The organism is Kocuria carniphila (assembly GCF_004136555.1).
GTDB classification, from domain to species: domain Bacteria; phylum Actinomycetota; class Actinomycetes; order Actinomycetales; family Micrococcaceae; genus Kocuria; species Kocuria carniphila.
On record NZ_NOIT01000002.1, the window covers coordinates 57672 to 115342 of the forward strand.

Genomic DNA, 57671 nt, shown 5'->3' on the forward strand with positions numbered 1-57671 from the left:
GTGGAGTTACTGGCCACCGCGACGGGCATCCGCTCGGCAAAGGCACGCACTGTTTCCAGGGCGCCGGGCAGGGGTTCCAGCACGGAAGAGACGACCTCTGATTCGACCTCGATCAGGTGATCGTAGACCTCGCTCAAGCTCGGTTTCTCACGGCCTTGCTCGGCGGCGACCTCACCGGCGCGGTCTGTGATCCACTGCGCGACGTCAGCCGCGGACAATCCCATGAGCTGCTTGTGGGCAGCCTGGTTGTACTCCACGCCGTAGTCCGCTGCGACCCGTTCCTGCACACCGGCCCATGCGGTCTCGGTATCCATCAGGACGCCGTCGCAATCGAAGACCACGGCGGAGGGGTGCCAGTCTGCTGGCGGTGCGGGCAAAGAAGGCTTCACGGGGTAATCCTCACATGACGAGCGTGGTCGGGTACGGAACGGGTAATAGCATCGAAGAGCAAGATCCAGTGGGCGGCCGGCGAAAGGACCACACCGTGGTAGCAACCCAGAATTCTCGCGTGAACCTGTCCGCACTGGACCTGGTTCCCATTATCCAAGATCGGTCGGTCGCCCAGTGCGTGCGCGATGCCACAACGTTGGCCCAGCGGCTCGAAGCGGCCGGATATGCACGGGTCTGGTACGCGGAGCACCATAATTCGGAGTCTTTCGCCTCCTCGGCCACGGCCCTGCTCATGGGGCAGGCCCTCGCCGCCACCTCTACTATTCGTGTGGGCTCCGGGGGCATCATGCTGCCCAACCATGTGCCGATCACCGTGGCCGAGAGCTTCGGCACCCTGGAGAACTTGTACCCGGGGCGGGTGGACCTGGGACTGGGGCGGGCGCCCGGAACCGATATGCGTACTGCCCTGGCGTTGCGTCGTGGTCAGGGCGGCCACGACACGTTCCGGCAGGACATTCACCAGCTCGAGCGGTACTTCGGCGGTCAGAACGGCGAGCCCATTCGCGCGGCGGTCGCCCGTGACACCAACGTTCCGCTGTGGATCCTGGGCTCCTCGACCGACGGCGCCCTGGTGGCGGCATCCCTGGGTCTTCCCTACGTGTTCGCATCGCACTTCGCCCCGGCCATGATCATGCAGGCCCTCGAGGTGTACCGGACGTCCTTCGACGCGTCGGCACCCACGGCCACTCTGGATGAGCCCTATGTCATGATTGCCGCCAATGTGCTCGCGGCCGATACCGAGGCCGAAGCCCGCAGGCAGTTCACGACCCACCAGTTGCTGGTGCGCGGGATGGCCCGCAACAACAGGGGCCCGCTGCAGCCCCCGGTGGATGAAGTGGATGTGACTCCGGCCGAAGCCGCCTTCGTGGAGCAGCACCTGGCGGTCTCCGCCGTGGGAGCCCCGCACCAGGTGGTTGAGCAGCTCGATCAAATCGTGGAGGTCACCCGGGCGGACGAGCTGATGCTCAACAGCTACGCGTTCGATCCGGAGGTGCGGGCGCGCAGCTTCGAGCTCACGGCAAAGGCATGGTCGGAGTCGTGATGCTCTGAGCCGCCGACGGACAGTCGCACGGGTCATGTGCGCGGGGGACCATCACCCGGCTGATTAGAGTGGAACCATGGCGGACAGCGGATCACACTCAGGCGAGACCTCACTGCAAACATTGGCTTCCCGCTACGGCGTGGCCACCGAATACCAAGGCTTTGACGGCCAGCCCAAAACCGTCCCGGACGACACCTTGGGCAAGGTTCTCACCGCGCTGGGTGCGGACGTTTCGTCCGAGGCCGCGGTGCGGGAGAGCCTCCGGGCCCGAGACGAGGCGCCCTGGCGGCGCATGCTGCCTCCCTCGGTGGTCGCCGAGGTCGGAACCTACACCACGGTGGACGTCACCGTCCCCGCGGGTGCCGAGACCCACGTGCGACTGTGGCCCGAAGACCGACCGGAGGCCGCGCGCGACCTGGACGCAGCGGCGTCGTCGGACACCCGCACGGTGGACGGGACGGAACGTGAGCGGCGTCGTTACGAACTCCCCGAAGACCTGGAACTGGGCTGGTACCGCTTGGAAGCGGTGTGCCCGAAGGTCAAGGAGGGGCAGGCCGAAACGATCTACGTGGCCGTGACACCGCAGCGGTTGAACACGACCGACAAGTTGCGCGGGCAGCGGCGCTGGGGGTACATGGCGCAGCTGTACTCCGTGATGTCCTCACGCTCGTGGGGCGTGGGGGACCTGTCCGACCTGGCGTCCCTCGCGGCCATCAGCGGCACCCAGGGCGCGGACTACGTGTTGATCAACCCGCTGCACGCCGCTGAGCCGGTGCCTCCCATCGAACCTTCGCCGTATCTGCCGTCCAGCCGACGCTTCTTCAATCCGCTGTACCTGCGCATCACGGACGTGGCCGAGTTCGCCTATCTTCGTCCCAACGACCGCGAGGTGGTCGAGCACCTGGCCGCAGTGCAGCGCAAGACCGTACTGGACCCGAGCAGCATCGGGCGTGACGCAGCCTACGAGGCCAAGCTCAAGAGCCTCGACCTGCTCTTCACCGTGCGGCGCTCGCCGTATCGCCAGCAGCAACTGGAATCTTTCGTTGCGCGCGGCGGCCAAGCGCTGCAGGACTTCGGGCTGTGGTGCGCCCTGCGTGAGGAGCTCGGCGAGGAGTCACCGGAATGGGACGACGGCGCTGCGTCACCGGACGCTCCCTACGCACGAGAAGCGCGCACGCGCCTCGAGAAGCGGATCAATTTCTACGTGTGGCTGCAATGGCTGCTGGACGAACAGCTCGAAGCGGCGCAGCGCGCGGCCCACAGGGCGGGCATGGACATCGGCGTGGTGCACGACCTCGCCGTGGGTGTGAGCAAGAACGGTGCCGATGCGTGGACCCTGCAGGACACCATGGCCGGCGGCGTGAGCGTGGGTGCGCCCGCGGACATGTACAACCAGCTCGGCCAGGACTGGAGCCAGCCCCCGTGGCACCCTGAGCGGCTTGCCGAGGCCGGCTATCAGCCGTGGCGGGACATGCTGCGCAACATCTTCCGACATGCCGGCGGCATCAGGATCGACCACGTGGTCGGCCTGTTCCGACTGTGGTGGATTCCGGACGGTAATCAGGCCTCCGAGGGGGCTTACGTGTATTACGACCACGAGGCCATGGTGGGTGTGCTGGCCCTGGAGGCAGAACTCGCCGACGTGGTGGTGATCGGCGAGGACCTGGGCACCGTTGAGGCAAGTGCACGGCAGTACCTGGAACAGAAGGGTGTGCTGGGCACGTCCATCCTGTGGTTCGAGATGGCCGAGGACGAGCCCCTGGACCCGTCCGAGTACCGCGAACTGTGCATGGCCTCCGTCAACACGCACGATCTGCCGCCCACGGCTGGTTACTTGGAGGGTGTGCAGCTCGAACTGCGCGAGGACCTGGGGTTGCTCGCTCGTTCCCCGGAGGAAGAACGCAAGGAAGCCCAGCAGCAACTGGATACCTTCTTCACGGCGGTGGAGGCGGCCGGTCTGCTCCCGGAGGGGGCCGACAGCAGCGAAGAGGCCAAGATCGAAGCGCTCTACCGTTACCTCGGGCGGGCGCCGTCCATGCTGTTCAACGTGTCCCTGGTGGACGCGGTGGGGGAGAAGCGGATTCAGAACCAACCCGGCACGAGTGACGAATATCCCAATTGGCGGGTTCCCCTGGCCGACGGGGACGGAATGTACGTCCTGCTCGAGGAGCTGAACCGGATGGATCGGGTGCGGTCGCTCGTCAAGGCCGTGAACGAGACCCTGGGCACGAGCTCGCGCGAACCCGGAGTGTCGGTGCCGGAACCGCTTGAACACCGGGATATCGCGGAACCGCGCGGAAAATGAGGGTCAAAAGTCAGGGGTTCCCCCGTCGGAAAAATTAGGTTAGATTAGTCTTACCTAATCTCCTGGGTGAGGAGTTGGGAACCGCACACGTGTTCTGGGGTGTGCGCCGGGTCATGGACGGCGCACACCCCGAACTCGTGTTAAAAGCACTCGAGTTTGCCCCCTGGGCACCTACCGCTAAGATAGTCCTGCGCTCAATCGCACCGTTTTTAACGTTGAGTTTGCGAGAGAGACCGTAGAAGCCTAGAATTTAAGGTTGTCGTGTGGTGGAGTCCATCTACCGGCACCTGATCTTCACCGTCTTCGTCGTGGCGAGTGCCCTGACCGGTACTGACGCGGGGCAATTAAGCACCACCGCCCAGCGCACGAACGGTGGCATTTTCTTGAGGTGACGGATCACTCTTGGCCGCAGCTGTCAGCGTGAACACAAAACATTGACAGCGACCATGCGTGCCGTCATTTCGTCGACATTAGACATTGGAGGAGAACACTATGGCAGCGCACTGCCAGGTGACCGGAGCTCAGCCGGGCTTTGGACACAGCATCTCGCACTCGCACCGCCGCACCAAGCGCCGGTGGAACCCGAACATCCAGAAGAAGCGTTACTGGGTGCCCTCGTTGCGTCGCAACGTCACGCTCAACTTGAGCGCCAAGGGCATCAAGGTGATCGATGCTCGCGGCATCGACTCCGTGGTCAACGAGCTCATTGCACGTGGGGAGAAGATCTGAGATGGCCAAGGACAAGGACGTACGTCCCATCATTAAGCTGAAGTCCACCGCAGGTACCGGCTTCACCTACGTAACCCGTAAGAACCGCCGTAACAATCCTGACCGCATGGTCATGAAGAAGTACGACCCGGTGGTTCGCAAGCACGTCGATTTCCGCGAGGAGCGCTAAATCCATGGCAAAGAAGTCCAAGATCGCCAAGAACGAGCAGCGCAAGGTCATCGTCGAGCGCTACGCCGCTAAGCGCGCAGAGCTGAAGAAGACTCTCGTGGATGAGAACGCAACCCCGGAGGCTCGCGAAGAGGCTCGCCTGGGTCTGCAGAAGCTCCCCCGCGATGCTTCTCCCATCCGCGTTCGTAACCGTGACCAGATCGATGGCCGTCCCCGCGGTACTTTCCAGCGATTCGGAATCTCCCGTGTTCGCTTCCGCGAGATGGCTCACCGCGGCGAATTGCCGGGTATCTCCAAGTCGAGCTGGTAATTTCTCACTCGGAAGCACTGGGCGCGTATGCTCCCTATTTCCATAGAGAACGCCAATTAAGTCCAGGAGGACAAGCACATGGCTAAGAACCGCAGCGAACTCGTTGCCGAGGTTGCCGAGAAAGCCGGCACCACTCAGGCCGCCGTCAACGGCGTCCTGGATGCAATGTTCCAGGTCTTCGAGAGCTCCGTTTCCAACGGCGAGAAGATCACCATCCCGGGTTGGATGTCCGTTGAGCGCACCGACCGTGCCGCTCGCCAGGGCCGCAACCCGCAGACCGGTGAGACCATTCAGATTCCGGCCGGCCACGGCGTCAAGCTGACCGCCGGCTCCAAGCTGAAGGCTGCTGTTTCCTCCAAGTGAGGTAAGCCTGCGCGGGCGTCATGCTCGTGTTAGTTCAAGGGACCGTCCACGTTTTTCGTGGGCGGTCCCTTGTTCGTCTCCGAGTTCGTGGATTCCCCAGCGGTCGCGCATAATGGAGGGGAATTCATTGGCTGATCAGATCCCCGGAGGTGTGCGGTGTCTTCGCGTGCGCGCCGTCTTGCCCGGGGCTGGGCCGCGTCGCTGATCGCCACGAGCCTGGGCGCCGCGTCTCACGCCGCCGTTGACGGCACGTGGCCTCCGGTCATCCTGATTCTCCTGTCCGCCGCGCTGGCCTCCCCCGTGTGCATGCTGCTCGCGGGTCGCGTGCTGTCCCGCGTGAGCGTTGCCGCGGCCGTCGTGGCAAGCCAAGGACTTCTCCACGGACTCTTCGCCCAATCCGGGCACGGCGTGACTGCCGTTGACCACACGCATCACGTCACGGGCGCGGTTGCCGAGGGCACCCCGCAGCTCGTGGTGTCCCTGGCGCCGGATCTGGCGCACCACGGCGCGGGGATGCTCGCCGCACACGTGATTGCCGCGGCCGCCACGTATGCCCTGTTACGCCACGGTGAGGTTGCCGCGGTGCGGCTGCTCGACGCCGTGTCGTTGCGCGTGCTCGCATTGGTGAGCGTTCCCGTGCTGCCCGTGATTCGCGCGGTGCCGCGGCGAATCGCGTGGACTTCTCCCCGTGCCCTCACGGATCAATTGCTGCTGCCGGTCGTGCACGGCTTCAGGGGGCCTCCCGCGCGCGGGACGGCCCCGGCTTTCGCCTAGTTCTTCAGCGTCGATCATTGGCGCTGCGGCGGGACCGGGAGTGCCGTCTCGGCCACTCTTCACATTCCGCTTCTTGCCGCCTCCCGCGGCACCAATGCGTCCGAGACGCAGGAGAATTCCATGCACACTTTTGATGCCTCAACCCCAGTTCCCGCCGCGCCCTCAGCACGGACGACGCCGCCTCGCGCGGTTGCGCGCGCCACTTCCGATCGCCGTCCGCTCGCGGTGGTTCTGCTGGCGGTGCTCACGGCCCTGTTCATGCTTGTGAGCACGGCACAGCCCGCGGCCGCCCATGACGAGATGATTGGTTCCGACCCCGAGTCCGGGGCTTCCCTGGACGCTTCCCCCGAATCGCTGACGCTGACCTTCTCCGGAAACGTCATGGACATCGGGCGTGAAATCCGAGTCACGGACTCCGCCGGTGAATCCCTGGTGGAACGTGAGTCCACCGTGGAACGCCAGCGCGTGATCCAGCCGCTCGCCAACCCCGGGTCCACCGAGGATGAAACCTACACCGTGGTGTGGCGTGTGGTTTCCGAGGACGGCCACCCCATCGAGGGAACCTTCGAGTACACCGTGGGACAGGGAGCCGGCGAGCAGGCCGGTCAGGGCCCCACCCAAGAGCCGTCCTCGGCTGCCACGGGTGAACAACGTGACGACACCGCTACCGAGGCCGCAGAGCCCGCCGGTGATTCCGGTACCCCCGGTTGGCTGATCCCTGTCATCGGTGGCGTGGGTGCCCTTGCGCTGCTCATCGTGGTGCTGGTTCTGGCCACCCGTCGGAAACAGCGCTGATCGCCCCGTATCCCCGTAGGTTTCTGGGTTTCGCGTCCTATGTCGGTCGAGGCATGGTTCGCCCGCGCCCGATCTGATCACGGCGGAACTCAGGTTCGAGAAAGACACCATCATGAACATGCCCATTGAGACTTCTACCCGTTCCCTGCCCCGGCCCTTGCGCCGTAGCGTGACCACACTGCTGGCTGCGGGCTTCGCCGTTACGGCACTCACCGGCTGCTCGGCCGACGGCAACCAAGCGAGCGGCGACACCCAAGTCCCGGCGGCGTCGGCAGAGGGAAATGCCGCGACCGAGCAGGTCGTGGAGCTGACCGACGGCTGGGCCAAGGCCGCTGACTCCAACATGACCTCCGTGTTCGGCTCGCTCAAGAACACCGGCGACCAGTCCGTGACACTCGAGTCCATCGACGCGGGGGACACTGCCGGTGTGGCAGAGCTGCATGAAACCGTGATGAACGACCAGACCGGCTCCACCGAAATGAAGCGGGTCGAGGGCGGCTTCGAGATCGCTCCGGGGGAGACCAAGACGCTCGAACCCGGCGGCGACCACATGATGCTCATGGAGCTGCAGTGCGCCGTGAAGTCGGGGACGGATCTCACGGTGGAACTGGGTTTCGACAATGGTCGGACGCAGCAGATCACCGTCCCGGTGCGTGACTACGCCGGAGCGCAGGAGCACTACGCGCCGGGCGAGGAGCACAGCGGGCACGGAGAGCATTCCGAGATGCCCAGCCCGGAATCTTCGGCCCTTCCGGAATGTCATGAGCACTGACGAGACCCCTGCTCGTGAGGGCCTGCAGCGGCGATCGCTCCTGATCGGAGCGGTCGCCGGTGCGGGCGTCACCGGCATCGGAGCGGCCTCGGCAGTAGGCCTGAACGAGGCTTTCGGGGCCGCGGAGGATCCCACCGCCGATCATTCCGACGCCGCTCGCCACGGATTGCAGGTCGAGCCGTTCCACGGTGCTCGCCAAGCCGGCGTGGCCACGCTGCCACAGGCCTTCAGCGCGTTCATCGCGCTGAACCTCAACCAGGGCGCGAGCAAAGATTCCTTGCGGCGCATGCTTCGTGTACTCAGCGACGACGCCGCCGCACTCACCCAGGGCCGCGCCCCGCTGTGGGATCAGGAACCGTGGCTCGCGGAGAATCCGTCGCGGCTCACGGTCACGTTCGGTTTCGGTCCGAAGGCCATGGCGCTGATCGATGCGGCTCGCGCGCCCGAGTGGCTCAAACCGCTACCGGCCTTCGATATCGATCAGTTGCAGGATCGGTGGAACCAGGGCGACCTGTTGCTGCAGTTGTGCTGCGACGACAAACTCACTCTGGCGCACGCCCAGCGGGTGCTGCTCAAGGACTCGAGGTCCTTCGCGAAAGTGCGCTGGATCCAGGACGGTTTCCGCAACACGGTGGGGGCCACGCCCGCGGGTCAGACCATGCGTAATTTGTTCGGTCAGGTGGACGGCACGGTCAATCCGTATCCGGGCGAAGAAGATCACGAGAAGGTGGTCTACGGGCGGGACGGTTTTGAACCGTGGATCGAGGACGGCACATCACTGGTGTTGCGCCGCATCCACATGAACCTGGACACCTGGGACGAGGCCGACACCCCCGCGCGCGAAGACTCGGTAGGGCGGAAACTGGCCGACGGCGCACCCCTGACCGGTTCCCAGGAACACGACGAACCGGACTTCGAGGCCAAGGGGCCTCTGGGGTTCCCGGTGATCGCCTCCTACAGCCATATCCGGCGCTCGCGCACCGACAATCCGGACGAGAAGATCTTCCGCAGGGTGTACAACTACGACCTACCGGTGGCGGACGCTTCCGGTATGAGTCGCTCGGGTGACATCAGCGGGGGAGTGTCCAACACGGGCCTGATCTTCGCGTCCTACCAATCGGATCCGATCCAGCAGTTCGTTCCCATTCAGAAGAAACTGGACGACATGGACATGCTCAACACCTGGACGGTGCCCATCGGCTCGGCGGTGTTTGCGATTCCGCCCGGGTGCGAGGAGGGTGGATTCATCGGAGACGGGCTCTTCTGATCGGATGAATCACTGCATCTCAGGGTCAGCGGATAAGGACACGGGAATGGCCGCCGCGCGCGGGGCCGAAGGAGCACACGAATGAGCACTGCCACTGGGGCGAAAACCCCGGGAAGCACCAAGCCCCAGCGATCCGAGATCTCGGGGTTGAGTCTCAACCCCTGGATCATTGCCGTGGTGGTCGTGGCCGCCATGATCGGCATGACCGCCGCCCTGCTGTACGGCGGTGCATCGGACCCCCGCGAGGTCGCGGACCCGGGAGCTCTGGTTCGTTGGGGTCTGCCCGCGCTGGAAACCGTGCACAACATCTCCATGGCCGTGGTCATGGGCGCCCTGCTGCTGGCCATCGGCGTGGTCCCGCGTTTCGCAGATCTCACTCGGAAGCGTCCGCCGCGCAACAGCCGAGACCAGTCGGCCGAACCGGATCACCCCGTGTATTCCTCGGTGCTCCGGCTGGCGCAGGCGGCTGCGGTCGTGTGGACGGTTTCCGCCATTGCGGTGCTGATCTTCACGTACTCGGACGTCTCGGGTACCGGGCTCGGTTCGGGACAGAACTACACCCAGCAGTTGACCCACTACATCACCGAGATCGCCACGGGCCAGGCTCAGGCGACCGTGGTGATCGTGGCCGCGGTGGTGACCACCCTGATCTTCGGTGTGCGTGCCCTGCTCGGACTGTTCTGCACCCTGGCGCTGAGCATGATCGCGCTGGTGGCGCTCGCGCTCAACGGCCACTCGTCCGGCGGCGCGGACCACATGGGTGCCGTGAACTCGCTGGGTCTGCACCTCATGGGTGTGTGCTTGTGGGTGGGCGGCCTGATCGTCCTGGCGTGGGCCAGCCCGCTGCTCGCCAAGGAATCCACGGTGATCGCCCACCGCGGCGAGACCAAGCACCGCGTCCCGCTGTTGTCCGTGGTGCTGCGCCGCTATTCCGTGGTGGCCCTGGGCTGCTACTTCCTGGTGCTGCTGTCCGGCATCATCAACGCCCAGGTGCGCATCGGCACGTGGGAGCAGCTGAACTCCGGCTACGGGCGCATCGTGCTGGCCAAGCTCGTACTCACCCTGCTGCTGGCCCTGGTCGGTTTCGCTCACCGGCAGTGGCTGATCCCTGGTGTAGAAGACGGCTCCCGGTCCCGCACTGCCACCCTGTGGCGCGTGATCGTGGTGGAGCTGGTGCTCATGGGACTGCTCATGGGTATTGCCTCCGCGCTGAGCCGCACGGCTCCGCCCGTACCGGAGGAGATGCCCACCGATGCTTCCCCGGCGCGTTTGCTCACGTGGTACGAACTGCCACCCGAACCGACCTTCGCCTCGTGGTTCACCACGTGGCGCATCGACTGGTTCTGGGCCGCAGTGGTCGTCTTCTTTGCCATCGTGTACCTCTGGGCCGCGATCAAGGTGTGGCGCCGCGGGGACAAATGGTCTGTGCTGCGAACCGCGTCCTGGCTGATCGGCCTGGTGCTGCTCATGTACGCGACGTCCGGCGGCGTGGCGGTGTACGCCCGCGTGCTGTTCTCCGCCCACATGGTCGAGCACATGAGCCTGACCATGATCGTGCCTCTGTTCCTGGTCTCCGGTGCACCCATCACGGTCATCCTCAAGGCGCTGGAACCCCGCGGCGACGGCACTCGCGGTCCACGCGAATGGATCCTGCGCCTGGTGCACTCCACGTGGGGCAAGATCGTGACCCACCCGATCTTCGCCGCGGCCAACTTCGCCTTCTCGATCGTGCTGTTCTACTTCACGGATCTGTTCCACATCACACTGCGCTACCACGTGGGCCACGAGTTCATGATGATGCACTTCCTGTTCACCGGGTACATGTTCGCTCTGGTCCTCATCGGCATCGACCCCATCCCCAAACGGCCCAGCTATCCCATGCGGTTGGTGCTCCTGCTGGCCACCATGGCCGCCCACGCGTTCATCGGTATCTCCATCATGAGCATGACCGCGGTGCTGCAGGCCGGCTGGTTCGGCAACATGGGCCGCCCCTGGGGCCCCAGCGCCCTGGAGGATCAAGAGCTGGGCGGCATGCTCATGTGGGGGATCGGTGAGTTCCCCACATTCCTGCTGGCCGTGATCGTGGCCATTATGTGGGCCCTCGAGGGCAGCAAGGAGAACCGTCGCGTGGACAGGCAAGCGGACCGCACCGACGACGCCGAGCTCAAGGCCTACAACGAAATGATGGCCAACCTGGCCGAACAGGACGAACGACGCCGCCGCTGACGTCCCAGCACGCGTCCCGATCTCGCCTCGGGCCGGTTCGCACTCGGGCCGGCACGGACATCAAGGTTGCCGACCCGCGGGACGGGGTGAGCGGCGTCGTCGTCCATGGCGCGGGCCCGTTCGCCGAACGCGCGTCACAGACCGCAACGCGCGTGCCCGGGAAGATGCGCGCGGCGGCTAACGTTGACCTGGAAGACCTGATTTTACATGCCTGGAAGGACTCATCACACTGTGAAGACACAGCGGAGCACTACCCCCGTACGAGCTTCCGAGCTCACCGGCCGCGCCTGGCTCAACACCGGCGACCGGCAGCTGGATCTGGAGGCCCTGCGCGGCAAGATCGTGGTGTTGGACTTCTGGTCCTTCTGCTGCATCAACTGCCTGCACGTGCTGGACGAGCTGCGCCCGCTCGAGGAGAAGTACTCGGACGTGCTGGTGACCGTGGGCGTGCACTCGCCCAAGTTCGAGCACGAGGCCGATCCCGAAGCGCTCGCCGCCGCGGTGGATCGCTACGAGATCACCCACCCGGTGCTCGACGATCCCGAGCTCAAGACCTGGGACGCCTACACGGCGCGTGCCTGGCCCACCCTGGTGGTGCTGGATCCCGAAGGTTACATCGTGGCGCACCTGTCCGGCGAGGGTCACGTGCAGGGCCTGGAATCCCTGGTGGAGGAGCTCGTGGCCGAGCACGACGCCAAGGGCACCCTGCACCGCGGCGACGGTCCCTACGTGCCGCGCCCGCGTCCCGAGGGCGACCTGCGCTTCCCGGGCAAGTCCGTGCGTCTGCCGGACGGCTCCTTCCTGGTCACCGATACCGGCCACCACCGCCTGGTGCAGCTCGAGGACGACCTCACCACGGTGCGCCGGGCCATCGGTTCCGGTACCAAGGGCTGGGCGGACGGCCCCGCGGATGCCACCCGCTTCAACGAGCCGCAGGGCGTGGCCCTGCTGCCCGAATCGGTGCGCGCGACCGTGGGTTACGACCTGATCGTCGCGGACACCGTCAACCACCGCCTGCGCGGCGTGGAATTGTCCACGGGCAAGGTGCGCACCCTGGCCGGTAACGGCGTGCAGCGCCTGCTCGACGACGCTCGCGCTCGCGGCGTGGACCCCAACGAAATTCCCGCCGACGCCGCTCCCACGGACGTTGCGCTGTCCTCGCCGTGGGACGTGCTGTGGTCCACCGCAGCGGACACCCTGGTCATCGCGATGGCCGGCACCCACCAGCTGTTCTCCTTCGACCCGCGCACCGGTCAGGTCGCCGTGCTCGCGGGCACCGGTGACGAGGGCCTGCGCGACGGCGCCGCGAGCGAGTCCTGGTTCGCCCAGCCGTCGGGTCTGGCACAGGATTCCTCCGGGACGGTCTGGGTTGCGGACTCCGAGTCTTCGGCACTGCGCCGCGTGCGCTTCGACGAGTCCGGTGCGGTGTCCTCCGTGGACAGTCCGATCGGTGAGGGTCTGTTCGACTTCGGCTTCCGCGACGGCGCTGCCGACCAGGCCCGCTTGCAGCACTGCCTGGGCGTTGCCGTGCTGCCCGACAACTCGGTGGCGATCGCGGACACCTACAACGGCGCGATCCGTCGCTACGACCCCTCGACCAACGAGGTCTCCACGCTGACCCGCGGGCTGGCCGAGCCGTCCGGCGTGATCCTGGACGACGCGGACGAGCAGCCCGTCATGGTGGTTGTCGAAGCCAACGCTCACCGTTTGGTGCGCGTGCCGGTGCCCAAGGACGCTCAGACCGTGGACGAGGGTGCGGCACAGATGCAGCGCAAGCGCACCCCGATCGCACCGGGTGCCCTGGACCTGGTGGTCCGGTTCTCCGCTCCCACCGGCCAGAAATTGGATACCCGCTGGGGCGACCCCACCCAGCTGAAGGTTTCGTCCTCCCCGGCCGAGGCACTCCTTGAGGGCGACGGCACTGCGCAGGGTCTGACCCGCACGCTGCGCCTGGCCGACGGCGTGACCGAGGGAGTTCTGCACATCACCGCCCGTGCTGCCGCATGCGACGGTTCCCCGGACGGCGAGATCCCCGAGCACGCCGCGTGCCACCTGTACCAGCAGGACTGGGGCATTCCGTTCACGGTTTCCGATGACGCCGAGTCCGAGCTGACCCTGGAGCTGCGCGGGCTCGACTGATCCCGCCGCTGATCGGTGACATGAGAAAGGCCGCTACCGTCCGTGGGGACGGTGGCGGCCGTTCTCATGGTGAATTCTGCCTCGACACGGGGTGGCCAGCACGATTCAGTGCTTGTGGGTCAGTGTCTGGGCGTGACCGTGGCCTCGTCCTCGGTCACGTCCAGGGTGGCCTTGAACGTGAACGGCACTTCCTCCGAGACCTTGCTGGTCTTGCCGTCCATCAGGTTGACCGAGGTGAACTCGATCTTGGCCGTGCCCGGGCTGTCCATGAGCCCCCACTTGTCCGCATTGGGTCCACTCAGCCGGATGTCAGTGGTGGGGTATTCGGTGATGGACCACTTGACGTTGTCCTGGACTCGTCCCGAGAACTCGTAAGAGAACGGGCAACTGGCCGGGTACAGGGTGTCCTGCTCGGCGCACGTGTCCAGGTACGTCTTGGTCTGCTCGCTGACCTGCGACTTCAGTTCATCCGAGGGCCTGGCGTCCAGCGTGAGATCGGTCTCTGCATCTGGATCGGTCACCAGGGTCTGTTCGGGCTCGGCCGTCACCATGGGGGACGTGTAGGAACCGGTGTAGATCCCGGGGTAGAAGACCGCGAAGTCACGGGCGGAGTCGGTCAGCGCCACGGATTCCCCGTTGATGTCCACCGCGGTGGAACCGGGCATGGTCACGTGCATGGTGGGCAACGTGGTTCGGTCGAAATCCCACACCGTGAAGAATCCCCACTGGGTGTCTGCGGGGTGGAGAGTGAACTCGGAACTGTGTTCCTGCCCGTCCAAGGTGTAGTCGGCGCGGACCACGGCTTGGTCGCTGGTCGAGGACACCGTGGAGATCTCCACGTCGTCTAATTTCTCCGCGGCGGCCTCCAACGGCTCACCGTCCAGCAGGGCCGCGTTCGAATCGGGGACCTCGGCGTTGAGCGCACCGAGAGCCGCGGCGCCGTCGCCGGCCTGGAGCGCGTCGAAGTAAGCCTTGACGTCCGTTTCCGGGCCGTACTGGTACTTGTTGACCAGGGCGATCGTGACCGCCGCGGCCGCGACCGAGAGCACAATGAGAAAAAGCCATGCCCCTACGGCCTTCAGTACACGGTCGGTTTGTTCCATGGATCATCACGTTAGCCCATCTACCGGAGCTAGACCGAAGACGGCGCAATACGACGATTCATTGATCTGGGCCTGCCAAAACTCCGCGTTAAGCTGGTGCGGGTCCACACCAACGGCAGCGGGAGAATCTCAGCACACCATGGCAGAAACAGTTCGGCAGGTTCCGGAGAAATATTCCGCTCCGCAGCATGTCTTTCACCCGCGCATCACCTCGTACGGGCGCAGAATCTGGGCCGCGGTGCCGCCGCTCTTGCTGGTAGCCGTGGCCTTGCTCGCGCTCTACTACCGCCGCCCACGCGGGCCCGTGATCGCGGTCCTGATCTTCCTGGCCCTGGTCGGCGGAATCATCGCCTACGGATACCTGCGCCCCGCGCTGACCGTGATCACACAGACGCACTTCTTGAAGTCGCGCTGGATCGGATTTCACGCCGTACCCCGCGACCGGGTGCATCAGGTGGTCACGGTGGACAAGCTCCTGCCGCCGCGCCCCAAGCCCGGGAAACCTCGCGGCCGGCCGTACTTGTGGCTCGTGACGGAGACCGGCAAGCGGGCCATGGCCCTGGACGGCATCGTGTGGGACGCGGCCTCGCTCAAGAGTTTCGCGGACCTTTCCGGCGCGCAGCACGTGAACTTCAAACAGGCCACGCCGGACCAGGTCAGTAAGCACTGGCCCAAGTTGGTTTCCTGGCACGTGCGTTACCCACGGTTGCGCTACGCGGCCTCGTCGCTGGCTCTGGTGCTCGTGATCGTCCTGGTCGTCTGGTTGACCTTCGTCCAGACCACGTTCCAGTAACAGCCGCACAAACGCCGACGCCGCCGTGAGACTCCCTGGGGAGTCTCACGGCGGCGTCGGCGTTTCTATGCGCTTGGCGAGCGTCAGGCGCTGGTGCTGCCGCCCTGGCCCTGCCATGGGGCGTCGTCAGCGCGGTGACGGCCACCGGCCTCGGGACGATCACCGGTGGCATTGCCGTCACGGGTGTCCGTGCGGAGGATGTCGGCATCGGAACGATCACCTGCCGCAGCGCGATCACTCGCATCCCTGCGGGGCGTGTCCGCCGTGCGGTCGCCCGTGTGAGCGGCACCGTTGTCACGATGGGTGCCACCCGACTCGCGGTCGGCCTTCTGCCGCGCGCGCTCGGTCTCGGCTTCGCGCTCCTCGGTGGCCTCGCGGGTCAACTCCGCACCGGCCTCCTCGTCGCGGGTGAGGTTCTCACCGGTCTCGGGATCGAACACGTGCATGCGGCGGGCATCCAACCAAATATTGGCCGCTGTGCCACCGCGGATGCGGGATGAAGCGTCCAGGGACACGACCACCTGCGAAGGCATCTCGTCCGCGTCCAAGTCCTTGGCCAGCTCGTCGAGCTTGTGCTTGACGGCCTGGTCCTGCTCGAACTGTCTGTAGCCGTACTGCTGGTTACCCAGCCACTCGGTGTGGGTGAACTCGGCCTCGAACGTGGTGCCGTGGGGCACCTTGGCCTCGTCCACGAACTTGGAGTCCTCGAAGTGCTCGGGGCGCAGGCCCAACAGCACAATGTCGTTCTTGCCCGACACTTTCTGCTGCACGCGCTCCGGGACGTCGATGTCACCGATGGGCGTCTTGAACACGTTGCCCTCGATGCGCGCCGGCAGGAAGTTCATGGACGGTGCTCCGATGAAGCCCGCCACGAACAGGTTGACCGGCTGTTCGTACAGCTCACGCGGGGACGCGATCTGCTGCAGCACGCCCTTCTTGAGCACGGCCACGCGGTCACCGAGGGTCATGGCCTCGGTCTGGTCGTGGGTCACGTAAATGGAGGTGATGCCCATCCGGCGCTGCAACTGGGCGATCTCCGTGCGCATCTGACCACGGAGCTTGGCGTCCAGGTTGGACAGCGGCTCGTCGAAGAGGAACGCATCCGCGTCACGCACGATCGCGCGGCCCATGGCCACACGCTGCCGCTGACCGCCGGACAGGTTGGCCGGCTTGCGCTCCAGATGATCGTCGAGGTCCAGGGTGTCCGACGCCGCACGGACCTTACGGTCGATCTCGTCGTTGGAGAACTGACCCTTGGACAACCGCAACGGGAACGCAATGTTCTCGTAGACGGTCAGGTGCGGATACAGGGCGTAGTTCTGGAACACCATGGACAGGTTGCGGTCGCGGGGAGCCTTGTCGTTGACGCGCTCGCCGTCGATGAGCAACTCGCCGCTGGTGATGTCCTCGAGTCCCACGACCATGCGCAGGAGGGTGGACTTACCACAACCCGAGGGGCCCACGAGGATCAAAAATTCGCCGTCGGCCACGTCGATGGAGACGTCATTGACCGCCGGAAAACCGTCGTCGTACTTCTTGACGAGGTTCTGCATGGTAATAGCTGCCATGTCTACTCAGTCCTTACTGTGCTTGAGCTTGAAGTGTTGAGGGACCGGCGGGGATCAACCCTTGACCGCGCCCTGGGTCAAACCGGAAACGATCTGGCGCTGGAAGGCCAGGACCAAGAGCACCACGGGAATGGTCACGATGATCGCCGCGGCGGAAATGGCGCCGGCGGGATCCTCGAACTGCGAGGCACCCGTGAAGAACGCCAGTGCCGCAGGGACCGGTCGGGCCGCCGATGTGGAGGTCAAACCGATTCCGTACACGAAGTCGTTCCAGGCGATGAAGAACGCAATGATCGCGGTGGTGAACACACCGGGTGCGGTCAGCGGAACGATCACCTTGCGGAACGCCTGCCAGGTGGACGCGCCGTCGACCTGGGCCGCGCGCTCCAGATCCCACGGGATCTGCTGGAAGAAAGCGGCCAGCGTCCAGATGGAGATCGGAAGGGTCAGGGACAGGTAAGGAATGATCAGACCGAGCCAGGTGTCGTACAGGCCCACCTGACGCCACAGGTTGAACAGCGGCGTCACGATGGAGATCACCGGGAACATGGACACCATCAGCGCGGTGGTCAACACGATGCGCTTGCCCGGGAAGTCCAGGCGGGCGATCGCGTAGGCGCACAGGGTGGCCAGCACCACGGCAATGAACGTGGCGATCAGCGAGATGCCGATGGAGTTCCACAGCGCGGGCAGGAACAGGTCCTTGGCGTCTCCCACGAAGATCTGTTCGTAGTTGTCGGTGACGAACTGGGAGGGCAAGAACTTGCCGGAACTCAGATCGGCCGGGGACTTGAACGAGGTCATCAGGATGGACAGCACCGGGAACAGCGCGTAGATCAACACCAATACGGTGACGATGGCCCATCCGAGCTTTTGTTTAGTGCTCAACATGGCGGTTTACCTACCCTTCCCAGAGCCGGCCAGATCCACCTTGAAGACCTTGATCGCGGTGAATGCTATGAGCATCACGCACAGGAACAAGATCACGGAGATCGCCGAGCCGAGGCCGATTTCCAGGCGTCCGATGGAGGTTCGATACGCGAGCAGCGAGAGCGCCTCCGTGCCGTACTGGCCCTGGGTCATGATGAAGATGTTGTCGAAAATACGGAACGCGTCCAGCGCGCGGAACACCACGGCCACCATGATGGCGGCCTTCATGTTCGGCAGGATCACCTTGGTCAGGCGCTGCCACGCGGAGGCACCGTCCACACGGGCCGCTTCGGAGAGTTCCCCCGGAACCTGTGCCAACCCGGAGAGCAGCAACAGCGAGATGAACGGGGTGGTCTTCCAGATCTCGGACGCCATGATGATGGTCAACGCGGGACCCTGAGAAGCAAACCAGTTGAAGTCCGGTCCGATACCGGGAACCCAGTCGAACCAGTTGTTGACGTAACCGGTGGTGATGTCGAACGCGTAGAACCACGCGAACGCGGAGACCACGGTGATGATTCCATAGGGCACCAGGATCGCGGTGCGCAGGAGGCCGCGGGTGGCCTTGATCGCACTGTGCATGACCAGTGCGAGGGCCAGACCCAGCACGAGTTCCACGAGGACGGTGACCACTGTGATCAACAGGGTGACACCCAGGTTTTGCCAGAACAGGGAGTCGGAGAAAACCGTGGCGTAGTTGCCCAGGAACACGAATTCCTTGTCCCCGGGTGCGGTGAGGCGGAAGGAGAACAGGGAGTCGTACAGGGCCTGCACAATGGGGTACAGGGTCACCAGCAACATGATGATGAACGCGGGGCCGGCCAGCAGCCAACCGAGCTTTCGCTCCGCCCGGACGCGGTCCGAAATCTGCCGTTTGGCCTTGGGCGCTTGGGTCCCAGGTGCTCGGGTCGAAGAATCGACGGTGGTACTCACAGCAGCGCATCTCCCTTCAGGACTTGCTCAATAAAGGCAGTGGTCTCTTTAGGCGTGTTCTCGTTCACGCTCTGCGGTGGCGTCCACTCCTGCTGAATGGCGGTGGAAATCTCGTTGTAGTACGGAGTCTGCGGGCGCGGTGCCGCGTTGTCCAGGGATTCCCGAATGACCGAAGCCTGCGGGTACGCCTCACGCACCGCGGCGTCGTCAAAGGCCTTGGCGGAGGACGGCGGGTTGCCGTTGGTCGCGAAGTACTGCGACTGGTGTTCCGGGGTGACGATGCACTCCACAGCCTCCCAGGCGAGATCCTGGTTTTCGGAAGTGGCACCCACACCAATGTTGATACCACCCAGCGGAGGGGCGGACGGGGTGTCGGCATTGACGCGGGGCCATTGGGCCCAGCCGATATCGTCCACCAGGGACTTGTCCAGCGACCCTTCTTCCACGGCGCCGTTGGACGCCGCCCAGACGAACGGCCAGTTCACCATGAACGAGCCCTTGTCCCCCTGGAACTGGATCATGGAGGAGTTCTCGTCCTGGGTCGGAAGCCCAGGTCCACCCAGGCCCTCCTTGCCAATGGTGCCCACGATGTCCGCGGCCTTCTCGCCGGCCTCGGTGTCCAGGGTGATGTCCGCGTCCTGGCCCTCTTCGCCGGCGGTGATGATCTCGCCACCGGCCGAGGCAACCAGCCCGTTGACCCACACGGTCATGGACTCGGCCTGGGTGCCTTGAACGCCCAAATACTTGTCCTGGCTGCGTGCGGCGTCAATGATTTGATCCCACGTGACCGGCTTGGACATGTCCAGACCGGCGGCTTGTGCGACCGACTTGCGGTACCAGAGCAACTGGGTGTTGGCCCAGAACGGTACGGCCACGATCTCACCGTCCCACTTGGCGCCCTCGAGTGGGCCGTCCAGGGTGTCCGAGGTGGTCCTTTCGACCACGTCCGCCGGCGGCTTGGCCAGGAACCCGGGCTCGGCGAGCTCGGGAACGAACGGCGGGTCCAGGCTCATGATGTCCATGGACGTGTCGCCGGCGGCCAATCGCCGGGCCAACTGCTCTCGCTGCGAGGACGCATCGCGGGGCAGCAGGGACGTTTCGATCTTGTACTTCCCGTCAGAGGCCGCGGAGCATTGTTCCGCAATGGTGGCCTGCCCGCCGTCGTCCGGGTTGATGTACCACGTCAGCGTGGGCGGGCCCGATTCTTGCGAACCGCACGCCGTCAGCAACATTGCCGACGCGCCCGCGAGCGCAACCGCACTGCGGATCCGGCGTCCCCTCCGCGCCCTGCGTGGTGTGTGAGTGGCTTTCACTATGATTCCTCCCCTGTGACAAGGTCATCCACTGGGCAGTGAGCCCATGGACCCGGAAGGGTCATCAGGCTGCTCAGCATTTACTCAGTCTATGGGTGAGGCATCTCACACCTGTCGACCGACGCGGTCACGAAAGCACTACGGCAATGATTGCCATGGTGACCATCGAGAACACCGTGGTGACCAGGACCGTGTCACGGCTCACAGTGGTTGCGCGTTTATACCGTACCGCCGCCACGTAGAGATTTTGAGCAGTGGGCAGGGATGCCATGATCACCGTGGCGTACAGGGCATGACCCTCGAGCCCCAGGAGGTGCCCCAAGAGCAGGGCGAGCGCGGGGTGGACGAACAACTTTGCCGCGGAGGCAAGCAGAGTGTCCATGCGTTCGCGCTTGTCCGACAGGGGTCGTGAGCCCACCAGGGACATGCCGAAGGCCAGCAGCATGGCGGGGATGCTTGCGCCGGCGACCAGTTCAATGGGCTGCAGCACCAGATCGGGCAGGTGCCATTCGGTCGCACCGAACAGGATGCCCAGCAGGGACCCCACGATCAGTGGATTGGTGAACGTGTTCTTAAGAATCGAGCCCGGGGTGGGTCTGGCGCCGTCGGTGAGGGTGTCCATGATCGTGAGGTACAGCGGTGAATTAATGGCCAGCTGGAACAACATCACGGGGGCCACCTGGGACGCGTCCCCCAGGACGAACACGGCAATGGGGATGCCCAGGTTGGCGGCGTTGACCTGACCGGCGGCCTGGGATCCCATCACCACGGTGGCGGCATCACGTTTGAGCGCGAAGCGTGAGACGCCCGCGTACAGGCCCATGGTCAACCACGCGGAGAGCATGGCGATCAGCAGGGGAGTGGACAGGATCTGCGCAATGTCCGCCTGCGAGATGGTGAGGAACAACAGCGGCGGGGAGGCCACGTAGAACGCGAGTTTGGACAGTACTACCTGTCCGTGCGGGCCCAGAAAACCGGAGCGGCCCACCAGGAATCCCACACCGATGACGGCCCAAATGATGAAAAACCCGGAAAACACGCCGCTCACGGGCGTGTTCTCTCGGGTAAGGGCCGTTCGTCGCGCACGACCCCGGGGTCCGGGGAACCGAGAAGCACCGTGGTGGCTACAGTGCCGCTACAGCGGCGTCTTCCTGGGCCCGCGCATGGTCCCGCGCCTGGGGCGGGCGAACCATGTCGCCGGTGACGGCGTCCGCCGGATCCGAACCCAGGGCCACGATCTTGTTGTTCTCGTTCACGTGCACCACGTGGGGGTTGTAGTTCTGGGCTTCCGCGGTGTCCATGAGTCCGTAGGAAATCAGGATCACCAGGTCACCGGGCTGCACCAGGTGGGCGGCGGCACCGTTGATCCCGATCACGCCGCTGCCGCGCTCGCCGGCGATCGTGTAGGTCTCGAGCCGGGCACCATTGTTGATGTCCACGATAGACACCTGTTCGCCCGGAAGAATGTTGGCCGCATCCAGCAGGTCCTGGTCCACGGTCACGGATCCCACGTAGTGCAGGTCGGCCTGGGTGACGGTTGCTCGGTGGATCTTTCCGGTGAACATGGTGCGCAACATGGGTGCTCCTCGACGCGTGCAATGTCTAACACGAACCCCGGGTCCTCGAAGGTGTCCCGGGGCAGTGGCGCGATATGTGGAGCGGCTGACGGGAATCGAACCCGCGTATCAGGCTTGGGAAGCGTGCGCTCTACCATTGAGCTACAGCCGCGCGTTGCACCAATCAGACCAAGCGGCCCGATTGAACGCCACCGAGTCTACAACAACTTCAGCGGGGACTTTCTTCCCAGGTCCCCCGAACCACGAGGTAGGAGCGCCCATGATCCGGCCAGCCGATCCGCGTGACCTGATCTCGCTCCCAGCTGTGGAAGTGGCCGCGGGCAAGATCTTCGAGGACGTCGGCATGCCTGAGATCGCACTCGACGTCCCGCCCAGTCTGACCTGGCTGGGTGGCTTCCAACGAGCGGGCCAGTTATGGGTCGCGACCGACGACGCGGGAGAACCGGCCGCGTATTGCGCCGTCGAGCTGATCGGGGCCAATGCCCACATCGCGCAGGTTTCGGTTCACCCCAGGCTGGCAGGACGGCGCATTGGTGCGGCCCTCATCGACACCGTGGGTGATTGGGCCGAGACCCAAGGCTTGGACGGACTGTCCCTGACCACGTTCCGAGACGTTCCGTGGAACGCGCCCTACTACGCGCGCCTGGGCTTCCGCGAACTGCCGGAGGGAGAGTGGTCCCCGGAGCTGCGTAGTGTGGTCGACCGTGAAACCGCGCAAGGACTGGATCCTGCCGCGCGGGTGGTCATGATGAAACCTCTGTGACCGGTACCGGTGCACTACCGTGTAATCGTGCTCATCTCCGATCGTGATATTCGCAGCCTCATGGATTCCGGCCGTGTGAAGCTGGAACCGTACGACCCCGCCATGATCCAGCCCGCCAGCGTGGACGTGCGCCTGGACCGGTGGTTCCGGTTGTTCGACAACCACAAGTACGCGCACATCGATCCCGCCCAGGAGCAACCCGAACTCACGCGGTTGATCGAGGTCGACCCCGACGAACCATTCGTGCTGCATCCCGGCGAGTTCGTCCTGGGCGCCACCTACGAAAAGGTCACGCTCCCCGACGACGTCGCCGCGAGACTCGAGGGTAAATCCTCCCTGGGTAGGTTGGGCCTTCTCACGCACTCCACCGCGGGGTTCATCGACCCCGGATTCTCCGGCCACGTGACGCTGGAACTGTCCAACATGGCCACGCTCCCCATCAAGCTGTGGCCGGGTTCCAAGGTGGGGCAGTTGTGCTTCTTCCAGCTCTCGTCCGCCGCGGAGCACCCCTACGGTAGCGGCGCCTACGGGAACCGGTATCAGGGTCAGCGCGGCCCCACGGCCTCGCGCAGCCATGTGAACTTTCACCGATCGCCGGTCGAATAGGACGTCCACGCCCCTGCCCGATGGAGTGGAACGCCGTATATGCCGTGTAAGGCATCTGCGGCGTACTGGTGTCATCAGGCCTGAACGGTCGTGAAGCCCTTGGGTGGCTTGGGCGTGAACAGCAGCAGGAGCAACCCCACGCCCACCACACTCAGGATCCCCAGGATGCCCCAGATCTGGGCACCGAACGCGGTGACGAAAATGCCGAACATCAGGGGTGCCAGGAAGCTGACGGCTCGACCCGTGGTTGCGTAGAGGCCGTACATCTCCCCGTCGCGACCGGACGGGGTCAGTCGTCCCAGGTAAGTTCGCGACGCCGCTTGAGCAGGTCCCACGAACAAGCACAGCGCCAGGCCGCACACCCAGAACGCGGTGGAGCCCTCCCAGAACAACAAGACGGAACCCGCGACCATGATGCCGAGCAGCGACACGACGATCACGGCACGGGGGCCGGCGGCGTCGTCGAACTTGCCGCCCACGATCGCGCCGAGCGCTGCGGCGATATTGGCGACCACCGCGAAAATGATGACCTCGGACATCGAAAAACCAAAGGTACCCGCCGCAAGAACGCCGCCGAACGTGAAGATACCGGCGAGCCCGTCGCGGAAGATGGCGGAGGAGAGCAAAAAGTAGACGGTGGCGGGGGAACGGCGCCAGACCCTGGCAATTGTGCGGAACAAATCTCTGTACGAGGCCAAGATGCCGCGGCGCGGGGCGGGTGAGGCGGCGTCGTCGTCGATCTCGAGTGGGCGGTAGGGCATGCTGCGAGCGCGCAGCATCAGGGGCAGTGAGAACACCAGAACCCACACGGCGCTGAACAGGGCCACAGAACGGTAATTGAGGGCGTCCTCGGTGGCGATCCCCAGAAAACCGGGCTGGACGAAGCCGAAGAGCACGAACGCCAACGCCACGATGCCGCCCAAGTAGCCGGCACCCCAGCCCCAACCGGAAACCGCACCGATCTTCCGGGGGCCGGCCAGACCGGGGAGCATGGCGTTGTAACTGACCTCGGCGAACTCGGCCACGATGCTGGCGATGGCGATCATTGCGACACCGAAGATCAGGAAGGACGGCTCGGGGCGGGCGAAGAACGCGAGGCCCGTGAAGAGCGCCAGCAACACCGTGTTGACACCCAAGAAGCGGGAACGGGAGCGAGGTGCGTCCGAGCGCTGCCCGATCAACGGGGCGGTCAGGGCGATGAAGAAGCCCGCGATGGCCATGCCCGCGCTCAGCACGGCAGACGTGTGCTCGGGTGAGCCGAAGGACGAACTTGTCAGGTACACGGTGAACACGAAGGTGAGCATGATCGCGTGGAACGCTGAGGATCCCGTGTCCCACAAGCACCAGGCGAGGACCTGTGCGCGCGTTCCCACGGTCTCCCGGGCTTGAGTGGTCATGGCCCCCACCCTAGGGCCCAGATGTGACCCGCGGGTAAAGAATTAACGGGGTGGCGCGCGAGCTTTTCGTTCCTCGGTTCACCCAGAGGAAAATGTGGACGTGTCATTTATGCGCTTTGTTAGGATTGGCAGGAATCTTCCGGCCCGTCCGCCTGGGTAGAACCGTGCCTTTCGTGGGGGTCATGTCCATGCTGTTTGTGACCTCCAGAGAGGTTTAGGTTTCTATGCTCGCTGTGCTGCTCCTCCACGGCCTTGCAGCCCTGTGTGCGCCAGCGATCCTCAAACGAACCGGACGATCCGGCTTCTACGCCGTGGCACTGGTGCCCCTTGGTTCGTTGATTTGGCTGTTCACTCAAACTCCCCGCGTCTACGGTGAATCCGGCGAGTGGTACAGCACCCTCGAGTGGATCCCGCAGCTGGGGATCACCCTGGCCTTCCGCATGGACGCGCTCGCCTACATGATGAGCCTGCTGATCCTGGGTGTGGGCGCACTCGTGTTGATTTACTGTGCGCTGTACTTCAAGTCCGATGCGGACGGGATCGGGGCCTTCGCAGCGCAGCTCGTGGCGTTCGCCGGGGCCATGTTCGGTCTGGTCACCGCGGACGACCTCCTGGTGCTCTTCGTCTTCTGGGAAATCACCTCGGTCCTGTCGTTCCTGCTGATCAGCTACTCGCGCACCAAGCTCGCCGCTCGTCGCGCCGCGTTGCAGGCGCTCGTGATCACCACCGCGGGTGGCCTGGCGATGCTCGTGGGCATGATCATGCTGGGCGAGGCCGCGGGGACCTACCGCGTCTCACAGATTGTCGACGCCGCCCCGGAACTGATGGCGACGTCCGCCACCCTCAACGCGGCCATTATCCTGATCCTGGCCGGCGCGATCTCCAAGTCCGCGCTGTTCCCCACACACTTCTGGCTTCCCGCGGCCATGGCCGCACCCACGCCGGTCTCCGCATACCTGCACGCTGCGGCCATGGTCAAGGCCGGCATCTACCTGGTGGCACGCTTCGCTCCGGGGTTCGCCGCGACCGAGTGGTGGTTGCCGGTCACGGTTTCCCTGGGTCTGGCCACCATGATCTTCGGCGGCTGGGTGGCCCTGCGCCAGTTCGACCTCAAACTCATCCTCGCCTACGGCACCGTGAGTCAGTTGGGCTTCATCACCGCGGTCATCAGTTTTGGTTCCGCGGACACGGCCATGGCCGGCATGGGCATGGTCATGGCCCACGGTCTGTTCAAGGCCACCCTGTTCCTGTGCGTGGGCATCATCGACCACCAGGCCGGAACGCGAGACATCCGCAGGCTCTCGGGTGTGGGGCGCAGTGCTCCCAAGTTGTTCGTCGTTTCGCTCATCGGTGCCGCGTCCATGGCGGGTGTGCCACCGCTGTTCGGTTTCGTGACTAAGGAAGCCGTGCTCACCGCACTCGTGGACCACAGCGCGGAACCCCTGGTCATGATCATGCTCGTGGGCGTGGTCATCGGCTCCATCCTGACCTTCGCCTACAGCGCGCGCTTCATGTGGGGTGGCTTCGCCCGCAAGCCAGGACAATTCTCCGAACTGGACACCGCAGAGGATGGCCAGTCGGTCATCGGTGACTTCAAGCCGGTCCCGTGGGGTTTCATCCTGGCCCCGGCCGTTCTGGCAGTCCTCACCGTAGTGTTCGGTCTGTACCCCAAGCCCATGGAAGCCGGTATCAAGCCCTATCAGGAGGAGTTCTCCGACGCCGCCGAATCCGGGGTGCACTTGGTGCTGTGGCACGGATTCACCGTGGCCCTGGGCCTGTCCGCGCTGATCATCGCCTTGGGTGCGGTGCTGTACTTCGCTCGCCGCCCCGTGGGCCAGTTCCAGGACAGGCTGCCGGAGGTTCCCACCGGTGACTTCGTTTACCGAAAGATCGTCAACGCACTGGACCTGGTGGCCGTGTGGGTCACCGGTCGCACACAGCGTGGTTCGCTGAAGTTCTACCTGTCGGTCATCCTGGTTACCGCGATCGTGGTGCCCCTGATCGCGCTGTTCTGGTACGAAACCCCGCCGTTGGCCGACACCCGCTACGCGGATTCCCCGGGCCAGTTGGTCACCGGCATTGCCATGATCGTGGCGGCACTGTTGGTGCTCACCGCGGGCAAGCGGTTCCTCGCGGTGCTGCTCGTTTCCGTGACCGGTTACGGCCTTGCGCTCATCTTCGCCCTGCAGGGTGCCCCGGACCTGGCGCTGACCCAGACGCTCGTGGAGACCATCATGCTGGTGGCCTTCGTGCTGGCGCTGCGTTCGCTGCCCGGTCCACTGTGGAACCGCCGACCCGCCGGTCGCAAGGCCTTCCGCGTGATCTTCGCCGTGGCGTTCGGGCTGTTCATGATGGCCCTTGCGGCCTTCTCGATCTCGTCCCGCTCCGCCGAGCGCATCTCGCTCGACCTGCCTCGCCTGGCTTACGAAGAGGGCGACGGCGCCAACGTGGTCAACGTGATCCTGGTCGACATCCGCGCGTGGGACACCTTCGGTGAGATCACCGTGCTGGTCGTGGCGGCCACCGGCATCGCCTCGTTGATCTTCGTGAAGAGCCGTGGCGACAGGTTGCGCAGCGAGCGGCACCAGCTGGACACGTCTGAACTCAAGATGATCCGCACGATGAACGCGGCCGCCCATTCGCAGAACGTCAACACCGAGCAGCTGGATCTGGCCCGTCGCTTCTCATCACGCCCGGATGCCGACCCGTTCATCCTGGCCGGCCGGACGCTGGCACCCGAACGGCGCTCCATCATCTTCGAAGTGATCGCACGGTTGCTGTTCCACACCTTCATGATGGTCTCCATCTACCTGCTGATCGCCGGGCACAATGACCCCGGTGGCGGCTTTGCCGGTGGCCTCATGGCCGCCCTGGCGCTCACGCTGCGCTATCTGGCCGGCGGCCGTTACGAACTGGAACGGGCCACCCCGGTCAATGCCGGTTGGATGCTCGGTGCGGGTCTGGCCATCGCCTCGCTCTACTCGATCGTGCCCGTGCTTTTCGGTGGCACCGTCATGCAGAGCTACACGTTCGAGTGGGACATGATCGTGTTCGGCCACGTGAAATTCGTGACCTCCGTGATCTTCGACATCGGTGTCTACCTGATCGTGATCGGACTGGTCCTGGACATCCTGCGTTCGTTGGGCGGGCGCATCGACGAGCGTAAGGAACGTGAGGCCTTCGACGGCACCACCAAGAAGGGCGGTGGTTCTCGCATCCGCGTGACCCGCAGCGGTCCGTCCGTCTCCGCGCAGCGCGTGGGGGACTCCGCTTCCGCAACCACGTCCAACGGACCCGGAGCCTCGGCCACGGGTGGCAACCCCACGGAGGTGCAGGGATGACTGTCAACCTGACATTGCTCGTGGTCATGGGCGTGATGTACTCCGTGGGCGTGTACTTGCTCCTGGAACGCTCCATGACCCGCGTGTTGCTGGGCATCATGCTCTTGACCAACGCCACCAACCTACTGATCCTGCACGCGGGTGGCGCCCCCGGATTCGCTCCGCTCTACAACAAGGATCTTGACGGATCCGAGTACTCGGATCCCCTACCGCAGGCGTTGATCCTGACCGCGATCGTGATTTCGCTGGCCACCACGGCGTTCATCCTGAGCATGATCTACCGCTCCTGGACCCTGGCCCGCCGCGACGAGATCCAGGACGACCTTGAAGACCGTCGCGTGGCACAGCAGTCCGCCTACGACGCCGAGGACGACGACGCCATGCCCCAGGACTCCTCCGAGTTCACCGACTCGGACACTCCGCCCGTACGGCCACGTCACAACGAAGAGGAAGCCACTGAGTCCCCCGGACATCACCGAGCACAGCACCTGGCTGCCCCTTCATCACCGGACTACGTCGAACACGCAGAGGGCCATCGCCATGAGGGTCACGGACCCGAGGACACCGGAGAGGAGGGTCGATCATGAACTATGACTTCGCGCAGCTAGCTCCGCTGGCCGTGGTGATCCCCTTCCTGGGCGCCGCGATGAACATGTTGATCGTGCACCGGAACCGGTTGCAGCGCTTCGTGACGATCGGTGCCATGAGCGTGACTCTGGCGTTGAACGTGATGATCATGATCACCGTGTGGAACCAGGGCCCGCAGGCCATCCACCTGGGTGATTGGGCCGCACCCTTCGGCATCGTGATGGTCGTCGACCAGCTGTCCGCCCTGATGCTCGTGGTCTCCGTGGTCGTTTCCTTGGCGGTGTTGATCTACGCGGCGGGCGAGGGCGTCGCCGACGGCGACGACGAGGGCCCCATCTCGATCTTCTACCCCACCTTCTTGATCCTGGTGGCCGGTGTCTCCAACGCGTTCCTCGCCGGAGACCTGTTCAACTTGTACGTGGGTTTCGAGATCCTGCTGACCGCCTCCTACGTGCTACTGACCATGGGCGGAACCGTGCAGCGCATCCGTGCCGGCGTCACCTACGTGGTGGTCTCGGTGATCTCCTCCGTGCTGTTCCTGATTTCGATCGGCATGATCTACGGCGCCACAGGTACCGTGAACATGGCCGACCTGTCCATGAAGTTGGCGGACCTGCCGCAGGGCACCCAGATGCAGTTGCACCTGATGCTGCTCATCGCGTTCGGCGTGAAGGCCGCAATCTTCCCGCTGTCGTTCTGGCTGCCCGACTCCTACCCGACCGCCTCCGCACCGGTGACCGCCGTGTTCGCGGGCCTGTTGACCAAGGTGGGCGTCTACTCGATCATCCGTACCGAGACCCTGTTGTTCCCCGGAACACAGATCAACGACCTACTGATGTGGGTCGCCCTGCTCACCATGCTGGTGGGCATCCTGGGTGCGCTGGCCCAGATCGACATCAAACGTATGCTCTCGTTCACGCTGATCAGTCACATCGGGTACATGATCTTCGGCATCGCTGTGGGGACCGAGGCCGCGTTGGCGGCAGTGGTCTATTACATTGCCCACCACATCGTGATCCAGACCAGCCTGTTCCTGGTTGCTGGCCTGATCGAACGGCGTGGCGGCTCCACCAACGTGGATCGCCTCGCGGGCATGCTCAAGATCTCACCGTTGCTCGGCATTCTGTACATGATCCCGGCCCTGAACCTGGGTGGCATTCCGCCGTTCTCCGGCTTCCTGGGCAAGGTGGGGCTCCTGGAAGCGGGCGTTGCCCGCGGAACCGGCCTGGATTACCTGCTGGTGGGTGTCAGCGTGTTCGTGTCGCTGCTGACCCTGCTCGCGCTGATTCGCGTGTGGATTCGTGTGTTCCTGCGCAGCGTGGACGACGCCGAGTATCCGGACCCCGTGCTGCGCTCCACCACCGTGGACGGCAAGCGACCGCGGACCTCCGGGCCCGCATCCCGCGACCAGTCCAGCACCTTTGCCGGTCGTGGCGCCGTGGTGCTCATGCCGAGCTTCATGGTGGGCGCAACCACGGCGCTGGTGATCGTGGGTGTTGCGTTGACCGTCTTCGCCGGGCCGCTCTTCGATCTGGCGGATAACGCTTCGCAGAACCTGATCAACCCGGACCGCTACATCGATGCCGTCTTCGCCCCGGTGGGCCAGGGTGGCGTGAGCGAGGAGGCGCAGTGAGTACTTCCCCCACCCTGAAGCGTTCCCAGAGCACGTTCCGCGCCGATATCCCGCTGCTGTTGTGGTTGGTCGTGGTGTGGGGTGCCCTGTGGGGCGATTGGAGTCTGGGAAACCTGGTGTTCGGGTTGATCCTTGCGCTGATCGTGACCCGCGCGCTCACTTTGCCTCCCATCACACTGTCCGGCCGTTTCAACGTGCTCCACTTCGCGGTGTTCGTGGCAACGTTCATCTGGCAGGTGGCCAAGGCTAGTTTCCACGTCTTCACGCTGGCCCTGATTCAGGGACCCAAGGTGCACAACGCCGTGGTGGGTGTGAAGTTGCGACAGAACAACGACCTGCTGATGACCGCGGTGGGCCACACCATGGCCCTGATCCCGGGCTCCCTGGTCATCGAGGTGGACCGTGCGTCGGGCATTCTGTACTTCCACGTTCTGGACGTATCGAACGAAGAACAGGCAGAGATCTTCCGCAAGTCCGCACTCAGGATCGAAGCCGCCTGGATCCGCATCATGGGCACCAAGGAACAGCTGAAGGAACTGAAGCACGAGTCCAAGGGCGATGACACGACCACGACCGGCATGATTCATTCGCCATCCACTCAGATGCACCGCGCAGGCGGGGCAGCTGAGCGGGCTGATCGGGGAGAGGAGTAAGCCGTGTTCGAGATAGCAGTATGGATCTGCGGGGTCTTCCTGGTACTGGCTGCGGCCGGGGCCATATACCGCCTGGCCAAGGGGCCCTCCCTGCTGGATCGAGTCATTGCCAGCGACGTATTGCTGGCCATCGTGGGTGCCGCCTTGGCCATCGAGATGGTCTACAACCACCACATGAACAACATTTTCCTGTTGGTCATTGTCTCGCTCATCGGGTTCTTGGGATCCGTGACCGTGGCCCGCAACGTGGGAACGGGGAAATCATGACGTTCGAACTCATTCTGGATATCGTGGCCGCGGTGTGCATGGTGGTGGGTTGTCTGATGTCTCTGGCGGCAGCCGTTGGTCTGGTGCGTTTCCCTGACCTGCTGTCCCGGATGCACGCGGGTACCAAGCCCCAGGTGTTCGGCCTGCTGTTGTTGTTGACCGCGGTGGCCATCGAGGGGCGGGACCCCACCATGATCCCGTTGCTGATCCTGGCCTGGTTGTTCATGCTGCTGACCGTTCCCGTCTCTGCCCACATGGTGGGGCGGTCCGCCTACCGGTCCAAGCACCTGCACGAGGAGAACCTCACCCAGGACGACCTGAAGGACGTCGTGGATTACGCGAGCACCCGGCGCGAGGATTAAGAATTTCGGCCCGGCAGGGGCCGAAGTTGTCGTGGAACCGCCAAGTGGTTCGTATGCTTGGTGAAGAACTGTGAACCATGAAGAGGAGCGTTCGATGAGCAAAGCAATTGATTTGGCCAGCACCGCGGCATCGCTGGGCGGAACCGCAGTGGCCACGAAGGTTCTGACCGCGGGGTGGAAGAAGGTCACCGGCAACGAGCCCCCGGCTAAGAACCCGGATCCGGACGAGGCCTGGCGCGACATCATCGTGTGGGCTCTCCTCACCGGTTTGGTGACCACCCTGGTCAAGGTGGGCGTACAGCGCGCCATGGCCAAGATCAACGCGGATAACGACCAGGACAATACGTCGCAGACCGAGATCTGAGGTCTTTGAACTGTCGGAAGCGGCGGGGTTGCGTTCATCGAACGTCTCCCCGCCGCTTTTTGTGATCTGGCGTTCTGGTCTAGGATGAGTTACTAACGACAGGGGAGCGCCCGAGCGGCGCTGAGAGTGCGCACCAGCGCAGACCCTCGAACCTGATCCGGGTCATTCCGGCGATAGGGAGTCGAGTATCTCAAAGGGCCCGTGCACGTTCCGTGTGCGGTTCTTTCCCCTCCTGTACTCATCAGGAGGATGAAACATGACACAGGTCAAGACCGGGACAACCCGTACGCCTCAGAAGTCGTGGCGCGTGGTGGACATCGTGGTGGCTGCGGTGTTGGCCGCCGTGTGCGCCGTGGTCTTCTGGGCGTGGGCGAACCTGCTGTACCCCGTGGCAACCACCGCTGCGGTGGCTTATCCGCCGGCCACCGGGCTGATCGGCGGCGGTTGGCTCATCGCCGGAACTCTGGGTGCCTTGATCATTCGCAAGCCCGGAGCCGCGGTTTTCTGTGAGCTGCTTGCGGCCGTTCTCGAAGGATTCTTGGGCACGCACTTCGGATGGACCGTGGTGATCTCCGGCCTGGTGCAGGGTGCTGCGGTGGAGATCGTGTTCTTGTTGACCCGTTACCGAAAGTTCCGTTTGGCCGTTGCGGCCGCCGGTGGCGCGATGGCGGGGCTGTTCATGGGCGTCAGCGAGAACATCATGTACAACTTCGAATGGGCCCTGGACCAGCAGGTGGTCTACGCATCTCTGACCACGTTGTCCGGTGCGATCATCGCCGGTGTTCTGATGTGGTTGGTCACCCGGGCGCTGCAGAAAACGGGGGTGCTCAACGGCTTGGCGTCGGGCGCAGCGCGGCGATGACGTCGCACGTGGCCGTGGATCAGCGCGGGGCGGAGGTGGTGCTCACGGAGTTCGGGTGGCACTACCCGGGACGCGAACAGCCGTCCCTGAATTCGGTCAGCGCGCACATCCGACCCGGCGAGCGAGTGCTGCTCCTGGGCCCGTCCGGGGCCGGTAAGTCAACGTTGCTGCACGCGATGGCCGGGGTCGAGCAGGACCCGGACGGGGAATCCCGATCGGGGGAACTCACCGTCAACGGTGTGGATCCGCGTGACGCTCGCGGGGCGGTGGGCTTCATGCACCAGGACCCGGAGACGCAGGTTATTCTCGCGCGGGTGGGTGACGACGTCGCTTTCGGCCTCGAGAATCTCGCCGTACCTCGCGAGCAGATCTGGGCCCGCGTGGGCGCCGCTCTTGCCGAGGTCGGGTTGGATCTCCCGCTGGATCACTCCACGACCGAGCTGTCCGGTGGGCAGAAGCAACGGCTGGCGCTGGCCGGAACCATGGCCATGCGCCCGCAACTGTTGCTGCTGGACGAACCCACGGCCAGCGTGGGCGAGCAGGGTGCAGCGGAACTGCGTGACGCCGTGGAACGCGCCGTGGCGCAATCCGGCACCACGATGATCGTGGTCGAACACCGGGTCGGCCTCTGGGAGTCCGTGGTGGACCGCGTGATCGTGCTCAATGACGATGGACGGGTGGCCTTCGACGGCCCCACGCGCGAAGTCCTCGGAGACGCCCGCGAGCTATTGCAACGCCAAGGCACGTGGGTTCCGAACTGGACACCGCGCACCATGGCACCACCGGCGCGCGATGAGCAGGCGACCCCGCTGCTGGAGGCGCGTGGACTGGCCGTGAGTCGAACGCAACCGGGCTCGCGAACGGTGGCGCGGCGGCGTCGTCGGGAGCGGAAGGCCTGGGCCAAGGGAACCCCCACCCAGGCCGATATATACCGCAACGAGAATGTGATTCCCGCGGCCGCGGACATCGACCTGAGCGTGCGCGCAGGCCAGGCCCTGGCCATCACGGGCGAGAACGGTGCGGGCAAGTCCACGTTGGCACTGACCCTTGCGGGACTATTGTTGCCGTGCGCGGGAACCGTTCACGCCACCAAGGCCCTCGCCGGGGACGCGCCCGCGGACCCCTCACTGTGGGAGGGGACCGAACTCATCACCCGCATCGGCAGCGTGTTCCAACACCCCGAGCACCAGTTCCTGTGCTCAACCGTGCGGGCGGAACTGGAGTACGGCCCGCACCAGGCAGCTCGCCGCGGTGCGGGACCGGGTGTGGACGAGGAACGAATCGAGTCCCTCCTGGCCAGGCTGGGACTCGGGGGCATTGCCGATGCCAATCCGTTCACGCTCTCCGGCGGTCAAAAGCGGCGACTCTCCGTGGCCACCGTGCTGGCCTCCGCCCCCGACGTGCTCATCCTGGACGAACCCACGTTCGGTCAGGACGCCCAGACCTGGCGCGAGCTGGTCGACATGTTGGTCGAAGAGCTGGAACGCGGCACCGCCGTGGTGGCCGTGACCCACGATCGCGAACTCATCACGGCGCTCAACGCCGTGGAACTGAGGTTGGGAGCATGAGCGTCACTACTATCGCGGACACCGCCCGGTTCAGCCCCGTGGGTCGCTCCAACGCGGTGATCAAACTGCTGGGCGCACTGCTCATCACCGCGGTGCTGGTGGTGAGCGCGGACCCCGTCACGAGCGGCATCGCGCTGCTGGGCCAGTTGCTCCTGCTCAGCGCGGCGGGACAGAAGCCGCTCCGCCTCTTGCTGACCCTCTGGCCCATCACCGTGGCCGCGCTCATCAGCGGCTGGGGAACGGCCATGCTGTCCCCGGAGGGGGGCACGGTACTCCTGAATCTGGGGTGGATCACCGTGACCACGGGGTCGCTGGCGGCCGGCGCGGCCATTGCTCTGCGTGGTTTAGCAATCGCGCTGCCCGGCATCACGGTGTTGCTCACCACCGATCCCACAGATCTGGCGGACGGTCTGGCGCAGACCCTGCGGTTGCCGGAACGTTTCGTGCTGGCCTCCCTGGCCGCGCTGCGCCTGGTGGAGGTCATGGTCAAGGAATGGTCGGTGCTGGCCTCGGCGCGGCGTGCCCGCGGAGCGGGTAACGACCGCGGGCCGGTGGGGATGGCCAAGGAGTTCGGCGGTCAGGCGTTCACGCTGTTGGTCCAGTCGCTGCGTCGCGCCACGCGGTTGGCGATGACCATGGAAGCGCGCGGGTTCGGCGCCGGGAAGCGCACATGGGCCCGGGTGCCCCGCTACGGGCGCGTGGACCTCTATACGGGCGGCGCCGCGGTACTGATTGCGGTCAGTGCCCTCTCGGTATCCGTGCTCCTGGGCACGCACCGGTTCATTTGGCAGTAACTGGGGCCGTGGTTTCCGCGGGCGCAGGCACCTGCGAACCGCTAACGGGGGACCCGAGTGACCCGAGTGACCCAGCAGTGTTGCCGGGGCGATTCGGGGTGCCGCGGGTCAGTGACCGACCAAGTAGCCGGTGAGCAAATCCGTGAGCTCGCGAGTGTGGGGCAGCGGTTGTTGATCCAGGCGCACCACTGGCACGGCGAGCCGCACGGACGAGGTGAGCCATACGGCGTCGGCGCGCAGGAGGTCCGCCGGGTAGATCGGACCGTAATCGATGCGCCACCCGTCCTGGCGAGCCGCCGCGAAAATGCGTGCCTGCGAGGTGCCCGGCAGAATACCGTGCGAGGGTTCCGGGGTCACCAGGGTGCGTTCGCCGTGGCCGGTTCGCGCGCAGATCACCGACGACGTCGCCGCCTCGAGTACCCGGCGATCGGTCGAGGTCGTGAAGATGGCCTCGTCCGCACCCAGATCTCGCGCGTGCCGCAACGCGGCCATGTTGACCGCGTAAGAGAGCGTCTTGGCGCCGGGGAGCAGCCACGCGCAGCCGGAGTCCTCCGCCGGATCGTGACCGCGTTGCAGCAGCACGGCGGAGACGCCATTGCGCCGCACCGCGAACGTGGCTTCGCCGACCGGGGTGACCGTGAGCCATGCCCATGGGGATCCACCGGGGGCACCGCGGCTGATGCTGAGTTTGATTGCGTGCTCGGCGCCCAGTCCGGCATCGCCTCCGGGTCCGGCGTTCCCCAGCCCCAGTTCAATGGCTTGCCGACAGGACTGTTCCGAAGGCACCGGGAGCTGAGCCAAGCGGGCGGACGCGCAAAGCCGCCTGTAGTGCGCCCCGAACTTGTAGACCTCACCGTTGAGGGCGTGCATGGTCTCGAACACGCCGTCGCCGCGGGTCAGGCCCTCATCGTCGATGAGGACGAGCGGCCGGGAGGGATCCACCAACTGTGGCTCCTGATCCACGGGAGCCATCATGACGACCGCGCGCTGAACGTCGCTCACGACTGTTCCTGCCCGTCCTCGGGGGATTCTGTCAGCTCGGGGGCGGGCCCGGGGTGCAGAACTTCCGCGTTCTCCCAGACCGGATCCGCTGCAAGATAGGACTGCTCCTGCTCGGCCCAGACATCCCAGAATTTTTCGTAGGAACGGCCGTCTCGCTCCATGGCCCGCTTTTTTCGCAGCGCGGCGGGGAGCTCGACCCACACCGACGAGTTAAGTAGCGGGCGGGCGAGATCATTACACGCACCCACGCCCTCGACCAGAATGATCTCCGCAGCGCGGGTAAGCCTCGGCGTGCCAGGTTCGTTGGTCAACCAGTCCCACGCCGTCCAATGGGCGTCCTCGCCGCGGCGGAGGGGTTTGAGAACCTCATTCACATACTGGCCTATACCCTGTTCCAAGCCGTTCCAGCCCGGATAAATGTCCTCCAAGTGGAAAACCGTGACATCGTGCCGGCGTTCGAGCACTGCCGCGAGCTGGGCGGTCAGAGTGGTTTTCCCGGCCCCCGAGCGGCCGTCAATGCCAATGATGAACGGTCTTTGCGTGGGCACTGGAAGTAACCGTGCCAGGTTCACGCCTTCCGGATAGGCCGCGAACAAGGCGTCGTCGAAATTTTCCTCGGGGTCGATCACGATGACTTGAGCCTCTTCGAGACTTCCGAAACCACGTGCGGGACCGCCGCCTGGATCTGTTCCCAAGCGAGGTCGAAGTCCTCGGCGTCGCCGTACCAGGGGTCGGCGATATCCAGCTCGTCGTCGCCAATGTCCTCCGCGCCGAACGAGCGCATGAGTCGCACCTGATCGGCCTGATCATCGCCCAGCCGGCGGCGCAACTCTGTCTGGTGCGCGGCCGTCATGGCCAGCAGCAGATCGGCGTCCTGGAGTTCGTCGTCGGTGATGCGGTGGGCCTGGTGATCAGGTAACTCCAGGCTATTGCGGGACAGTACGGTGACGGCGCGGGAGTCCACGGGATTGCCGTGCTCCTCGTCGCTGATGCCGGCGGAGATCACGCTCACCCGATCCTGTAGACCCTCTTTGGTCAACTCTGCATCGAGCAAGGCATGGGCCATGGGGGAACGACAGATGTTGCCGGTGCACACCGTGACGATTTTGAACATGATCTCCACTGTACGAAACTTTGCACCGATGTGACGGCTCCGGAACGATCCGCCCACAAAAATGGGGGCTCGGCACCTATCGGCACCAAGCCCCCATCATGGAGCGGTTACTGACTCACCGCTTGTCGTTACTTGTCGGTTGAGTCGTTCCCCTGCTTCCAAGGGGCCTTGTCATCCGGGGTGGTTTCCGCGATGTCATCCACTGGCGATGAAGACCACGCGGTCTGGTACTCGAACGGAATTTCCTTGCCGTCCTCGTCCGTCTGGCGGTACCACTCGGTGACCGACGGATCGTGCGAGTCGAAGTCCTGACCGGCGGCGCGATGGCCCTCGGCATGCTCGACCTGCAATGCGAAGTCATCGCCGTGTTCGGCCAACCCGGTGGAAATGGCCTTGTCCACTGCAGATGCGGCGAAGCGCGAACGCAGGGTGGCCGGATCCTTCCGGAGATCCTTGAACAGCGAGATCATCATGCCGGCCATGATGATGGCGAACGGCAGTGCGGAGACGATCACCAGGTTCTGCATCCCGGCCAGGGCGTTGTCGCCGCCCACCAGCAGCATCACGATTGCGATGCCGGCCAGGCACAGGCCCCAGAAGATCACGATCCACTTGGACGGAACCGGCTTGCCCTTCTGGGTCATGGTGCCCATGACCACGGACGCGGAGTCTGCACTGGTCACGAAGAAGATGCCGATCACGATCATGGCCAGCACGGAGGTGATGGCAGAGAGGGGCAGCTGGTCCAGTAGTCCGAACAGCATGGATTCGGCGCCGTCCTCGACGGTCAGGTTGGCACCGTTCTGCGCGTAGTACATGGCCGAACCGCCGAAGACGATGAACCACAGGACACACACGGAAGCAGGGACCACGAGCACCACGGTCACGAACTGACGGATGGTGCGGCCACGGGAGATCTTGGCGATGAACATGCCCACGAACGGTGCCCAGGACATCCACCAAGCCCAGTAGTACACGGTCCAGGTGCTGGAGAACTCAGCAGCGGCGGGGCCCCATGCGGCCGACTGACCGGTCATGAAGAGGTACTCGGAGATGTAGGTCGAGAACACGGACGGGATCAGACTGAGCATGAACACCGTGGGGCCCACGACAAACACGAACAGGGCCAGGATGAAGGCCAGCACCAGGTTGGTGTTGGAGAGGTAACGAATACCGCGGGACACACCGGACACCGCCGAGACGATGAATGCGATGGACAGCACGCAGATCACGATGATCGACACGGTGTTGCCGGCCGGTTCCACACCGCCCACGATCTGCAGACCCTGAGTGATCTGCATGGCGCCGAAGCCCAAGGAGGCAGCGGTACCGAAGAGAGTTGCGAAGATGGCGAACACGTCGATGAGCTTGCCGAGCGTGCCCTCCACCTGGCGCTGACCCAGCAAAGTCGTGAAGATGCGGGAGATCAACGGTGCACGGCCGCGGCGGTACGCGCCGTAGGCCACGGAGACACCCACCACGGCGTAGATGGCCCAGGGGTTGAGAGCCCAGTGGAAGGCGGTCTGGACCAGGGAGTACACGACCATGGAGTTGTCGCCGGCCTCGGCCACGCCCTCGAAGCCGGGGATGCCGCTTTCGAAATATGTCATGGGCTCGAAAGCGCCGTAGAACATCAGGCCGATGCCCATGCCCGCAGCGAAGAGCATGGCGAGCCAGGAGAAGAAGGAGTATTCGGGCGGCTCGTTGTCACGGCCGAGCTTGATGCGGCCGGTGCGAGTGAAGCCGATGACCAACATGAAGAGCACTGACGCGGTGGAGAGCAGGATGAAGAACCAACCGGTGTTGGCCGTGACCCAGGCCAAAGCCGTGGAAGAGACGTTGGTCAGGGTCTCGGTGGAGAGGATGCCCCACAGGATGAAGCCCAGGATCAGGGCCGCGGTGACCAGAAAGACCACCTTGTCGGTACCGAAGGACAGTTTGCGATCTTCCACGCCAACACCCGGAACCAAGGCCGGGTGGATTCCGTGGGGGTATGTCAGCTCGTCGAAGATTCGGCGGGGACGGCTTCGGTTGTCCCGGTAGATGATCTCACCGTTGGGGGATTCGGTGGTCGCGGTCGAACTGGAACCGGGTTGGTTCTCTGAAGAGTGTGGCGGCGTGCTCAAGACGGTCCTCCTGGACATGGCGTCGAGTGAATGAATCGTGGAATCGAGTAGGGGTGCAACTCCTAGGTAGGGCGGGTCCTGCGCTGTCTGGCAAGCGCCGATGAGGAATCCCGCGCACAAACACACGATTGTATCGATTTCTGAGTGATTAGTCAGACTGCCTGACTGTGACCTTGTGAGCGTTAAGTCCGTCACATTGAGTGGATATGACTCAACTTTACTTGACTTCTAGCGCTCACGTGGCAGACTTGAGTCATAACAACTCAAGTTTGGACTTTTCTCGACCGTTCGCGTGAGCAGCGGTGTCGGGAACAAGCAGTCGAACGAAAGGACTCGCAACTATGTCTCGTGCAGTAGGTATTGACCTCGGCACTACCAACTCCGTTGTCGCCGCCCTCGAAGGTGGCGAACCGGTAGTTATCGCCAACGCGGAAGGCAACCGCACCACCCCCTCCGTCGTGGCATTCTCCAAGGACGGCGAAACCCTGGTGGGTGACGTCGCCAAGCGCCAGGCAGTGACCAACGTGGACCGCACCATCGCATCGGTCAAGCGCCACATGGGCACCGACTGGTCCACCGAGATCGACGGCAAGAAGTACACGCCGCAGGAAATCTCGGCTCGTACGCTCATGAAGCTCAAGAACGACGCCGAGTCGTACCTGGGCGACAAGGTCACGGACGCCGTGATCACCGTTCCCGCGTACTTCAATGACGCAGAACGTCAGGCCACCAAGGAGGCCGGTGAGGTTGCGGGCATGAACGTGCTCCGCATCATCAACGAGCCCACCGCTGCGGCGCTGGCCTACGGCCTGGAAAAGGGCAAGGAAGACGAGCTCATCCTGGTCTTCGACCTCGGTGGCGGTACGTTCGACGTCTCGCTGCTGGAAGTCGGCAAGGATGACGACGACTTCTCCACCATTCAGGTGCGCGCCACCGCCGGTGACAACCGTCTGGGCGGTGACGACTGGGATCAGCGCATCGTGGATTGGCTGCTCCAGCAGGTCAAGTCCAAGACCGGTGCGGACCTGTCCAAGGACAAGATTGCCCTGCAGCGTCTGAAGGAATCCGCTGAGCAGGCCAAGAAGGAACTGTCCTCGGCTACCTCGACCAACATTTCCCTGCAGTACCTGTCCGTGACCCCCGAGGGTCCGGTGCACTTGGACGAGAAGCTCACTCGCGCCAAGTTCCAGGAACTGACCTCCGACCTGTTGGCACGCACCGAGAAGCCCTTCAAGGACGTCATCGCAGAAGCAGGCATCAAGGTTTCCGACATCGATCACGTGGTGCTCGTGGGTGGTTCCACCCGTATGCCCGCCGTGGTCGAGAAGGTCACCGAGATGGCCGGTAAGGCTCCCAACAAGGGCGTGAACCCGGATGAGGTCGTGGCCGTTGGTGCTGCGATCCAGGCTGGCGTGCTCAAGGGTGACCGCAAGGACGTCTTGCTGATCGACGTGACCCCGCTGTCCCTGGGTATCGAAACCAAGGGTGGCGTGATGACCAAGCTCATCGAGCGCAACACGGCCATCCCCACCAAACGTTCCGAGACCTTCACGACCGCGGAGGACAACCAGCCGTCCGTGTCCATTCAGGTCTTCCAGGGTGAGCGCGAGTTCACCCGGGACAACAAGAACCTGGGCACCTTCGAGCTGACCGGTATCGCACCGGCTCCGCGCGGCATGCCGCAGATCGAGGTCACCTTCGACATCGACGCCAACGGCATTGTGCACGTGTTCGCCAAGGACAAGGGCACCAACAAGGAACAGTCCATGACCATCACCGGTGGTACTTCCCTCTCCAAGGAAGACATCGACCGCATGGTCAAGGATGCTGAAGCCAACGCTGAGTCGGACAAGAAGCGCCGCGAAGCCGCTGACCTGCGCAACAACGCCGAGCAGACGGCCTACTCCGTGGAGAAGCTGCTCAACGACGACGAAGGCGCACTGCCCGAGGACGTCAAGTCCGAGGTCCAGGCCGATGTCGACGCCGTCAAGACCGCACTCGAGGGCACTGACGACGACGCCGTCAAGACCGCGTTCGACAAGCTGCAGTCCTCGCAGACCAAGATCGGCGAGGCCCTGTACGCGCAGTCCCAGGCAGACGGCGCAGCTGACGCCGGTGCCACCGGTGCGGACGAGGCTCCCAGGGAAGACGACGACATCGTTGACGCTGAAGTGGTCGACGATGAAGAAGACAACAACGGAAAGAAGTGAGCATGAGCGATTCCGAGAACACCAAGGGCCACGGCCAGTCCGTGCCGGAGGGGGACCCGGAGCACTCCGCTCACGCCCAGTCCGGTGAGCAGCAGTCTCAGGGCGAACCGGGGTTGACCGTGGATGACATTCTGGGCACCCCGCAGTCCGAGGGCGTAGAAGCTGCCGATGCGGCGTCGTCGACCACCGACGACGCCGCCCCGGGCGGCGACAGCGCCGCGCAGAAGCTCGCGGACGAACGTCTTGAGGATCTGCGCCGCTTGCAGGCGGAGTTCGTGAACTTCAAGAACCGCACCACGCGGGAACGGGATCAGCTGCGGGACTTCGTCTCCGCGGACATGATCACCGCGTTGCTGCCGGTTCTTGACGACATCGAAGCCGCTCGCAAGGCCGGCGACCTCACGGACGGACCGTTTGCCGCGATCGCCAACAAGCTGGACGAGACGCTGACCCGTCAGGGTCTGGAACGGCTCGGAGAGGTTGGCGAGGCATTCGACCCCAACATTCACGAAGCCGTGTTGCAGCAGCCCACCGAAGAGGTGGAACCGGACCACGTGTCCATGGTGCTGCGATCGGGTTTCAAGATCGGTAACCGGGTGGTCCGCGCGGCTCAGGTAGCCGTGGCGGCACAGCCGTAAAGCGCCACAAGGTCAGGGCGGGTCTTCATGACAAGACCCGCCCTGACTCGCACAAAACACATATTCTTAGTTGAAAGGAGGCGTCATGGCCAGTCAGGACTGGATCGATAAGGATTTCTACAGTGTCCTGGGCGTCTCCAAGGACGCATCCCAGGCCGATATCAAGAAGGCCTATCGAAAGCTGGCCCGCAAGTATCACCCGGACCAGAACCCAGGGGATGCTGCTGCGGAGAAAAAATTCAAGGACATCACCGAGGCTAATTCGGTGCTGTCCGACAAGGACGAACGCGAAGAGTACGACGCGATCCGAGCCATGGGCTCCGGTGCTCGATTTGCCGGTTCCCCGGGTGGCGGAGGCGCGGCCAGTGACGCGAGCTTCGAAGACATCTTTGGCGGAATGTTCGGCGGTGGCGGCCGCGGTGGCCGTCGCACGAGCTACTCCACGTCCGGCGGGGGGTTCTCCGGCGGGGGCGGATTCGAGGATCTGTTCGCGCAGTTCGGCGGCCAGGACGGTGGCACCCGGTTCACCACATCGGGCGGACCGGCCTACGGCGCCCCCGGTGGTTACGGTGGCTATCAGGGCCCGCCCGCCAAGGGCGAGGACATCCACACCACCACGACCATCCCGTTGCGTTCTGCCTACAACGGCACCACCGTGAAGCTGCGCCGTGGCAACGGTCAGACCACCACGGTGCGCGTGCCCAAGGGCGTCAAGGACGAACAGCGCCTCAAGGTTGCGGGTAAGGGTCATTCAGGCCCGGGCGGCAACGGCGACCTGTTCGTGACCGTCAAGATCAAGGATCATCCGTTCTTCAGCCGCGACGGACAGAACGTGGCCGTCACCGTACCGGTGACCGTGAGCGAAGCCGCTCTGGGTGCCACCATCGAGGTGCCCACCCTTGATGGCAATCACGTGAACGTGAAGATTCCCGCGGGTACGTCTTCCGGTCGCCGTTTCCGGGTCAAGGGCAAGGGGTTCACCTCCGGCTCAAAGACCGGGAACATGATCGTCACGGTCGACATTGAGCTTCCCAAGTCTCTGGATGATGAGGCGAAGGAGGCTGTGGAAGCGTTTGCCAAGGCCACCGAGGATTTCGATCCCCGTGCAGGCTTGAGTGAGAAGGCGGCGGAGTGACATGGCCCTTGATTTCACGCAACCCGTGTTCGTGATCTCGGTAGCCGCCGAGCTCGCGGACATGCACCCGCAAACCCTGAGACAGTACGACCGGTTGGGGCTTGTCACGCCCTCTCGCGCGTCGGGTCGGGCGCGGCGCTACTCCCAGATGGATGTGGAGAAGCTGCGTCAGATTCAGGGACTGTCCCAGCAGGGGGTGTCCCTGGGGGGCATCAAACGGATTATCCAGCTCGAGAACCAGGTCAGTGCGCTGCAGTCACGCATCACTGAGCTTTCGGAAGAACTGGAAAGAGAACGCGAGAAATCACGGGTCTTCGCCGCGGACCCTTCAGGGGACGTGGTCAGGCTGACCCACGGAGGCCACCGCACGCCCCGTAAGGTCTCCCAGTCACTCATGTTGTACCGCCCGGCCAAGCCGCGCACCAAGAAGTAGTGAGCGAGCGGCGTCGTCGAGACGCCACATGAAAAACGCGCCGGTCTCCCAGAGGGGAGGCCGGCGCGTTTCGCTGTCGCGGCTACTTTCCGGAGCGGTCCTCGGAATCGACGACGTCGTTCGGCTCGGTGTACTCGCCGGTCTCGTAGTCGTACGGGATGGGGTTGCCGTCCTCATCCGTGCGCTGATACCAGTCGGTGACCTCGGGGGCGGTGGAATCGAAGTCCGCACCCGCAGCCCACTTGCTCTTGTCACCGGAAGCGCGCTCGACGGCCAGGGTGAAGTCGTCGCCGTACTCGTCGATGCCATGGCGGACGGACTTGTCGATGGCCCAGCGGGAGTACTTCTCGCGAATGATCATCGGATCGCGACGCAGGTCCTTGTGGAAGGCCACGACCATGCCGAACATGATCACGGTGAACGGCAGCGCGGTCACGGTGATCATGTTCTGCAGACCGGTGAGCGCGTTCTGACCGCCCACGAGCAGCATGACCACGGCGATGCCCGCCATGCACAGGCCCCAGAACACCGTGACGGTCTTCTTGGGCTCGGGGTTACCCCGCTGGGACATCTGCGAAGCCACCACCGAAGCGGAGTCCGCCGTGGTGATGAAGAAGATCGCAAGCATGACCACCACGATGCCCGCCATGATTCCGGCGCCGGGTAGGCCGTCCAGGACCACGAAGAAGATTTCCTCGGGTGCGGGAAGAGTGGCCGCGGTGCCGTCCGGGGCGATCGCGTTGGATTCCATCTGCTGGCGGATCGCGGTGCCGCCCAGCACGGTGAACGCGAGCACCACGATGGAAGAGGGGATCAACAGCACGCCCAGGATGAACTGACGGATGGTGCGGCCGCGGGAAATCTTGGCCACGAACACGCCCACGAACGGTGCCCAAGAAACCCACCAGGCCCAGTAGAACGTGGTCCAGGAGGAGAGGAACGTCTGCATCTCCTCGCCGTCGGCCATGGAGGCGGAGAGCATGTTGGGCAGTTCACCGAAATAGGTGACCACCACGGACGGGATGAAGTTCAGCAGAAATGCGGTGGGGCCCACGATGAAGAAGAACAGGGCAAGGCCCACAGCGAGCACCATGTTGATGTTGGACAGCCAACGGATGCCCTTGGCCACGCCGGAGACCGCGGAAGCGATGAAACCGGCGGTCAGCACGGCAATGATGATGAGTGCTGCACTGTTGCCCGTGGGGCCCAGTCCCGCGAAGATCTCCACGCCACGGCCGATCTGCAGCGCGCCGATACCCAGGGACGCGGCGGTGCCGAAGAGCGTGGCCACGATGGCGAGCATGTCGATGATCTTGCCCGCGGTGTTGTCCGTGTTGCCGTTGCGGAAGAAGGGAGCGAACACGGAACTCATCAGCGGCACACGACCGCGGCGGTAGGACGCGTAGGCCACGGCCACGCCCACCAGGCCATATATGGCCCACGCGTTGAGACCCCAGTGAAGCGCTGCCTGGGCGGCGGCCTTGGTCATGGCGTCCACGGTCGCCGGATCAGCGGATCCTGGGCGCGGGGACAGGAAGTAGGTCATCGGCTCGAACGGGCCGAAGAAGATGATGCCGATGCCGATACCCGCGGCAAAGAGCATGGCCGCCCAGGAAGCGGTGGAGTACTCGGGCTTGTCATTGTCCAAACCCAGCGGGATGCGACCGTACTTCGACAGTGCCACGTAGAGCAGGTAGAACAGCAGGCCGATGGCCAGCACGTTGAATACCCAGCCCATGTTCACCATGGTCCAGTTCAACGCCGCGGTGGACGCCTCAGTAAGTGACTCGGTGGCAACGACGCCCCAGATAATGAAGCCGATGATCAACGCGCCGGCCACTCCGACCACCAACCGGTCGATCCCGTAGCGGACCTTCTGGTCATCCACGGACACACCGGGCACCAGCGCCGGGTGAATGTTGTGGGGGTAGCTGATCTCGCTCAGGAACGACCGCGTGGCGTCCATGCGACTCGCGGGCCTGCGAACGTCCACGCGCGGCGGCGTGGGGTCGGCCTCCGCATCAGCCGGATTGGGCGGACGCTTACTACTGGAAGACACGGGGACTCCTGCGGGGGTAGTCGGTCAGCAACCTTTCCAGGTTAGGGCGGCGAACCACTTTTCCCCACATTTAGGTAACGGTGGTGCGGTATGTGTCCGGCGCGCATCTGAGGTGGCGCTAGAACCGTGAACCACGCGTGAGGGGCCGTTAGACCCTTTTTCTACTTGCGAGAAGGTTCCAACGACCCCTCAGACGCTGGGTAGGGCGCTACCGGCACCTCAGATGTGCCACTGTGGCTGAACTACTGACTGCTCGGGGAGGATGTGCTCTCCGGGGAGGCAGATTCGCTCGGTTCTTCGGAAGCACTCTCCGACGCATCGACCGATAGCGAGGAGTCCGTCGAATCCGAAGAACTCTCCTTCAGCCCGGTCGCCTGGAAATCGCCGAAGACCAAGCTGCAGTCACCTTGGTCCGAATTCAGGCGAGCGTCGATATTAAGTCGGATCACGTCAGCTACGGAGAACTTCACGTCAACGGGGTTCGAGAACGTGACGTTGTAAGTATTCTCTCCCAACGGCCGGCCCTGCTCATTCGTGAATGAGACCGTTGCCGTGCACGCGGTGTCACTGTCCTCGGTGTTGATACCGAGTTTGCCTTCTACCTCGCTGTAATCACCGGCAAGATTGACGCCGAATTCGGAAGAGGATCCGCTGTAGGACTCAAGCAACCATGCCTCGGCGTACTTCTGGTTTCCAATTTCCGCACTGTCGGTCTGCGGTCCAGAGGAACCGCCGGAAGTAATGGGTTTCGTATCCTTGAAGGGCATGGTCTGGGGTGGGCGCGCCACCTCCAATGTCACTGTGGCAGCGTTGCTATCACCGGCGTCCGGGTCCTGACCCACGACCTCGCCGTTCGGTGAATCGGGGGCGAAGACATCAGTTTCCTCGACCGTGAAGCCGAGGGTTTCCAAGTCGCGGCGAGCGTCATCAACAGATGAACCCATGACATTGGGAACGGCTGGGGGATCCCCGGCTACGGTGAGTGTCACTCGCGGACCGTCACCCTCGACGGGGGTGCCCTCTTCGGGGTCCTGGGCTATGACAGTTCCGGCATCTTGGGATGAGGACTCAATCTGGGAGTCGAATCGAACGCCCAGCTCTGTCAGCTGTTCCTCTGCGCTGGATTGATCTTTGCCAACGAGGTTCGGGATCTCATTTGCGGGTGCAGCTTCGGTAGTGGTCTCGGCCGAGGCAGGTTCGTCTGTGGAAGTCTCGGATGAGTCACCGCCGTTGCAGGCGGTAAGCGCGAGAAGACAAGACAGAGCCAGACCAATGCCGGCCGTCGATCGTGAACGCATCTGTAACTCCTAGGGGTGAGGGGGTGAATGAGTTAGTTGAGGACGGCGTCTTCGATCGCCAAGACTTCGTTGGTTGAATCGCAGGAAGAACCCAGCTCAGGTCGGTGCTGTGCCGAAATGGTGATGTTCAAGTCGCCGCGTTCCCGTGCATTCGCTTGAATTCGTCGAATTGCGCCGTCGGAAATCCGATAATTTTCCGAAATTCCTGCACCCCGGGCAGTAACGGCATAAGATCCGGATTTGTTATCGCCGGGGAACCCTTTGAGGGAGAAACTCACCCGGTCGCCCTTTTCCAGAGACTTGACGGTGAAAGAAGAGGTCTCCTGTGGGCAGGACTTAGCCTGCATTTCCACTCCGCTGACGGTTGCAGTGCTGCCGTCACGTTGTACTTGGTATTTCTCCGGTTTTGGATTAATGCTCTCCATGAGCGTCCGGCCATTCGTGTGTCCCTCGCCTGTGACGTTCGGCTGAATAAGGGATATGGCAAGGGCGGTGATTCCGACAATCGTCAGGGCAGCCGCAGAGACTAACCGAATTTTCCAATTCAGTTTAGAGTGCATTGAGCTTTTGGATATCCTAACGAATAAAATTAAAGCAGCGCCTAGAAATGAGAAAGCGGCCAGGAGGCTTAGTGTCGGGATTGAGTCGAAGGGTATATTTTTACTGGTTACGCCGAAGAATCCCAGAACGGTAAGTGCTGACGCGAAGAATGAGAAGGCCCCGTAGAATATTTTGGCAGCCTTTGCGGCACGGCTGCTTGGCCTTCGTCTGCCCGGTTGGCTCGGCTGGCCGCCACCCCTGTTCCCCATGTGTGTCCCCTGACCTGCATGAGCGCCCACTCATGTCTTATCTAGGGAGTGTGGGCAACAGGGTCCACGGGGATCAATAGGTCAGGGCAATAAATAGGGAAAAACAGCATATAAACACCATTGTTACGCGCCATCGACTAGGGGTAACAGTAATTACATGCATAACCATGGAAACAGCTGATGCACGTTGACTGTCAATCGTAGATGGCCGACAGCTCATGCGCCATGAGGACCCTCGGGCGCACGTGAGGGCTCGTTAGAACCCTTCTGCATCCGCAAAAAGGTTCTAACGGCACCTGAGGTGTTGGAGGCGGTTCTTTCGAGCCCTGAGATGTTCCCCCTCGATGGATCACGCGCGGAGTAGCAGCCCACGCTACGTAGGAACCGTCATCCGCAACACCGATGATCACCGACGGCGGTACGTCAGGTCCCTCGGAATCCGCCCGGCCTCGGTGGCCTTGCGCTCGAAGCTCGTGAGGATGCGGCCGTCCCAGCGGGGAGCCCAGCCCTGCGCGGGGTTCTCGTCGGTCGCGGCGGGGCCGGGGTTTACATTCTCGAAGTCGGCGGAGGCGCCGTCGAGGACCTCGCGCATGACCACCGCATACTCCTGCCAGTCGGTGGCCAAGCGCCATAGCCCACCCTGCTCCAGCACGCGGGCGGCCAGCCCGGCGAACCGCGGGGATACCAAACGCCGCTTGTGGTGGCGAGTCTTGTGCCACGGATCCGGGAAGAACACCCACAACTCATGGACGGAACCGGGTTCCAGCATGTGCTCGAGTACCTCGGGGGCGTTCGCCTGTGCCACGCGAACGTTGGTCACACCCGACTGGGATGCCTTCATCAGCAGGTCTGCGATGCCCGGCTTGTAAACCTCGACAGCCAAGTGGTCCAGCTCGGGGTGCGCGAGTGCGTGATTCACGATCGCCTCACCCAAGCCGGAACCGATCTCCACCACCAACGGTGCCTTGCGACCGAACAGCGCCTCGTGGTCTAACCGGAAAGACGGGTCCACAGAGGTATCCGTCATGACGCGGGGGATGTCCAGCACCCACTGGGATGCGTATTCATCCCAGGCTTTTTGACGCTTGGGGGAGAGGCGATCCCCACGGCGCACGAACGAGTACGGCTGCTTGTGGAAGACCGGTCGTTCGCCCGGGGCCTTCGACGGCGCTGCCTCGCTACCGGCGGCCGCATCGGCGCCAGCGCGGGGGGCGGATTCGACAGCCGCCGCGTCCGCGGAAACCGAAGCGGCGTCGTCGGCACCGGAAGTGCCAGAAGAAGCGGAAGGAGCAGAAGAGGCGGCCTGCGGATCGGGAGTCTGGGAGGAATCATTGCTGGAGTTCATCGTTGAACATCCTAGGTCCCCGAGCGACATATTGACCCACCAGCAGGCAGCGAGGCCCTAGCATTGAGTGGCCCGCAACAGCCTCGAGAGCCCAGGATCAAGCCGGGAACCACGCAGAGCGGCGCACCACCCGAAGGAGCAGGACACCTATGAGTCAGAGTTCCGCCGAGTCCCACCCGTTCCGGAGTCGTTTGGCGCTGAACCCGCGGGTGGATCGTGTGGTGTTGATCGGTGCGCTGGGTATCCTCTCGGCGGTCAGCCCCATGGCCACGGACGTGTACCTCGCGTCCATGCCGGATATGGGTCAGTACTTCGAATCGACCGCGTCGCTCGTTCAGCTCACCCTGACCACCTACATGATCGGCATTGCGCTGGGTCAGTTCTTACTGGGCCCGCTGTCCGACGTGCTGGGTCGGCACAAGCTCATGGTCGCCGGCAACGCGTTGTTCGTGGTGGCATCGCTGGGCATCGTCTTCGCGACCACCATTGAAATGGTCCTGATTCTCCGCGGCATCCAGGGCATCGCCGGTGCGGCCGGGGTGGTGATCGCGCGCGCCATGGTCTCGGACATGACTTCGGGACGCACGGCCGCGCAGCTCTACTCCGTCCTGGCGCTGATTACGTCACTCGCGCCCGTGGTCGCCCCATTACTGGGCGGTGTGATCGCCACGGTGGCCCAATGGCAGGCAGTGTTCTGGTTGCTCACCGGCTTCGGCCTGTTGATGCTCGCCTGCTCGGTGTTCGTGATCCCCGAAACGCTCCCCAAGGCACGGCGCTCGCAGGGCGGTTTGGGCCGCATTGTGCGCAACGCGGTCACGGTCGTGAAGGACCGTCGATTCACGCTCTACGCCATGGTCTTCGCCTTCGGGTTCGGCTCGCTGTTCGCGTACGTCTCGGCATCCTCCTTCGTGATCCAGAACGTCATGGGCTACAGCGCCCTCGCGTACTCGGTGATTTTCGCCGTCAACGCCGCCGGTGCGATCGTCACCGCCACCCTCAACACCAAACTGGTCAAGAACCATGAGCCGCGCTCGCTCCTTCTCATGGGCGTGACCGGCATGAGCGTGACCGCGTGCCTCAACATGATCCTGGTGCTGCTGGGCGTCGTGGGTATCCCCACGCTGATCTTGCTGTTCCTCATGCAGTCCTGCATCGGTTTCATCTTCGGCAACGCGGTGGCCCTGGCTCAGCAACGCGCACACGCTCACGGCCTCTCCGGCACCGGCTCCGCGGTGGTCGGCATGTCCCAATTCATCTTGGGCGGCATCGTCTCGCCGCTGTCCGGACTTGCCGGGGACCACTCCGCGGTTCCCATGGTGATCACGATGGCCGCGTGCGCACTCGTCGCACTGGGTGCGGTTCTCGCCGCCCGAAAGTAACGCACCTCCAGATTCACGAAAGACGACGACGCCGCTCGCGCGAGCGGCGTCGTCGGCGTCCTGAAGCGCAGGCTAAGCAAGCTGCGAAGTCGACACAAGCACCCGGGAAACACCCGGTACCTGGTGATTGGCCCTGAATGTGGTTCAATTCCACCCAACGAGATACAGCTCACAATCGGTGACGTATCACAGATCCCACCTCACGATCAGAGGCCTCTCTATGATTGATTCACTCACTAATGCCCTGGATACTGCAGGCGCTTTCATTTGGGGACCGTGGTTCCTCATCCCCCTGCTCTTGGGAACCGGTGTTTATCTGACCATCCGTCTGGGTGGTATTCAACTGTTCAAATTGATCCCCGCGCTGCGGCTCGCGCTGTTCGAGCGCAAGGACAAGGACGCCCTCGGAGGCGACGTTTCCCAGTTCCAGGCCTTGACCACCGCTCTCGCGGCCACCGTGGGTACGGGCAATATCGTGGGTGTTGCCACGGCTATCGCCATCGGTGGTCCCGGCGCACTGTTCTGGATGTGGGTCACCGGTGTTGTCGGCATGGCCTCCAAATACTCCGAGGCGTTCCTGGGTGTGCGGTTCCGTACCCGCGATGCCGCCGGTGAGATCTCGGGCGGACCGCAGTACTACTTGAAGCGAGGCATTCCTAACGGCTTCGGTACGTTCCTCTCGTTGTTCTTCGCGATCGCCGCAGTGCTCGCCTCCTTCGGCATTGGCAACATGACCCAGGGCAACTCGATCTCCGCGAACGTGGAGTCCTCGTTCGGTGTGCCCGTGTGGATCACCGGCCTGGTGCTGGCCGCTCTGACCCTGTTGGTCCTGGTGGGCGGCATCAAGTCGATCGGTAAGGTCACCGCCGGTCTGGTTCCCATCATGATCATCTTTTACGTGTTGGGCGCCCTGTACATCCTGATCGTGAATGTGGACGCCGTTCCCGCAGCCTTCGGGCTGATCTTCGGTGACGCCTTCACCGGAACCTCCGCCGTGGGTGGCTTCGCCGGTTCCGCGATCATCCTGGCCGTCCAGATGGGCGTCGCCCGAGGCATCTTCTCCAATGAGTCCGGCATGGGCTCGGCGGCCATCGCTGCTGCGGCTGCGCAGACCACCCACCCGGTGCGTCAGGGCCTGGTGTCCATGACCCAGACCTTCATCGACACGATCATCGTGGTGACCTGCACGGGCCTGGTCATCGTGACCACGGGTGTGTGGGATCAGGGCAGCGATAGCGCGGCCACCATGACCGGTGAGGCATTCACTCACGGTCTGCCCGGCGTGTGGGGTCACCTGATCGTGACCGTGGGCCTGGTGCTCTTCGCATACTCGACCATCCTGGGCTGGGCCTACTACGGCGAACGATGCATGGAACGACTCTTCGGCCGCCGCGCCGTAATGCCCTACCGCGTGTTCTTCTCGGTGGTCGTGTTCATCGGCGCAACGGTTCCGTTGGCTCTCGTGTGGTCCTTCTCGGACGTCATGAACGGTCTGATGGCGCTGCCCAACCTGTTGGGTCTGCTGATCCTGTCGGGGCTGATCGCTCGCGAGACCAGGCACTACTTGCGCAACGATCCCATGCTGCGGGCCACCAAGGGCGACGTGGACACGTTCATGAAGGACCACGACGGCGGTATCGACACGTACGAGCGCACCAACCGCTGACCATGCAGCGGCAGTCCGCACGGTGAACTGATCGAGCAGGCTGAGCATGTGAGACGACGGTTAAGGCCCCCGGAATTCGAATCCGGGGGCCTTAGCCGTGCCGAGATGCGGTCAACCCCGGCGCCGGTTCCACATCGGTACTGGCCAGGCCGTGGTGAGGAGTACTCTCTGACGTTATGACTCACGAGCACGTGGCAGAAACTTCGCATGACCGACCCGGTCTCAGCCGAGGTCTCAGCAACCGACATATCCAGCTGATCGCGATCGGTGGCGCCATTGGCACCGGCCTGTTCATGGGATCGGGGCGCACGATTTCCCTTGCGGGACCCTCCGTGGTGTTCGTGTACATGATCATCGGGTTCTTCTTGTTCTTCGTCATGCGGGCCATGGGGGAGCTGTTGCTCTCCAACCTGCACTACAAGACGTTCGCGGATTTCGCTGCGGACCTCGTGGGGCCGTGGGCCGGGTTCTTCGTCGGTTGGTCGTATTGGTTCTGCTGGGTGGTCACCGCGGTGGCCGAACTCGTGGCGATCACCGCGTACGTCCAGTTCTGGTGGGCCGAGGTCCCGTTGTGGCTGCCTACTCTGGCGGTAGTGGCCGTGATTTTCATCCTGAATGTGGCCAGCGTGAAGAACTTCGGTGAGATGGAGTTCTGGTTCGCGCTGATCAAGATTGTGGCCATCGTGTCCTTGATCGTGGTGGGCGTGATCATGGTGGCCACGCGTTTCACGTCCCCGGACGGTCAGGTGGCTCAGGTGTCCAACCTCTGGAACGACGGCGGCTGGTTCCCCAACGGCGCCATGGGTGTGGTCGCGGGATTCCAGATCGCAGTGTTCGCGTTCGTGGGCCTGGAACTCGTGGGAACCACCGCGGCCGAAGCGCGCAACCCCCGCAAGACCCTGCCCCGGGCCATCAACTCCGTGCCGGTGCGCATCCTGATCTTCTACGTCGGAGCGTTGCTGGCCATTCTCATGGTCACCCCGTGGAGCTCGGTGGATCCCGGGCAGTCTCCGTTCGTGTCCATGTTTTCCTTGGTAGGGCTGGCCGGTGCCGCGTCCGTGGTGAACTTCGTGGTGCTGACGTCCGCAATGTCCTCCGCCAACGCCGGGGTGTTCTCCACATCCCGCATGATGTTCGGCCTCTCCGCGGAGGGCAGCGCGCCCCGTTTCTTCCGTCGCCTGAGCAAGGCGGGAGTACCCGCCCGCGCGCTCGGGTTCACGGCGCTCGTGCTGTTGCTGACCATCCCCGTGCTCTACGCGGGTGACTCGATCATCGAGGCCTTCACCCTGATCACCACCGTGGCCGCCCAGCTGTTCATGTTCGTGTGGTCCATGATCCTGGTGTCCTACATTTGCTATCGCCGTAAGCACCCGCAGCGCCATGCCGCCTCCGAATACAAGATGCCCGGCGGGCTGTTCATGTGCGCCGCGGTGCTCGCCTTCTTCGCGTTCGTGGTCTGGACGCTCACCACCGAGCCGGAAACCGCGGCCGGCCTGGTGTCCCTGCCCATCTGGTTGGGCGGACTGGGTATCGCTTGGGCCTTCGTGCGCCGCACGGCAACCCACAAGCAGGCCTTCCAGTGGTTCAAGGCCGAGATGGAGAAGCCGGTCGATCACGCCGAACTCGAGCGGTAATGTGTCGGTTCCGCTGAGCCGCCCAGTGCTGACCAGTGCCTAAGCTGGAGGCATGACTCGACTTCCCGCGCCCCTGACCCTTTTCTGCCCGTCCGGTTCCGGGACGGTGCGCACCTATGGCGCGCACGTGATGTCCTGGGCGCCCACCGGTTTCGATCCGGTGTTGTGGGTCTCGTCCCAGGCCAAGGACAGCGTGGGAGATGCAATCCGCGGTGGTGTGCCCATCTGCTTCCCGTGGTTCGGCCCCGGCCGCTCCGGCGACATGAAGCCCGCCCACGGTTTCGCGCGCATCGCTGAGTGGAAGCTCGCGGACAGGATTCGCAACTACGACGACGCCGCTGCTGCCACCGCGCGCTTCATCCTCACCCACGAGGACATCGACCGGCAGCTGCGCGGCGCGTTCCCGCACAAGTTCCGCGCCGTCTACACCGTGGATTTCGGCGCCAAGCTGACCATGTCGCTGACCGTGACGAACACCGGCTCCACCGCGTTCGAGTTCGAAGAAGCCCTGCACACTTACTTGTCGGTGGGCGACTCCCAGCGGATTGCCATCGAGGGGCTGGAGGGCGCCCGCTACTTCGACAAAGTTTCCCAGCAGGAACAGTCACAGTCGGGACCCATCACCATCACGGACGAGACCGACCGCGTTTACTACTCCGAGGACACCGTCCAGGTCAAAGACCCCGCGATGGCCCGCACGATTACCGTGGCCAAGGAAGGCTCGGCCAACACCGTGGTGTGGAATCCGTGGACCGAGAAGTCCAAGGCCATGGACGACTTCGCCGATGACGAGTGGCAGTCCATGGTGTGCGTCGAGACCGCCAACGTTCTCGACAACGCCGTGCGATTGGACGCCGGTGCGTCCCACACCATGACCCAGCGTCTTTCGGTGGGCCGCGGGGCCTAGATCCCAGAACCGCTGCAGACGCGGAGACGACAGTGGCGGGTGCCCGGGGTCATCCCCGGGCACCCGCCACTGTCACCGGGCTTGGCATTTTCCCGGGCCGTTACGTGGGATCACTACTTCGTGGGCGAGGCAGCATCCGGGCGCTTGGGGGTGTGTGCAGAGTCGTTCGCCTGGACGATCGACATGGAACCGGTTTCGGACAGCGCGGGCTGCTCCGAGGTCAGGTCCACGGTGTGGTCGATCTGCGCGTCCAAGGCGCCTGGGTGCTCACCCATGAACCGGTCGATCTCTTCGGTGGTCGCGGTGAAGTGGGGATCGTGCTTGAGGTAGAGCCGGGTTTCGCGCACCACCAGGCCGGACAGGATCACCAGTCCGATCAGGTTGGGGATGGCCATGAGCCCGTTCATGATGTCCGAGAAGGACCAGACCAGGGTCAGGGGAGCCAGGGCGCCCAGTCCGGCGGCGATGGAGAAGAGCACGCGGTAGATGGCCGCAGCCTTGTAACCCGCCAGACGTTCCATGTTGCGCTCGCCGTAATAGGCCCAGCCGAGCACGGTGGAGTACCCCAAGAGCACCAAGCAAATCGTCACCACAATGCCGCCCCATTCACCGGGCAGGCCGGTGGAGAAGGCGATGGAAGTCATCGTGCCCGGATCTCCCTGGTCCCACACGCCGGTGGTGAGGATGACGAAACCGGTGATCGAGATGACCACCAGGGTGTCCACAAAGGTCTGGGTCATGGAGACCAGGCCCTGGCGCACCGGGTGGTTGGTTTGCGCCACGGATGCCGCAATCGAGGCGGTACCCATGCCGGATTCGTTGGAGAACAGCGATCGGGCTGCGCCCATCTGGATGGCCATCATGATCGTGGAGCCCACGAAGCCACCGGTGGCTCCCATGGGGGTGAACGCCCCGGTGAAAATCAGCCGGAAGGCTTCGGGGATGCCCTGGAAATTGACGCCGATGATGTACAGACCGGAGACGATGTACAGCACGATCATCAGCGGCACCATCAACGTGGTGACCTTGGCGATCGAGCGAATGCCGCCCAACAGCGCCAGACCGGTAGCGATGGCGAGCACTACAGCAGTAAGAACGGGAGGAACGGAGAACGTGTGTTCCAAGTTGCTTGCAATGGCGTTGCCCTGTGTCATGTTGCCGATACCGAAGGTCGCGACCACGCAGCACACTGCGAACATGAGGGACAAAAAGCGCCCGAACTTATTGGGAATACCGCGCACCAGGTAAACCTGCGGTCCACCGGTGAGCTGACCGGCCGAGTCGCGCGTGCGGAATCGGACACCCAGGAAGCACTCCGCGTACTTGGAAGCCATGCCGAACAGGGCAGTGATCCACATCCAGAACAACGCACCCGGACCGCCGATGAAGATCGCGGCTGCGACGCCCACAATGTTGCCGGTGCCCACGGTTGCGGCCAGTGCGGTGGACATGGCCGCGAACGAGGAGATCTCGCCCTTTTCGCCGTTCTGCTTGGAGCGTCGTCCGAAGCCCAGGCTCATGGCCTTGCCGAACAGCACGAATTGAATGCCGCGCAGTCGGATGGTCAGGAAGACGCCCACTCCCAGGAGCAGGGGGATCAGAAGCCAAGGCCCCCAGATCACATCTCGGATGGCATCCATTACTGATTGCAGCGTGTCCATGGGGGTCGCGGCTTTCCTCGAGGGGGTCAACGAATTGTCAGTTAACGTACCAGCGAGTCACCTGTGACTTACCGCTCATCTGACGGCGAGTCCGCTTAAGACGGGAGCGTTACGGTCTGGGGCTTTAAACGGCGACGACGCCGCAGCGTCTCGCTGCGGCGTCGTCGTACGTTCCGAATAGGAAAGGAGCCTACTTCTGGACCACCAGGGCTGCACCAATGGCGGCCATGAAGGCGTCCTTGGACAGGGTCATGCCGGACTCGGAGGGGCGGATGCCGTCGTCCTGGGTCATCTCCGGGTTGCGGAAGTACATGGTGAGCAGGCCTGCGGAGAATGCCAGCAGACCGGCGCCTGCCAGGCGCTTGGAGACGAACGGGGTCACGAGCATGGCGCCGATGGCCAGTTCCGAACCTGCGATGAACTTGCCGAAGGTCTCGGAATCCCAGTCCGCGAACTGGGGCACGCCGGTCGCGGCGAACTGCTTGAGGCCCTCTGCGGACTCTTTGTCCAGGCTCAGCTTGCCGTAACCGGACTGCAGCAGGAATGCGCCGGGTACGGCGCGGAGGATGGCGTTGGAAATGCGCACGTCAATGCCCTTTCGGTGGGAAAGCACGGGCGATCTACAGGACCCGCGTGAATTGTCGGTTTCATGCTAACAGCGGATGTATGTGATGTGTCAACAGTTGCTGCGGCAAGGTGCCGTCAGCGAACGGCGCTGGAAGCACACTGGCCACCCTGCCTAGGGTGAACTCGTTCACGAGCGCGCAGCATGTGCGCCGGGCGAAAGGAGCATACATGGATATTGGAACCATGAAGAAGGTTCTGTTGGTACTGACCAGCCATGACACCTTGGGCGACACCGGAGAGGCCACGGGCTACTTCGTGGGTGAGGCGGCACACCCCTGGAAGGTGTTCCGCGACGCCGGATACTTCGTGGACTTCGCGTCCATCGAGGGTGGCCAGCCGCCACAGGACGGGCTGGATGAGGAAGACCCCATTCAGGTGGAGTTCACCACCGACGAGACCGTTAAAGCATCCCTCTACAACACCCCCAAGATCGCCGTGGTGGATCCCTCGCAGTACCACGCCGTGTTCCTGGTGGGCGGCCACGGAACCATGTGGGACTTCACCGGCAACAAGAATCTGCAGAAGCTGATCGCGACCGTGTACGACAGCGGCGGTGTGGTCGGCGCGGTCTGCCACGGTCCTTCCGGCCTGGTGGACGTGGAGCTCGCCAACGGTATCGGTCTGCTGTCCGGCCGCAAGGTAGCAGCGTTCACCAACGCGGAGGAAGAAGAAGTGGGCAAGACCAAGGTGGTTCCCTACCTGCTCCAGGACAAGCTCGAAGAGCAGGGTGCCACGGTCAAGGTCGCCGATAACTGGGAAGACAACGTGCAGGTGGACGACCACCTGGTCACGGGCCAGAACCCGCAGTCCGCCGGCAGCGTGGCCAAGGAAATGACCAAGCTCCTCACCGAGGTAGTGCTCGAGGAAAAGGC

53 protein-coding genes, 1 tRNA gene, 1 pseudogene and 1 riboswitch (2 of these 56 cut by a window edge) are annotated in these 57671 nt (G+C 63.9%); of the genes and pseudogenes, 35 read left to right on the plus strand and 20 right to left on the minus strand.

Annotated elements, in window-relative coordinates:
* Nucleotides 1-389: the 5' portion of an HAD family hydrolase gene (locus EWV37_RS01675; protein WP_129699551.1), read on the minus strand. 316 nt of this gene lie to the left of the window's left edge; only the first 389 of its 705 coding nucleotides appear in the window; it begins with the start codon at nt 387-389; the stop codon falls past the left edge of the window.
* Between the two features lie 95 nt (nt 390-484).
* Between EWV37_RS01675 and EWV37_RS01680 the strand changes: the two genes are divergently transcribed.
* The 13 genes from EWV37_RS01680 to EWV37_RS01735 all read left to right on the plus strand — a co-directional run bounded on the left by EWV37_RS01680 (nt 485) and on the right by EWV37_RS01735 (nt 13341).
* Entirely contained in the window at nt 485-1492 is a 1008-nt protein-coding gene (locus tag EWV37_RS01680) for an LLM class flavin-dependent oxidoreductase (protein WP_238662999.1), read from the plus strand.
* A 76-nt stretch (nt 1493-1568) separates the two neighbouring features.
* On the plus strand, nt 1569-3797 hold the full coding sequence (malQ, locus tag EWV37_RS01685; RefSeq protein ID WP_129699553.1) for a 4-alpha-glucanotransferase: 2229 nt from the start codon (nt 1569-1571) through the stop codon (nt 3795-3797).
* Between the two features lie 263 nt (nt 3798-4060).
* The gene (locus tag EWV37_RS15750) at nt 4061-4189 is read left to right on the plus strand and encodes a hypothetical protein (RefSeq protein WP_256382218.1); all 129 of its coding nucleotides are present in this window, start codon (nt 4061-4063) and stop codon (nt 4187-4189) included.
* 100 nt (nt 4190-4289) lie between these two features.
* The gene (gene rpmB, locus EWV37_RS01690) at nt 4290-4526 is read left to right on the plus strand and encodes a 50S ribosomal protein L28 (protein ID WP_016997590.1); all 237 of its coding nucleotides are present in this window, start codon (nt 4290-4292) and stop codon (nt 4524-4526) included.
* A gap of 1 nt (nt 4527) precedes the next feature.
* On the plus strand, nt 4528-4695 hold the full coding sequence (rpmG, locus tag EWV37_RS01695) for a 50S ribosomal protein L33 (RefSeq protein ID WP_016997591.1): 168 nt from the start codon (nt 4528-4530) through the stop codon (nt 4693-4695).
* A gap of 4 nt (nt 4696-4699) precedes the next feature.
* Nucleotides 4700-5005 (plus strand): 30S ribosomal protein S14, encoded by a 306-nt coding sequence (rpsN, locus tag EWV37_RS01700; protein ID WP_016997592.1) that lies wholly within the window; start codon nt 4700-4702, stop codon nt 5003-5005.
* A 78-nt stretch (nt 5006-5083) separates the two neighbouring features.
* Entirely contained in the window at nt 5084-5368 is a 285-nt protein-coding gene (locus tag EWV37_RS01705) for an HU family DNA-binding protein (RefSeq protein ID WP_095796356.1), read from the plus strand.
* A gap of 156 nt (nt 5369-5524) precedes the next feature.
* Nucleotides 5525-6142, plus strand: a complete 618-nt coding sequence (locus tag EWV37_RS01710) for a hypothetical protein (RefSeq protein ID WP_129699554.1) — start codon at nt 5525-5527, stop codon at nt 6140-6142.
* Nucleotides 6143-6262: 120 nt separating this feature from the next.
* Complete coding sequence (locus EWV37_RS01715; protein WP_129699555.1) at nt 6263-6937, plus strand: copper resistance CopC family protein; 675 nt, start codon at nt 6263-6265, stop codon at nt 6935-6937.
* A gap of 112 nt (nt 6938-7049) precedes the next feature.
* On the plus strand, nt 7050-7709 hold the full coding sequence (locus tag EWV37_RS01720; RefSeq protein ID WP_129699556.1) for a copper chaperone PCu(A)C: 660 nt from the start codon (nt 7050-7052) through the stop codon (nt 7707-7709).
* On the plus strand, nt 7699-8976 hold the full coding sequence (locus EWV37_RS01725; RefSeq protein WP_129699557.1) for a Dyp-type peroxidase: 1278 nt from the start codon (nt 7699-7701) through the stop codon (nt 8974-8976). Before EWV37_RS01720 ends, EWV37_RS01725 begins: the two co-directional genes overlap by 11 nt.
* An 81-nt stretch (nt 8977-9057) precedes the next feature.
* Complete coding sequence (locus EWV37_RS01730) at nt 9058-11202, plus strand: bifunctional copper resistance protein CopD/cytochrome c oxidase assembly protein (protein WP_095796361.1); 2145 nt, start codon at nt 9058-9060, stop codon at nt 11200-11202.
* A gap of 207 nt (nt 11203-11409) precedes the next feature.
* A complete protein-coding gene (locus EWV37_RS01735; protein WP_095796362.1) occupies nt 11410-13341 on the plus strand; it encodes an NHL domain-containing thioredoxin family protein in 1932 nt (643 codons plus the stop codon).
* Nucleotides 13342-13460: 119 nt separating this feature from the next.
* On the opposite strand, the gene EWV37_RS01740 is transcribed toward EWV37_RS01735, so the two are convergent.
* Nucleotides 13461-14444, minus strand: a complete 984-nt coding sequence (locus tag EWV37_RS01740) for a hypothetical protein (protein ID WP_129699558.1) — start codon at nt 14442-14444, stop codon at nt 13461-13463.
* Between the two features lie 139 nt (nt 14445-14583).
* Between EWV37_RS01740 and EWV37_RS01745 the strand changes: the two genes are divergently transcribed.
* Entirely contained in the window at nt 14584-15237 is a 654-nt protein-coding gene (locus EWV37_RS01745) for a hypothetical protein (RefSeq protein ID WP_129699559.1), read from the plus strand.
* Between the two features lie 326 nt (nt 15238-15563).
* Here EWV37_RS01745 and EWV37_RS01750 read toward each other — a convergent pair.
* The 7 genes and pseudogenes from EWV37_RS01750 to EWV37_RS01780 all read right to left on the minus strand — a co-directional run.
* Nucleotides 15564-16805 (minus strand): annotated as a pseudogene (locus EWV37_RS01750) (ABC transporter ATP-binding protein); the annotation flags it as partial.
* 54 nt (nt 16806-16859) lie between these two features.
* Nucleotides 16860-17696, minus strand: a complete 837-nt coding sequence (locus EWV37_RS01755; protein WP_095796365.1) for a carbohydrate ABC transporter permease — start codon at nt 17694-17696, stop codon at nt 16860-16862.
* A 6-nt stretch (nt 17697-17702) separates the two neighbouring features.
* The gene (locus EWV37_RS01760; protein ID WP_129699561.1) at nt 17703-18668 is read right to left on the minus strand and encodes a carbohydrate ABC transporter permease; all 966 of its coding nucleotides are present in this window, start codon (nt 18666-18668) and stop codon (nt 17703-17705) included.
* Nucleotides 18665-19981, minus strand: a complete 1317-nt coding sequence (locus EWV37_RS01765; RefSeq protein WP_238663000.1) for an extracellular solute-binding protein — start codon at nt 19979-19981, stop codon at nt 18665-18667. The genes EWV37_RS01760 and EWV37_RS01765 overlap by 4 nt, the downstream gene beginning before the upstream one ends.
* 127 nt (nt 19982-20108) lie before the next feature.
* Nucleotides 20109-21029 carry an AEC family transporter gene (locus EWV37_RS01770; RefSeq protein WP_129699562.1) on the minus strand — a complete coding sequence of 307 codons (921 nt, stop codon included), beginning with the start codon at nt 21027-21029 and terminating at the stop codon, nt 20109-20111.
* Nucleotides 21030-21105: 76 nt separating this feature from the next.
* On the minus strand, nt 21106-21558 hold the full coding sequence (gene panD / locus EWV37_RS01775; RefSeq protein WP_129699563.1) for an aspartate 1-decarboxylase: 453 nt from the start codon (nt 21556-21558) through the stop codon (nt 21106-21108).
* Between the two features lie 77 nt (nt 21559-21635).
* A tRNA-Gly gene (locus tag EWV37_RS01780) sits at nt 21636-21709 on the minus strand.
* A 108-nt stretch (nt 21710-21817) separates the two neighbouring features.
* On the opposite strand from EWV37_RS01780, the gene EWV37_RS01785 reads away from it, so the two are divergent.
* Entirely contained in the window at nt 21818-22321 is a 504-nt protein-coding gene (locus EWV37_RS01785; RefSeq protein ID WP_129699564.1) for a GNAT family N-acetyltransferase, read from the plus strand.
* Nucleotides 22322-22348: 27 nt separating this feature from the next.
* On the plus strand, nt 22349-22927 hold the full coding sequence (gene dcd / locus EWV37_RS01790; protein ID WP_129699565.1) for a dCTP deaminase: 579 nt from the start codon (nt 22349-22351) through the stop codon (nt 22925-22927).
* A 74-nt stretch (nt 22928-23001) separates the two neighbouring features.
* Here the strand turns inward: dcd and EWV37_RS01795 are convergent, their stop codons facing one another.
* Nucleotides 23002-24324 carry an MFS transporter gene (locus EWV37_RS01795; RefSeq protein ID WP_129699566.1) on the minus strand — a complete coding sequence of 441 codons (1323 nt, stop codon included), beginning with the start codon at nt 24322-24324 and terminating at the stop codon, nt 23002-23004.
* A gap of 224 nt (nt 24325-24548) precedes the next feature.
* On the opposite strand from EWV37_RS01795, the gene EWV37_RS01800 reads away from it, so the two are divergent.
* The 10 genes from EWV37_RS01800 (at nt 24549) to EWV37_RS01845 (ending at nt 34756) form a co-directional block, all read left to right on the plus strand.
* Nucleotides 24549-27665 carry a Na+/H+ antiporter subunit A gene (locus tag EWV37_RS01800; RefSeq protein WP_129699567.1) on the plus strand — a complete coding sequence of 1039 codons (3117 nt, stop codon included), beginning with the start codon at nt 24549-24551 and terminating at the stop codon, nt 27663-27665.
* Complete coding sequence (locus tag EWV37_RS01805; protein WP_016997736.1) at nt 27662-28252, plus strand: Na(+)/H(+) antiporter subunit C; 591 nt, start codon at nt 27662-27664, stop codon at nt 28250-28252. The genes EWV37_RS01800 and EWV37_RS01805 overlap by 4 nt, the downstream gene beginning before the upstream one ends.
* On the plus strand, nt 28249-29886 hold the full coding sequence (locus EWV37_RS01810) for a Na+/H+ antiporter subunit D (RefSeq protein ID WP_095796374.1): 1638 nt from the start codon (nt 28249-28251) through the stop codon (nt 29884-29886). Before EWV37_RS01805 ends, EWV37_RS01810 begins: the two co-directional genes overlap by 4 nt.
* Nucleotides 29883-30539: a Na+/H+ antiporter subunit E gene (locus EWV37_RS01815; protein WP_129699568.1), complete on the plus strand. Its 657-nt coding sequence runs from the start codon at nt 29883-29885 to the stop codon at nt 30537-30539. The genes EWV37_RS01810 and EWV37_RS01815 overlap by 4 nt, the downstream gene beginning before the upstream one ends.
* A 3-nt stretch (nt 30540-30542) precedes the next feature.
* Nucleotides 30543-30806, plus strand: coding sequence for an MrpF/PhaF family protein (locus EWV37_RS01820; RefSeq protein ID WP_129699569.1), 264 nt, complete (start codon nt 30543-30545; stop codon nt 30804-30806).
* Complete coding sequence (mnhG, locus tag EWV37_RS01825) at nt 30803-31168, plus strand: monovalent cation/H(+) antiporter subunit G (protein WP_095796377.1); 366 nt, start codon at nt 30803-30805, stop codon at nt 31166-31168. The genes EWV37_RS01820 and mnhG overlap by 4 nt, the downstream gene beginning before the upstream one ends.
* A gap of 94 nt (nt 31169-31262) precedes the next feature.
* On the plus strand, nt 31263-31532 hold the full coding sequence (locus EWV37_RS01830; RefSeq protein WP_238663001.1) for a DUF4235 domain-containing protein: 270 nt from the start codon (nt 31263-31265) through the stop codon (nt 31530-31532).
* A gap of 90 nt (nt 31533-31622) precedes the next feature.
* Nucleotides 31623-31729, plus strand: a riboswitch (TPP riboswitch).
* Between the two features lie 59 nt (nt 31730-31788).
* A complete protein-coding gene (locus EWV37_RS01835) occupies nt 31789-32394 on the plus strand; it encodes an ECF transporter S component (protein WP_129699571.1) in 606 nt (201 codons plus the stop codon).
* The gene (locus tag EWV37_RS01840; RefSeq protein WP_129699572.1) at nt 32391-33962 is read left to right on the plus strand and encodes an ABC transporter ATP-binding protein; all 1572 of its coding nucleotides are present in this window, start codon (nt 32391-32393) and stop codon (nt 33960-33962) included. The genes EWV37_RS01835 and EWV37_RS01840 overlap by 4 nt, the downstream gene beginning before the upstream one ends.
* On the plus strand, nt 33959-34756 hold the full coding sequence (locus tag EWV37_RS01845; protein WP_129699573.1) for an energy-coupling factor transporter transmembrane component T family protein: 798 nt from the start codon (nt 33959-33961) through the stop codon (nt 34754-34756). Before EWV37_RS01840 ends, EWV37_RS01845 begins: the two co-directional genes overlap by 4 nt.
* 108 nt (nt 34757-34864) lie before the next feature.
* Here the strand turns inward: EWV37_RS01845 and EWV37_RS01850 are convergent, their stop codons facing one another.
* From EWV37_RS01850 to EWV37_RS01865, 4 genes are all read right to left on the minus strand, one after another.
* The gene (locus EWV37_RS01850; RefSeq protein ID WP_238663002.1) at nt 34865-35758 is read right to left on the minus strand and encodes an aminotransferase class IV; all 894 of its coding nucleotides are present in this window, start codon (nt 35756-35758) and stop codon (nt 34865-34867) included.
* Nucleotides 35755-36453, minus strand: a complete 699-nt coding sequence (locus EWV37_RS01855; protein ID WP_238663003.1) for a uridine kinase family protein — start codon at nt 36451-36453, stop codon at nt 35755-35757. The genes EWV37_RS01850 and EWV37_RS01855 overlap by 4 nt, the downstream gene beginning before the upstream one ends.
* Nucleotides 36384-36872 (minus strand): low molecular weight protein-tyrosine-phosphatase, encoded by a 489-nt coding sequence (locus EWV37_RS01860; RefSeq protein ID WP_238663004.1) that lies wholly within the window; start codon nt 36870-36872, stop codon nt 36384-36386. Before EWV37_RS01860 ends, EWV37_RS01855 begins: the two co-directional genes overlap by 70 nt.
* 128 nt (nt 36873-37000) lie before the next feature.
* On the minus strand, nt 37001-38998 hold the full coding sequence (locus EWV37_RS01865) for a BCCT family transporter (protein ID WP_129699575.1): 1998 nt from the start codon (nt 38996-38998) through the stop codon (nt 37001-37003).
* A gap of 341 nt (nt 38999-39339) precedes the next feature.
* Here EWV37_RS01865 and dnaK point away from each other — a divergent pair, with 341 nt between their 5' ends.
* From dnaK to EWV37_RS01885, 4 genes are all read left to right on the plus strand, one after another.
* Nucleotides 39340-41208: a molecular chaperone DnaK gene (gene dnaK / locus EWV37_RS01870; protein ID WP_129699576.1), complete on the plus strand. Its 1869-nt coding sequence runs from the start codon at nt 39340-39342 to the stop codon at nt 41206-41208.
* A complete protein-coding gene (locus EWV37_RS01875; RefSeq protein WP_095796385.1) occupies nt 41205-41846 on the plus strand; it encodes a nucleotide exchange factor GrpE in 642 nt (213 codons plus the stop codon). The genes dnaK and EWV37_RS01875 overlap by 4 nt, the downstream gene beginning before the upstream one ends.
* Before the next feature lie 85 nt (nt 41847-41931).
* Nucleotides 41932-42981 carry a DnaJ C-terminal domain-containing protein gene (locus tag EWV37_RS01880; RefSeq protein WP_129699577.1) on the plus strand — a complete coding sequence of 350 codons (1050 nt, stop codon included), beginning with the start codon at nt 41932-41934 and terminating at the stop codon, nt 42979-42981.
* 1 nt (nt 42982) lies between these two features.
* Nucleotides 42983-43414: a heat shock protein transcriptional repressor HspR gene (locus EWV37_RS01885; RefSeq protein ID WP_129699578.1), complete on the plus strand. Its 432-nt coding sequence runs from the start codon at nt 42983-42985 to the stop codon at nt 43412-43414.
* A gap of 82 nt (nt 43415-43496) precedes the next feature.
* Here EWV37_RS01885 and EWV37_RS01890 read toward each other — a convergent pair whose 3' ends face one another.
* From EWV37_RS01890 to trmB, 4 genes are all read right to left on the minus strand, one after another.
* The gene (locus tag EWV37_RS01890; protein ID WP_129699640.1) at nt 43497-45380 is read right to left on the minus strand and encodes a BCCT family transporter; all 1884 of its coding nucleotides are present in this window, start codon (nt 45378-45380) and stop codon (nt 43497-43499) included.
* Nucleotides 45381-45715: 335 nt separating this feature from the next.
* On the minus strand, nt 45716-46771 hold the full coding sequence (locus EWV37_RS01895) for a PASTA domain-containing protein (protein WP_129699579.1): 1056 nt from the start codon (nt 46769-46771) through the stop codon (nt 45716-45718).
* A gap of 32 nt (nt 46772-46803) precedes the next feature.
* Complete coding sequence (locus EWV37_RS01900) at nt 46804-47331, minus strand: hypothetical protein (protein WP_129699580.1); 528 nt, start codon at nt 47329-47331, stop codon at nt 46804-46806.
* Between the two features lie 655 nt (nt 47332-47986).
* Nucleotides 47987-48925: a tRNA (guanosine(46)-N7)-methyltransferase TrmB gene (gene trmB / locus EWV37_RS01905; RefSeq protein WP_238663005.1), complete on the minus strand. Its 939-nt coding sequence runs from the start codon at nt 48923-48925 to the stop codon at nt 47987-47989.
* Nucleotides 48926-49074: 149 nt separating this feature from the next.
* On the opposite strand from trmB, the gene EWV37_RS01910 reads away from it, so the two are divergent.
* The 4 genes from EWV37_RS01910 (at nt 49075) to EWV37_RS01925 (ending at nt 54511) form a co-directional block, all read left to right on the plus strand.
* Nucleotides 49075-50304: a multidrug effflux MFS transporter gene (locus EWV37_RS01910; protein ID WP_095796391.1), complete on the plus strand. Its 1230-nt coding sequence runs from the start codon at nt 49075-49077 to the stop codon at nt 50302-50304.
* 220 nt (nt 50305-50524) lie between these two features.
* Nucleotides 50525-51970: an alanine/glycine:cation symporter family protein gene (locus EWV37_RS01915; protein ID WP_129699581.1), complete on the plus strand. Its 1446-nt coding sequence runs from the start codon at nt 50525-50527 to the stop codon at nt 51968-51970.
* A 176-nt stretch (nt 51971-52146) separates the two neighbouring features.
* Nucleotides 52147-53604 (plus strand): amino acid permease, encoded by a 1458-nt coding sequence (locus tag EWV37_RS01920; RefSeq protein ID WP_095796393.1) that lies wholly within the window; start codon nt 52147-52149, stop codon nt 53602-53604.
* Nucleotides 53605-53656: 52 nt separating this feature from the next.
* Nucleotides 53657-54511 carry a D-hexose-6-phosphate mutarotase gene (locus EWV37_RS01925; protein ID WP_095796394.1) on the plus strand — a complete coding sequence of 285 codons (855 nt, stop codon included), beginning with the start codon at nt 53657-53659 and terminating at the stop codon, nt 54509-54511.
* A gap of 113 nt (nt 54512-54624) precedes the next feature.
* On the opposite strand, the gene EWV37_RS01930 is transcribed toward EWV37_RS01925, so the two are convergent.
* Together EWV37_RS01930 and EWV37_RS01935 are read right to left on the minus strand one after the other, a co-directional pair.
* On the minus strand, nt 54625-56172 hold the full coding sequence (locus EWV37_RS01930; protein ID WP_095796395.1) for an alanine/glycine:cation symporter family protein: 1548 nt from the start codon (nt 56170-56172) through the stop codon (nt 54625-54627).
* 190 nt (nt 56173-56362) lie between these two features.
* Nucleotides 56363-56758: a hypothetical protein gene (locus EWV37_RS01935; RefSeq protein ID WP_095796639.1), complete on the minus strand. Its 396-nt coding sequence runs from the start codon at nt 56756-56758 to the stop codon at nt 56363-56365.
* 209 nt (nt 56759-56967) lie between these two features.
* Between EWV37_RS01935 and EWV37_RS01940 the strand changes: the two genes are divergently transcribed.
* Nucleotides 56968-57671, plus strand: the 5' portion of a protein-coding gene (locus tag EWV37_RS01940; protein WP_095796396.1) for a type 1 glutamine amidotransferase domain-containing protein. 73 nt of this gene lie beyond the right edge of the window; only the first 704 of its 777 coding nucleotides appear in the window; its start codon is at nt 56968-56970; the stop codon falls past the right edge of the window.

Coding starts and splice junctions, on each gene's coding strand:
- malQ (WP_129699553.1), top strand. CDS start 1,569: ATGGCGGACAGCGGATCACACTCAGGCGAGACCTCACTGCAAACATTG.
- rpmB (WP_016997590.1), top strand. CDS start 4,290: ATGGCAGCGCACTGCCAGGTGACCGGAGCTCAGCCGGGCTTTGGACAC.
- rpmG (WP_016997591.1), top strand. CDS start 4,528: ATGGCCAAGGACAAGGACGTACGTCCCATCATTAAGCTGAAGTCCACC.
- rpsN (WP_016997592.1), top strand. CDS start 4,700: ATGGCAAAGAAGTCCAAGATCGCCAAGAACGAGCAGCGCAAGGTCATC.
- EWV37_RS01705 (WP_095796356.1), top strand. CDS start 5,084: ATGGCTAAGAACCGCAGCGAACTCGTTGCCGAGGTTGCCGAGAAAGCC.
- EWV37_RS01715 (WP_129699555.1), top strand. CDS start 6,263: ATGCACACTTTTGATGCCTCAACCCCAGTTCCCGCCGCGCCCTCAGCA.
- EWV37_RS01720 (WP_129699556.1), top strand. CDS start 7,050: ATGAACATGCCCATTGAGACTTCTACCCGTTCCCTGCCCCGGCCCTTG.
- EWV37_RS01725 (WP_129699557.1), top strand. CDS start 7,699: ATGAGCACTGACGAGACCCCTGCTCGTGAGGGCCTGCAGCGGCGATCG.
- EWV37_RS01730 (WP_095796361.1), top strand. CDS start 9,058: ATGAGCACTGCCACTGGGGCGAAAACCCCGGGAAGCACCAAGCCCCAG.
- EWV37_RS01735 (WP_095796362.1), top strand. CDS start 11,410: ATGCCTGGAAGGACTCATCACACTGTGAAGACACAGCGGAGCACTACC.
- EWV37_RS01740 (WP_129699558.1), bottom strand. CDS start 14,444: ATGGAACAAACCGACCGTGTACTGAAGGCCGTAGGGGCATGGCTTTTT.
- EWV37_RS01745 (WP_129699559.1), top strand. CDS start 14,584: ATGGCAGAAACAGTTCGGCAGGTTCCGGAGAAATATTCCGCTCCGCAG.
- EWV37_RS01755 (WP_095796365.1), bottom strand. CDS start 17,696: ATGTTGAGCACTAAACAAAAGCTCGGATGGGCCATCGTCACCGTATTG.
- panD (WP_129699563.1), bottom strand. CDS start 21,558: ATGTTGCGCACCATGTTCACCGGAAAGATCCACCGAGCAACCGTCACC.
- EWV37_RS01785 (WP_129699564.1), top strand. CDS start 21,818: ATGATCCGGCCAGCCGATCCGCGTGACCTGATCTCGCTCCCAGCTGTG.
- EWV37_RS01795 (WP_129699566.1), bottom strand. CDS start 24,324: ATGACCACTCAAGCCCGGGAGACCGTGGGAACGCGCGCACAGGTCCTC.
- EWV37_RS01800 (WP_129699567.1), top strand. CDS start 24,549: ATGCTCGCTGTGCTGCTCCTCCACGGCCTTGCAGCCCTGTGTGCGCCA.
- EWV37_RS01805 (WP_016997736.1), top strand. CDS start 27,662: ATGACTGTCAACCTGACATTGCTCGTGGTCATGGGCGTGATGTACTCC.
- EWV37_RS01810 (WP_095796374.1), top strand. CDS start 28,249: ATGAACTATGACTTCGCGCAGCTAGCTCCGCTGGCCGTGGTGATCCCC.
- mnhG (WP_095796377.1), top strand. CDS start 30,803: ATGACGTTCGAACTCATTCTGGATATCGTGGCCGCGGTGTGCATGGTG.
- EWV37_RS01830 (WP_238663001.1), top strand. CDS start 31,263: ATGAGCAAAGCAATTGATTTGGCCAGCACCGCGGCATCGCTGGGCGGA.
- EWV37_RS01835 (WP_129699571.1), top strand. CDS start 31,789: ATGACACAGGTCAAGACCGGGACAACCCGTACGCCTCAGAAGTCGTGG.
- EWV37_RS01840 (WP_129699572.1), top strand. CDS start 32,391: ATGACGTCGCACGTGGCCGTGGATCAGCGCGGGGCGGAGGTGGTGCTC.
- EWV37_RS01845 (WP_129699573.1), top strand. CDS start 33,959: ATGAGCGTCACTACTATCGCGGACACCGCCCGGTTCAGCCCCGTGGGT.
- EWV37_RS01860 (WP_238663004.1), bottom strand. CDS start 36,872: ATGTTCAAAATCGTCACGGTGTGCACCGGCAACATCTGTCGTTCCCCC.
- dnaK (WP_129699576.1), top strand. CDS start 39,340: ATGTCTCGTGCAGTAGGTATTGACCTCGGCACTACCAACTCCGTTGTC.
- EWV37_RS01880 (WP_129699577.1), top strand. CDS start 41,932: ATGGCCAGTCAGGACTGGATCGATAAGGATTTCTACAGTGTCCTGGGC.
- EWV37_RS01885 (WP_129699578.1), top strand. CDS start 42,983: ATGGCCCTTGATTTCACGCAACCCGTGTTCGTGATCTCGGTAGCCGCC.
- EWV37_RS01890 (WP_129699640.1), bottom strand. CDS start 45,380: ATGGACGCCACGCGGTCGTTCCTGAGCGAGATCAGCTACCCCCACAAC.
- EWV37_RS01895 (WP_129699579.1), bottom strand. CDS start 46,771: ATGCGTTCACGATCGACGGCCGGCATTGGTCTGGCTCTGTCTTGTCTT.
- EWV37_RS01900 (WP_129699580.1), bottom strand. CDS start 47,331: ATGCACTCTAAACTGAATTGGAAAATTCGGTTAGTCTCTGCGGCTGCC.
- trmB (WP_238663005.1), bottom strand. CDS start 48,925: ATGAACTCCAGCAATGATTCCTCCCAGACTCCCGATCCGCAGGCCGCC.
- EWV37_RS01910 (WP_095796391.1), top strand. CDS start 49,075: ATGAGTCAGAGTTCCGCCGAGTCCCACCCGTTCCGGAGTCGTTTGGCG.
- EWV37_RS01915 (WP_129699581.1), top strand. CDS start 50,525: ATGATTGATTCACTCACTAATGCCCTGGATACTGCAGGCGCTTTCATT.
- EWV37_RS01920 (WP_095796393.1), top strand. CDS start 52,147: ATGACTCACGAGCACGTGGCAGAAACTTCGCATGACCGACCCGGTCTC.
- EWV37_RS01925 (WP_095796394.1), top strand. CDS start 53,657: ATGACTCGACTTCCCGCGCCCCTGACCCTTTTCTGCCCGTCCGGTTCC.
- EWV37_RS01930 (WP_095796395.1), bottom strand. CDS start 56,172: ATGGACACGCTGCAATCAGTAATGGATGCCATCCGAGATGTGATCTGG.